Origin of the sequence: Stenotrophomonas sp. ZAC14D1_NAIMI4_1 (genome assembly GCF_003086775.1) — a bacterium.
Lineage (GTDB): Bacteria > Pseudomonadota > Gammaproteobacteria > Xanthomonadales > Xanthomonadaceae > Stenotrophomonas.
In genome coordinates this window covers 1,372,988-1,429,772 of sequence record NZ_CP026001.1, presented here as the reverse complement: position 1 = coordinate 1,429,772, position 56,785 = coordinate 1,372,988, and the positions used below count along the sequence as shown (strand labels likewise).

General features: G+C 67.0%; 54 protein-coding genes (2 of these 54 cut by a window edge). 26 read left to right on the top strand and 28 right to left on the bottom strand.

Annotated features, from left to right (window positions below):
• The 3 genes from C1927_RS06625 to C1927_RS06615 form a co-directional block, all read left to right on the top strand.
• Window positions 1–1,575: the 3' end of an RHS repeat-associated core domain-containing protein gene (locus tag C1927_RS06625; protein WP_159095315.1), read on the top strand. 2,955 nt of this gene lie to the left of the window's left edge; 1,575 of the gene's 4,530 nt are visible here — the last part of the coding sequence; its start codon lies off the left edge, out of view; the stop codon is at window positions 1,573–1,575.
• Between the two features lie 10 nt (window positions 1,576–1,585).
• Window positions 1,586–1,957, top strand: coding sequence for a hypothetical protein (locus C1927_RS21355; protein ID WP_159095314.1), 372 nt, complete (start codon window positions 1,586–1,588; stop codon window positions 1,955–1,957).
• Window positions 1,958–2,018: 61 nt separating this feature from the next.
• Complete coding sequence (locus C1927_RS06615; protein ID WP_108746238.1) at window positions 2,019–2,390, top strand: hypothetical protein; 372 nt, start codon at window positions 2,019–2,021, stop codon at window positions 2,388–2,390.
• Between the two features lie 92 nt (window positions 2,391–2,482).
• Here the strand turns inward: C1927_RS06615 and C1927_RS06610 are convergent, their stop codons facing one another.
• Together C1927_RS06610 and C1927_RS06605 are read right to left on the bottom strand one after the other, a co-directional pair.
• Window positions 2,483–2,944, bottom strand: coding sequence for a DUF6130 family protein (locus tag C1927_RS06610; RefSeq protein ID WP_159095313.1), 462 nt, complete (start codon window positions 2,942–2,944; stop codon window positions 2,483–2,485).
• Between the two features lie 63 nt (window positions 2,945–3,007).
• On the bottom strand, window positions 3,008–3,463 hold the full coding sequence (locus C1927_RS06605; RefSeq protein WP_079221166.1) for a PaaI family thioesterase: 456 nt from the start codon (window positions 3,461–3,463) through the stop codon (window positions 3,008–3,010).
• A gap of 107 nt (window positions 3,464–3,570) precedes the next feature.
• Between C1927_RS06605 and C1927_RS21350 the strand changes: the two genes are divergently transcribed.
• The gene (locus C1927_RS21350; protein WP_159095312.1) at window positions 3,571–4,254 is read left to right on the top strand and encodes a hypothetical protein; all 684 of its coding nucleotides are present in this window, start codon (window positions 3,571–3,573) and stop codon (window positions 4,252–4,254) included.
• Between the two features lie 54 nt (window positions 4,255–4,308).
• Here C1927_RS21350 and C1927_RS06595 read toward each other — a convergent pair whose 3' ends face one another.
• Window positions 4,309–5,247 carry a LysR family transcriptional regulator gene (locus tag C1927_RS06595; protein ID WP_108746236.1) on the bottom strand — a complete coding sequence of 313 codons (939 nt, stop codon included), beginning with the start codon at window positions 5,245–5,247 and terminating at the stop codon, window positions 4,309–4,311.
• Between the two features lie 107 nt (window positions 5,248–5,354).
• On the opposite strand from C1927_RS06595, the gene C1927_RS06590 reads away from it, so the two are divergent.
• Window positions 5,355–6,401: an alcohol dehydrogenase catalytic domain-containing protein gene (locus C1927_RS06590; protein ID WP_216821174.1), complete on the top strand. Its 1,047-nt coding sequence runs from the start codon at window positions 5,355–5,357 to the stop codon at window positions 6,399–6,401.
• Window positions 6,402–6,497: 96 nt separating this feature from the next.
• Here C1927_RS06590 and C1927_RS06585 read toward each other — a convergent pair whose 3' ends face one another.
• Window positions 6,498–7,604, bottom strand: coding sequence for a glycoside hydrolase family 43 protein (locus C1927_RS06585; protein WP_216821173.1), 1,107 nt, complete (start codon window positions 7,602–7,604; stop codon window positions 6,498–6,500).
• Between C1927_RS06585 and C1927_RS06580 the strand changes: the two genes are divergently transcribed.
• The 15 genes from C1927_RS06580 to egtB all read left to right on the top strand — a co-directional run bounded on the left by C1927_RS06580 (window position 7,603) and on the right by egtB (window position 24,957).
• The gene (locus tag C1927_RS06580; protein ID WP_108746234.1) at window positions 7,603–8,523 is read left to right on the top strand and encodes a 2-dehydro-3-deoxygalactonokinase; all 921 of its coding nucleotides are present in this window, start codon (window positions 7,603–7,605) and stop codon (window positions 8,521–8,523) included. The genes C1927_RS06585 and C1927_RS06580 overlap by 2 nt on opposite strands.
• A gap of 87 nt (window positions 8,524–8,610) precedes the next feature.
• The gene (locus tag C1927_RS06575) at window positions 8,611–9,756 is read left to right on the top strand and encodes an aldose epimerase family protein (protein WP_108746233.1); all 1,146 of its coding nucleotides are present in this window, start codon (window positions 8,611–8,613) and stop codon (window positions 9,754–9,756) included.
• 122 nt (window positions 9,757–9,878) lie between these two features.
• Window positions 9,879–11,027, top strand: a complete 1,149-nt coding sequence (locus tag C1927_RS06570; protein WP_108746232.1) for a cellulase family glycosylhydrolase — start codon at window positions 9,879–9,881, stop codon at window positions 11,025–11,027.
• 73 nt (window positions 11,028–11,100) lie between these two features.
• Complete coding sequence (locus tag C1927_RS06565) at window positions 11,101–13,857, top strand: TonB-dependent receptor (protein WP_108746231.1); 2,757 nt, start codon at window positions 11,101–11,103, stop codon at window positions 13,855–13,857.
• Window positions 13,858–13,956: 99 nt separating this feature from the next.
• Window positions 13,957–14,673, top strand: a complete 717-nt coding sequence (locus C1927_RS06560; RefSeq protein ID WP_079221157.1) for a FadR/GntR family transcriptional regulator — start codon at window positions 13,957–13,959, stop codon at window positions 14,671–14,673.
• A gap of 25 nt (window positions 14,674–14,698) precedes the next feature.
• Window positions 14,699–15,319 carry a 2-dehydro-3-deoxy-6-phosphogalactonate aldolase gene (locus C1927_RS06555; RefSeq protein ID WP_254051543.1) on the top strand — a complete coding sequence of 207 codons (621 nt, stop codon included), beginning with the start codon at window positions 14,699–14,701 and terminating at the stop codon, window positions 15,317–15,319.
• A complete protein-coding gene (gene dgoD, locus C1927_RS06550) occupies window positions 15,316–16,464 on the top strand; it encodes a galactonate dehydratase (RefSeq protein ID WP_108746229.1) in 1,149 nt (382 codons plus the stop codon). The genes C1927_RS06555 and dgoD overlap by 4 nt, the downstream gene beginning before the upstream one ends.
• Before the next feature lie 5 nt (window positions 16,465–16,469).
• The gene (locus C1927_RS06545; protein ID WP_108746228.1) at window positions 16,470–17,255 is read left to right on the top strand and encodes an SDR family oxidoreductase; all 786 of its coding nucleotides are present in this window, start codon (window positions 16,470–16,472) and stop codon (window positions 17,253–17,255) included.
• A complete protein-coding gene (locus C1927_RS06540; protein ID WP_216821171.1) occupies window positions 17,252–18,154 on the top strand; it encodes an SMP-30/gluconolactonase/LRE family protein in 903 nt (300 codons plus the stop codon). The genes C1927_RS06545 and C1927_RS06540 overlap by 4 nt, the downstream gene beginning before the upstream one ends.
• Before the next feature lie 26 nt (window positions 18,155–18,180).
• Window positions 18,181–19,740: a sodium/sugar symporter gene (locus C1927_RS06535; RefSeq protein WP_108746227.1), complete on the top strand. Its 1,560-nt coding sequence runs from the start codon at window positions 18,181–18,183 to the stop codon at window positions 19,738–19,740.
• A gap of 5 nt (window positions 19,741–19,745) precedes the next feature.
• Window positions 19,746–20,831 carry a sialidase family protein gene (locus C1927_RS06530; RefSeq protein WP_343125700.1) on the top strand — a complete coding sequence of 362 codons (1,086 nt, stop codon included), beginning with the start codon at window positions 19,746–19,748 and terminating at the stop codon, window positions 20,829–20,831.
• A gap of 63 nt (window positions 20,832–20,894) precedes the next feature.
• On the top strand, window positions 20,895–21,482 hold the full coding sequence (locus C1927_RS06525) for a TetR/AcrR family transcriptional regulator (protein ID WP_079221150.1): 588 nt from the start codon (window positions 20,895–20,897) through the stop codon (window positions 21,480–21,482).
• Between the two features lie 30 nt (window positions 21,483–21,512).
• Window positions 21,513–22,103 carry an HD domain-containing protein gene (locus C1927_RS06520; RefSeq protein ID WP_108746225.1) on the top strand — a complete coding sequence of 197 codons (591 nt, stop codon included), beginning with the start codon at window positions 21,513–21,515 and terminating at the stop codon, window positions 22,101–22,103.
• 159 nt (window positions 22,104–22,262) lie between these two features.
• Complete coding sequence (locus C1927_RS06515) at window positions 22,263–22,844, top strand: DUF308 domain-containing protein (protein ID WP_108746224.1); 582 nt, start codon at window positions 22,263–22,265, stop codon at window positions 22,842–22,844.
• Entirely contained in the window at window positions 22,810–24,957 is a 2,148-nt protein-coding gene (egtB, locus tag C1927_RS21860) for an ergothioneine biosynthesis protein EgtB (RefSeq protein WP_108746223.1), read from the top strand. The genes C1927_RS06515 and egtB overlap by 35 nt, the downstream gene beginning before the upstream one ends.
• A 33-nt stretch (window positions 24,958–24,990) precedes the next feature.
• Here egtB and proC read toward each other — a convergent pair whose 3' ends face one another.
• From proC to C1927_RS06475, 7 genes are read right to left on the bottom strand one after another with little or no spacing between them, the layout of a single operon-like run.
• On the bottom strand, window positions 24,991–25,812 hold the full coding sequence (gene proC / locus C1927_RS06505) for a pyrroline-5-carboxylate reductase (protein WP_108746222.1): 822 nt from the start codon (window positions 25,810–25,812) through the stop codon (window positions 24,991–24,993).
• Entirely contained in the window at window positions 25,809–27,812 is a 2,004-nt protein-coding gene (locus C1927_RS06500) for a S9 family peptidase (protein WP_254051542.1), read from the bottom strand. Before C1927_RS06500 ends, proC begins: the two co-directional genes overlap by 4 nt.
• On the bottom strand, window positions 27,809–28,801 hold the full coding sequence (locus C1927_RS06495; protein WP_108746220.1) for an alpha/beta hydrolase: 993 nt from the start codon (window positions 28,799–28,801) through the stop codon (window positions 27,809–27,811). Before C1927_RS06495 ends, C1927_RS06500 begins: the two co-directional genes overlap by 4 nt.
• Entirely contained in the window at window positions 28,798–29,436 is a 639-nt protein-coding gene (locus C1927_RS06490; RefSeq protein ID WP_159095311.1) for an FMN-binding negative transcriptional regulator, read from the bottom strand. Before C1927_RS06490 ends, C1927_RS06495 begins: the two co-directional genes overlap by 4 nt.
• 13 nt (window positions 29,437–29,449) lie before the next feature.
• On the bottom strand, window positions 29,450–30,889 hold the full coding sequence (locus tag C1927_RS06485; RefSeq protein WP_108746218.1) for an amidase family protein: 1,440 nt from the start codon (window positions 30,887–30,889) through the stop codon (window positions 29,450–29,452).
• On the bottom strand, window positions 30,886–32,421 hold the full coding sequence (locus C1927_RS06480) for an amino acid permease (protein ID WP_237772017.1): 1,536 nt from the start codon (window positions 32,419–32,421) through the stop codon (window positions 30,886–30,888). The genes C1927_RS06485 and C1927_RS06480 overlap by 4 nt, the downstream gene beginning before the upstream one ends.
• Window positions 32,422–32,443: 22 nt before the next feature.
• On the bottom strand, window positions 32,444–34,693 hold the full coding sequence (locus C1927_RS06475) for a TonB-dependent receptor (protein ID WP_079221140.1): 2,250 nt from the start codon (window positions 34,691–34,693) through the stop codon (window positions 32,444–32,446).
• A gap of 274 nt (window positions 34,694–34,967) precedes the next feature.
• Here C1927_RS06475 and C1927_RS06470 point away from each other — a divergent pair, with 274 nt between their 5' ends.
• From C1927_RS06470 to katG, 4 genes are all read left to right on the top strand, one after another.
• Window positions 34,968–35,465 (top strand): Lrp/AsnC family transcriptional regulator, encoded by a 498-nt coding sequence (locus tag C1927_RS06470; RefSeq protein WP_108746217.1) that lies wholly within the window; start codon window positions 34,968–34,970, stop codon window positions 35,463–35,465.
• Between the two features lie 168 nt (window positions 35,466–35,633).
• Complete coding sequence (mutS, locus tag C1927_RS06465) at window positions 35,634–38,255, top strand: DNA mismatch repair protein MutS (protein WP_108746216.1); 2,622 nt, start codon at window positions 35,634–35,636, stop codon at window positions 38,253–38,255.
• Between the two features lie 73 nt (window positions 38,256–38,328).
• On the top strand, window positions 38,329–38,976 hold the full coding sequence (locus C1927_RS06460) for a DUF937 domain-containing protein (protein ID WP_108746215.1): 648 nt from the start codon (window positions 38,329–38,331) through the stop codon (window positions 38,974–38,976).
• Window positions 38,977–39,122: 146 nt separating this feature from the next.
• A complete protein-coding gene (katG, locus tag C1927_RS06455) occupies window positions 39,123–41,363 on the top strand; it encodes a catalase/peroxidase HPI (RefSeq protein WP_108746214.1) in 2,241 nt (746 codons plus the stop codon).
• 97 nt (window positions 41,364–41,460) lie between these two features.
• Here katG and C1927_RS06450 read toward each other — a convergent pair whose 3' ends face one another.
• The 3 genes from C1927_RS06450 to C1927_RS06440 form a co-directional block, all read right to left on the bottom strand.
• Window positions 41,461–42,654, bottom strand: a complete 1,194-nt coding sequence (locus C1927_RS06450) for a cellulase family glycosylhydrolase (RefSeq protein ID WP_079221135.1) — start codon at window positions 42,652–42,654, stop codon at window positions 41,461–41,463.
• 173 nt (window positions 42,655–42,827) lie between these two features.
• Entirely contained in the window at window positions 42,828–43,235 is a 408-nt protein-coding gene (locus tag C1927_RS06445) for an RNA-binding S4 domain-containing protein (protein ID WP_079221134.1), read from the bottom strand.
• A 9-nt stretch (window positions 43,236–43,244) separates the two neighbouring features.
• Window positions 43,245–43,481 carry a hypothetical protein gene (locus C1927_RS06440; RefSeq protein WP_079221133.1) on the bottom strand — a complete coding sequence of 79 codons (237 nt, stop codon included), beginning with the start codon at window positions 43,479–43,481 and terminating at the stop codon, window positions 43,245–43,247.
• Window positions 43,482–43,543: 62 nt separating this feature from the next.
• Between C1927_RS06440 and C1927_RS06435 the strand changes: the two genes are divergently transcribed.
• Entirely contained in the window at window positions 43,544–44,998 is a 1,455-nt protein-coding gene (locus C1927_RS06435) for an MATE family efflux transporter (RefSeq protein ID WP_108746213.1), read from the top strand.
• A 104-nt stretch (window positions 44,999–45,102) separates the two neighbouring features.
• Here the strand turns inward: C1927_RS06435 and C1927_RS06430 are convergent, their stop codons facing one another.
• The 11 genes from C1927_RS06430 to ffh all read right to left on the bottom strand — a co-directional run bounded on the left by C1927_RS06430 (window position 45,103) and on the right by ffh (window position 52,611).
• On the bottom strand, window positions 45,103–45,510 hold the full coding sequence (locus C1927_RS06430) for a DUF1801 domain-containing protein (protein ID WP_079221131.1): 408 nt from the start codon (window positions 45,508–45,510) through the stop codon (window positions 45,103–45,105).
• A gap of 34 nt (window positions 45,511–45,544) precedes the next feature.
• Window positions 45,545–45,976 (bottom strand): DUF1801 domain-containing protein, encoded by a 432-nt coding sequence (locus C1927_RS06425; RefSeq protein WP_079221130.1) that lies wholly within the window; start codon window positions 45,974–45,976, stop codon window positions 45,545–45,547.
• Window positions 45,977–46,000: 24 nt separating this feature from the next.
• On the bottom strand, window positions 46,001–46,381 hold the full coding sequence (locus C1927_RS06420) for a DUF6404 family protein (RefSeq protein WP_079221129.1): 381 nt from the start codon (window positions 46,379–46,381) through the stop codon (window positions 46,001–46,003).
• A gap of 82 nt (window positions 46,382–46,463) precedes the next feature.
• Complete coding sequence (gene rplS, locus C1927_RS06415) at window positions 46,464–46,865, bottom strand: 50S ribosomal protein L19 (RefSeq protein ID WP_079221128.1); 402 nt, start codon at window positions 46,863–46,865, stop codon at window positions 46,464–46,466.
• Between the two features lie 154 nt (window positions 46,866–47,019).
• Window positions 47,020–47,778: a tRNA (guanosine(37)-N1)-methyltransferase TrmD gene (gene trmD / locus C1927_RS06410; RefSeq protein WP_079225157.1), complete on the bottom strand. Its 759-nt coding sequence runs from the start codon at window positions 47,776–47,778 to the stop codon at window positions 47,020–47,022.
• Window positions 47,779–47,786: 8 nt separating this feature from the next.
• Complete coding sequence (gene rimM, locus C1927_RS06405; RefSeq protein WP_079225156.1) at window positions 47,787–48,299, bottom strand: ribosome maturation factor RimM; 513 nt, start codon at window positions 48,297–48,299, stop codon at window positions 47,787–47,789.
• Window positions 48,300–48,343: 44 nt separating this feature from the next.
• Entirely contained in the window at window positions 48,344–48,604 is a 261-nt protein-coding gene (gene rpsP / locus C1927_RS06400) for a 30S ribosomal protein S16 (RefSeq protein WP_079221127.1), read from the bottom strand.
• 130 nt (window positions 48,605–48,734) lie between these two features.
• The gene (locus C1927_RS06395) at window positions 48,735–49,517 is read right to left on the bottom strand and encodes an aminotransferase class IV family protein (protein ID WP_079221126.1); all 783 of its coding nucleotides are present in this window, start codon (window positions 49,515–49,517) and stop codon (window positions 48,735–48,737) included.
• A complete protein-coding gene (locus C1927_RS06390; protein WP_108746212.1) occupies window positions 49,514–50,590 on the bottom strand; it encodes a nitronate monooxygenase in 1,077 nt (358 codons plus the stop codon). Before C1927_RS06390 ends, C1927_RS06395 begins: the two co-directional genes overlap by 4 nt.
• 118 nt (window positions 50,591–50,708) lie before the next feature.
• The gene (locus tag C1927_RS06385; RefSeq protein WP_152027057.1) at window positions 50,709–51,143 is read right to left on the bottom strand and encodes a hypothetical protein; all 435 of its coding nucleotides are present in this window, start codon (window positions 51,141–51,143) and stop codon (window positions 50,709–50,711) included.
• Window positions 51,144–51,234: 91 nt separating this feature from the next.
• The gene (ffh, locus tag C1927_RS06380) at window positions 51,235–52,611 is read right to left on the bottom strand and encodes a signal recognition particle protein (RefSeq protein WP_079221123.1); all 1,377 of its coding nucleotides are present in this window, start codon (window positions 52,609–52,611) and stop codon (window positions 51,235–51,237) included.
• Between the two features lie 122 nt (window positions 52,612–52,733).
• On the opposite strand from ffh, the gene ccsA reads away from it, so the two are divergent.
• Window positions 52,734–53,528: a cytochrome c biogenesis protein CcsA gene (ccsA, locus tag C1927_RS06375; protein ID WP_108746211.1), complete on the top strand. Its 795-nt coding sequence runs from the start codon at window positions 52,734–52,736 to the stop codon at window positions 53,526–53,528.
• Window positions 53,529–53,623: 95 nt separating this feature from the next.
• Here the strand turns inward: ccsA and C1927_RS06370 are convergent, their stop codons facing one another.
• From C1927_RS06370 to C1927_RS06360, 3 genes are all read right to left on the bottom strand, one after another.
• Window positions 53,624–54,091, bottom strand: a complete 468-nt coding sequence (locus C1927_RS06370; protein WP_108746210.1) for a hypothetical protein — start codon at window positions 54,089–54,091, stop codon at window positions 53,624–53,626.
• Between the two features lie 179 nt (window positions 54,092–54,270).
• A complete protein-coding gene (locus C1927_RS06365) occupies window positions 54,271–56,577 on the bottom strand; it encodes a tetratricopeptide repeat protein (protein ID WP_108746209.1) in 2,307 nt (768 codons plus the stop codon).
• A 56-nt stretch (window positions 56,578–56,633) separates the two neighbouring features.
• Window positions 56,634–56,785: the 3' portion of an ATP-binding protein gene (locus C1927_RS06360; protein WP_079221119.1), read on the bottom strand. 1,705 nt of this gene lie beyond the right edge of the window; 152 of the gene's 1,857 nt are visible here — the last part of the coding sequence; its start codon lies beyond the right edge, outside the window — the gene reads right to left on this strand; the stop codon is at window positions 56,634–56,636.

The following is a 56,785-nucleotide window of genomic DNA, read 5'->3' as shown; positions in this document are numbered from 1 at the left end:
TACGTGCGTGATCCCGAGGGCCGCATCTCGGAGATAGGCGTTACATCGCCCGGCGCCAGCCGCCAGGTGCTGCTGTCCGGTGTCACCTACTACCCCTTCGGACCTGCGGAAGGCTGGAGCTACGGCAATGGTCGGACCTTGGTCCGAGCCCATAACCGGAACTACCGCACCATTTCGCTGCGCGATGTCGACCGAGACGGCCTGGATGCAGGTTACGCCTACGACGCCATTGGCAACCTAACCGGCCTGCACACCGCTGGCCATGAATCTCCGGCGCTTGCCACCTACGACTACGACGCCCTCAAACGTCTGGTTGCATTCCGGGATGGGGCAACAGGAACCGCGATCGAGCGCTATGGCTACGACGCTACGGGAAACCGCACATCGTTCACCAACGCTGGAGGGACCGACGGTTACGCCTACCCGGCTGACAGCCATCGCCTTTTCTCGGTAGAGGGGGCACCCCGGAAGTACGACGCTGTTGGCAACACAACCTCCATTGATGGCGCAGATAGAGAGTTCGTCTTCGACCCGCTCAATAGATTGATACAGGTCAAGCAGAGCGGCCAGGTGATCCAGCAGTACGCATACAACGGCCGTGGTGAGCGGGTACGAAGCTACCTGGGGACCACCACCACGACCTACAGCGTCCACGATGAGAGCGGCCAATGGCTGGGTGACTACGATGCCACGGGTACGCCGATCCAACAGGTGATATGGCTGGGCGACCTGCCCGTGGGTGTATTGGTTGGCACCGCAGCGTCTTCGAATCGCCTGCACTACATCGAGCCGGATCAGCTCGGCGCACCACGCGCCGTCATCGAGGTTGCACGCAACGTTGCGGTCTGGTCGTGGGACAGCAGAGGCGAGGCATTTGGCAGCGACGGACCCAGCGAGGATCCGGATGCAGACGGTACGCCGTTCACGTTCAACATGCGCTTCGCGGGACAGCGGTACGACCCCTATAGCGGTCTTCACCATAACTACGCCCGTGAGTATGAGCCCGCTACAGGCCGGTATCTGCAGAGTGACCCCATTGGCCTGGCGGGAGGCATCAGCACTTACAGCTATGTCGAGTCCAACCCCCTTCTGTATACGGACAGCACAGGCCAAGCCAAGGATCAGGTCTGCATGGCGTCGTGCACCATCAGCGGAGGTGTCATCGGCGGCTATATCGGTTACGCCGGCGGCGGCATTGCAGGGGGCGTTGGTGGTGGGGCGGGATGCACGCTTTTCGCCCCCGGCGTCGGCACAGTCGGCTGCGGGGCAGGCGGTGCTGTAGCCGGCAGCAGTGCGGGAGGTGCAGCAGGCTCCGTCGTCGGCAGCTTCTATGGATATCTCACGGGCTTGGCGATCTGCCCGAGCGATGAAGACAATACTGACGAGTGCTACAGACGCTACGATGGTGAGGCGGTGGCGTGCGACAGATGGCGCGGGTTCGGGCCAGACAGAGATCCTGATCGCTGGTATCGAGCTTGTCTCACACGAGCGGCGGATCGTCGCAATCTGTGCGTCGCCAATAAGGGCCAATCTGGCGACGAGCCGCCCGTTTGGAAAGATCATGACCTCAGATAGGTGTTGCTCCATGAAAGATTCAAACCCGCAACTGGTCGAAACCCACTACCCCTCAGGAAAGATCAAATCTCGCGGCACCCGCGTGAATGGACATTGGGATGGACTCTGTCAACGCTGGTTCGAGAGTGGCGGACTGTTTACTCAGTCGGAGTACAGAGACGGCGTTATGAATGGCTTGTTACAGGAATGGACAGAGGACGGAGTGTTGACCTTGTCTGCCATTATCAGAAACGGTGATTACGACGGCCCCTACAAGAGTTGGTGGGACTCTGGCCTCCTCAAGGAGGAAGGCACGTTCCGCGCCGGCGAGCGGGTCGGAAGATATACCTGGTACAAGGTAGACGGTTCGCTGTGGAGGTTCTCGGACTTTGCCAGCGATTAGACATCACGAGCGCTAACCGTGCGCGAGCGGATCAAGCTGGAACTAAAATGGAAGGCCAACCATGAAAAATTCAAGCCTAAAGGTAGTGGAAAACCATTTCCCATCGGGAAAACTCGAGTCGCGCGGCACCCAGGTGGACGGACAGTGGATTGGCATTTTTCAGCGCTGGCACGAGAGCGGTGCACTTTTCGGCGAGAGCGAGTACATAGATGGCCAGCTAAACGGGATGATTCGAGAGTGGTCCGAGGATGGATTGCTCCTTCTGAGTGCAGCTGTCAAAGATGGTGAATTTCATGGGCCCTACAAGAGCTGGTGGGACTCAGGCCTCCTTAAGGAAGAGGGCACGTTTCAGGCCGGCAAGCGAATTGGAAGATACACCTGGTACAAGGTGGATGGCTCAGTCTGGAGATCTTCGGACATTGTCAGGGACTAGGCTCTATCAATACCCTCACATAGATTGACTGAGCTATAGCTTCAATAGGGGACCTACTAGAGTTCAATCCCCGAATTCCGGTCTTCCCTGGATCAGGGTACGACCAGCTCCATCGTCTGCGTCTCGATCACCGCGTGTGCGGCGTCGGCCAGCTCCACGCTCAGATGATGGACGCCGGACGGCAGCGTGCTGAAATAGATGGGATCCGTCTGGGCATGGATCCAGGACCATTCGTTTCCATCGACCTTGACGTGCAGGTGGCCGATCCTCGGTTTCAGATGGGTGACCTCCTCGCCATGTATTTCAGCGTACAGCGGCAGGATGGTCATGTTCTCTACGCGGAAGGGTACATACACGTAACCTTTCTGCAGAAAATCGGCACGTGGCGCAGAGAGGATCAGCTTCGGGGCCGCTTCATTCCTGCTTTCCGGTGCCACGGCCTGCTTCGCCGCCGTCATGGCGTGACTGCCGTGGTCGGCGGCATGGACTGGGAAAATTCCCGGCAAAGCGGCGATGAGGAAAGCAGCGAGGTAGCGAGGGGAGCGATTTTTCAAGTTCGTTTTCCTATGTACAAGAATCCTGCCCGCGGCGACACAGCAGCCAGGCGCGCGGCACCGTCAGGGCTGACGATCAGCAATGGCGAAGGTCGCTGTTGCATGCGCGTAGAGCTTCCCCGCGTCGTCAACTACCTTGGCCTCCGCGAGAGCCATCGTTCGTCCGAGATGGAGAACGGCGCCGACGCAACGGACGACCGCTTGGCCGGGTGCCACGCCCTTGACGTAGGTGATGTTCAGGTCCGTGGTCGCATAGCGCGTGCCGATGTCGAGCTGCGTCTGCACGGCCAGCGCCATCGCTCCATCGAGCAGGGTGGCGAGGTAGCCGCCATGGACAGCGCCCATCGGGTTGGCATGCTCCAGGCCTGGCGCGCCGCTCAAGGTCACGTGGCCGTCGTCAACGGCATCGATCGAGAGTCCGAGCGTCTGGCCGATGCCCTTGCCCAGGCCACCCGATGCCATTGCATTGCGAAGGAAATCAAGCCCGGTTGCGCTCTGTCTTTCAGGGGTCTGGTTCATGGCGGTACCTGCTTTGCGTTGCGATCCAATCTACCAGTTGGTAGGCTGGCAATCAACGACCCGAAGTGTTGATGCCTGCCCACCCGGCGCGCTCGGCACGTTGAGTCATGCGCGGCTACCTGATCGAGGGCAACTTCATGACCAGCGTTCGTACCCTGCCGGCGACAACGCCTGCCCTTCTGCCGAACGTGGACCGGAAGAGCACGCATCTGCCTGCCTGCCCCACTTCGGACTTCCCGACCCTGGTGAAGGCGCAGGCCAGGCCCCCCGCGCCAGCGATTGCGGGGACATCGCTGATGCAGGCCGCGCGAGCACCGCGTCGGCCGGAAACCGACGCGATGCTCGTACAGATGCTCATGTGTCGGAAGGTGTTGCAACAGGCATCAACCCGGGTGGGCCGGCCACCACCTACGGCCTCCGCAGGTGGTGCTGCTGCCACTGATTGCACTTCACCCAAGAGCGCCGATGCGATCGACCGTGCCTGCCCTGATGCACCCGACACCTTCCCTACGGCCGAGCACATTCAGGATCCAGCGGCGTTGCGAGCCGCCTCCTGCTGGAATGTCCCCGGGTACGGAGCGCCGATGGCATGCCCGCAGCACGTCGCGGCAATGAGCCCGTCGCTGCCTGAAAACATCCTGGTCGTGATACCGGGCCGGATCGTTCCCGATCCAGCGCAGTCGGCCAGCACGCGAGCGCTGCGTCGGCGCAAGCCGCGTCCACCCGGCAGCCATGGCCATCCCCCTGCTCTGCCCGGCGCGGGCTTCAACAGCGACGAACAACCAGAGTGATCGCGGCACTGCATCCGCGCTGGCGTGCGCGCAGCCGGCGCGTGGAAGGAAACATCATGCCTCCCCTGCGAACGGCGCGCCTGGAGCTTCAGTTCGAATCAGCCTGATCAAGGCCTTCAGTCCTGGCGGCACGTACCGGTGGCCCGGGTAGTACAGCGCAAGGCCAGGAAACTCGGGGCACCAGTCTTCAAGCAGCCGAAGCAGGCGACCATCGGCGAGCGGCTGGGCCGCCAGATGCTCGGGAACGAACGCGATGCCGATGCCCTCCATCGCCGCGTCGACCATCAAGGGCTGATCGGTCAGGGTCATGGGCCCGGACACATTGACGCGCTCCGTCGTGCCCTGGCGCTCGAACTCCCAGCGGTAGATGGCCCCGCTTTCGAACCGGAAGCGGATGCAGTCGTGCTGATGCAGATCCAGCGGGCGCATTGGGCGGCTGCGCACCCGCAGATACTCCGGGGAGGCGACCACCGCGAACCGCATGGGAGCGGTAACGGCTACGGCGACCATGTCCCGTGGCACTGCTTCGGCCAATCGGATGCCGGCATCGAAGCCGTTCGACACGATGTCGTCCAGCCGACCGTCGCTGACAATATCCAGGTGGACCTGCGGGTAGAGCTGCAGGAATCGCGCCATCACCGGCTTGAGCACCAGGCGGATGGCGCCTTCACTGGCGTTGATGCGGATCGTGCCGCGCGGCGCGTCTGCGCCTGCATCCACCGACTGCAGGGCTTCCTCGATGGAGGCCATGGCTGGCCGCAGCTTTTCTGCCAGTCGCTCACCCGCATCGCTCAGCGAAACGCTGCGGGTCGTGCGGTTGAACAGGCGTGCGCCCAACCGCCGTTCGAGCGCCTTGATTGCATGGCTGATCGCGGACGGGGTGATGTTCAACTCGGCAGCCGCGCTGCGGAAACTGCGATGCGTAGCCACCGCCAGGAACGCCGTAAACGCGGTCATCTCAACGCCTGTCGATTGATGAAGCGCTTTCATCATGAGATCAAATATTGGAGATATTGTCTTGATAGTAAACCGATTCTAGGCTCACGGTTGTCCGCGGGTGCCAACCCTCGGGATTCGCAAACCGAAACAGGATCGAGACGATGAAGACGATGAAAGCGGTTGTGATGACCGGCCCGAACAATCCGTGGCAGGTGCAGGACGTGCCCGTGCCAGTGGTCGAAGCGGGCCAGGTACTGGTCAAGGTCTACGCATCGGGCATGTGCTACACCGATGTGTGGGCGACCCAGGGCTATGGCGGCGACATCTACCCCCAGACACCCGGGCATGAAGTGGTTGGCGAAGTCGTCGAGGTCGGCGCGGGCGTGCGCTCGCGTCGGGTAGGCGACCGCGTGGGTACCACCTGGGTCCAGTCGTCCTGCGGCCGCTGCCCCTACTGCCGCGAAAGCCGCCCATTGTCCGGCCAGACCGCCATGAACTGCGAGGCCCCCCGTACCACCGGCTTCGCTGCGCAGGGCGGCCATGCCCAGTACATTGCCGTCTCTGCCGAGGGCACGGTTCTGCTTCCGGACGGCCTGTCCTATGTGGACGCTGCGCCGATGATGTGTGCCGGCTACACCGCGTGGAGCGGCCTGCGTGATGCGGCGCCCCAGCCCAATGAGAAGATCGCCGTGCTTGGCATCGGTGGCCTGGGGCACGTTGCGCTGCAGTTTTCCAAGGCCTGCGGCTTCGAAACCATTGCCATTACCCATTCGGCAGACAAGCATGCCCTCGCCCGCCAGTTGGGCGCCGACCATGTCGTCGCCAGCGGAAAGGAACTGAAGGACATCGGCGGCGCCGATGTGCTGCTGGTAACGACCAATGCGTTCAACTCCGCCGAAGAAGCCATGGCCGGCCTGCGGGTCGATGGGCGCATCGTGTTGTGTGGTCTGGACTTCAGCCAGCCGTTCTCGATCTCATCAGAAGGCGTGCCTTTCCACATGATGCGCCAGCGCGTGATCGGCTCGACCCACGGCGGCCAGCATTACCTCAGCGAGGTATTGAATCTGGCGGCCACGGGCAAAGTGAAGCCGCTGGTCGAGACCTTCGCACTGGACCAGGCAACCGAAGCCTATGACCGGCTGGCATCGGGAAAAATGAGATTCCGCGGCGTCTTCCTGCCTTGGGGTGACACTGGGCGCAGTACGTAAAGACCTTCCCGAGAACATCCACCGCAGTTCCACTGAGTGGGCACCCGCCCACTCAGTGCATGGGTGCGCATTGCGCTGCACCAGGAGGGTGAGCGCCTAGTTGCGCTCAGCACGCCCCGCCGGCAGATCAAGTACCGGCCACCCTTTCTTGTCCCAGTGCACGGGCTGGACGCGCGGCGAGCGCTTGGCAGTGCAGCCCATGTCCGGACCGGAATTGCCGTGGTAGATGATCCAATCGGTGCCATCACTGCCCTGGAAGAAGCCGTTGTGACCCGGCGCATACACGTTGCCTGCAGGGTTCTTGGCAAGGATGGGCGCCTTCGCCTTGGTCCATGCACGGGCATCGAGTGGATCGGAACCGGCCTTCGCGTGCAGCAGCCCGATCGCGTAGTCGTCGGACCAGCATGCGCTTCCCGAATAGGTCAGGAAGAGGTCGCCGTTGGGGCCCTTCAGGAACTCCGGCCCTTCCAGGATCTGCCGGCCACCCTGGCGCTCCCACGCCTGGTCCGGCCGCGCGATGATGACCTCCTCGCCCTGCAGGGTCCACGGGTTTGCCATGGCCACGATGGCCAGCACGCTGTCGGGGCCCACGTACGGCGAATAGACGAAATAGCGCTTTTCACCGATCACGAAGGTGGTGCCGTCGATGCCGGCATGCGCCGTGGCCAGGCGCCCGCGATCAATCCATTCGCCCTTCGTCGGATCGGCATTGGTGTTCTCCAGCACGAACACGCCGCGCTGGGCATCTTCCTGGCCTTCGGCAGCGCCGCTGGCGGCAGCGGTGTAATAGATGTACCAGCGGCCATCGATGCGGTGCAGTTCGGGCGCCCAGATCGATGTTGCGTTGGGCCCGGTGGCTGGCGGGCGCCAGACCGTGACTTCCCGGGCCTGCGCCAGGTGTGCGAGGTCGCTGGTTGCGCGGATCGCCAGGCGGTCACCGTGGGTGGCCATGTAGTAGAAGGTCCGTCCGTCGCGGACGATCCACGGATCAGGGCCGGAATCGAGCAGCGGATTGTCCCGCGCCGGCTCGATTGCCGCTGCCCCTGCAGCTGCCTGCAGCAGTGCCGCTGCGAGCAATACCCGAAGTGTGTTCTGCACCATCCCGCCCTCCCGTTGATGTCCACACTGGCCGGTTGCCAGCCGGCCGCCACAGAAACATATAATCGGACAATTGGCAACGGCCACGACGTGGGGATGGGACATGCAGCATGACGTGCACAGCATCATCGGCATCAACTGGGGCAGCAGCAATCTTCGCGCCTACCTCATCGATGCATCCGGACAGATGGCCGACAGCCTTGAGGCCCCGGCAGGCGTGGCCGGCCTGGACCGCGATGGCATGGTGGCCGCCGCCGATGCGATCCGCCAGCGCTGGCCCGCCGCTGGCCACGTCTACGCGGCAGGCATGATCGGTTCCACCGTGGGCTGGGCGGATGCGGGCTATGTGGATTGCCCCGCCGGTGTGACCGATGTGGCGCGCAACCTGGTCACGGCCCATATCGGGACGCTGTCGATGCGCATCGTGCCTGGCATGGCCTGTGTGCGCACCGCCGACGGCGCGCCGGACGTGCTGCGCGGCGAAGAGACCGAGCTGCTGGGGCTGCTCGCCGGCGGTGGCATCGAGGCCACCTCGATTGTTGCCCTGCCCGGCACGCATACCAAGTGGATCGAACTGGTCGATGGCCGCGTCCACTCCTTCATGACCGCGATGTCCGGCGAGCTGTTCGACCGCCTTGCCAGCGGCGGCCTGCTGGCATCGGTACTGGAAGGACCGGGCGACGCCGGCCCGGCATTTGCCGAAGGCATGCGTGCAGCAGCGCGGGGTGGGCTGGGGTTGGGCACGTTGCTGTTCGGCGTGCGCGCACGCGTGGTGCGCGGGGTTCTGCCGCGCACCGAAAGCAGCGCGTACCTGCGCGGCCTGCTCGCCGGTGCGGAGATCGCCGATGCGCTGGCGCTGTACCCGCAACTGCAGCAGGCCTGCGTGCCATTGATCGGATCAGCGCCGGTGTGCCGCCTCTACCAGGCCGCGTTGGCCGGGATGGGCATCGCATCGCGCCCGGTGGCTTCAGCCGATGCCGTTGTCCGCGGATTCCATGCGCTTCATCAACTCGCGGCCAGCTAGGCCGAATACGTCGTGTTGCGTCGCAACGTGCGTATTGTCTGATTATATGTTTTTGTACGCCCACGACATTGAGAGGGGTCTGGGGCAATGCTTGCTGGCAAGGGAAAGACGGCGGGACTGATCGGGGCGATGGCACTGGCGGCTGCATCAGCCGCACACGGACAGGCGCGCACGGTGCTGGGCACCACGGCTGATGGCACGCGGGTCGAGTCGATCCAGTTGCGCGACGGCAGCGGCATGCAGGCCACCGTATTGACCCTGGGCGCAGCACTGCATTCGCTGCAGGTGCCGGACCGCGATGGCGCGTACGCCGATGTGCTGCTCGCTGATGGCACGCTGCAGGCCACCCTGGACAAGCCACAGTATTTCGGCGCGACGGTCGGTCGCTTCGCCAACCGCATCGCCGCAGGTCGCTTCAGCCTGGATGGCCGGACCTACCAGGTGCCCACCAATGACGGCCCCAACAGCCTGCACGGCGGCAGCCGTGGCTTCGACAAGGTGGTCTGGGATGTGGTCGAGGCCAAGGCCGACCACGTGACGCTGCGCCACGTCAGCGCCGATGGGGAACAGGGTTTCCCCGGCACGCTCACCGTCACCGCGACCTACACGCTGCAGGGCAATGGTCGCGTGCTGGTCGAGTACCGCGCGACCACCGACGCGCCGACCATCGTCAACCTGAGCAACCACGCCTACTGGAACCTGTCAGGCGAAGGCTCGGGTACGGCCATGGAGCACGAACTGACCATTCCGGCCAGCGCCTACACGCCCGTGGATGCCACCCTGATTCCCACCGGCGTGCTGCAGCCTGTGGAAGGCACGGCGTTTGATTTCCGCACGGCCAAGCCCATCGGGCGCGACCTGCGCCGTGGCGATGAGCCGCAGCTGCTGCACGGCCATGGCTATGACCACAACTGGGTGATCAGCCGCAGCCCCAGCAAAGAGCTTCGTGAAGTTGCCCGCGTCCACGACCCCCGTTCGGGCCGGGTGATGACCCTGTTGTCGACGCAGCCGGGCCTGCAGTTCTACTCCGGCAACTTCCTTGATGGCAGCACCGTGGGCAAGAGCGGTTCGGTCTACCGGCAGGGTGATGCCATTGCGCTGGAACCGCAGCTGTTCCCGGACACGCCGAACCAGCCTGCGTTCGGCTCGGCACGGCTGGACCCTGGCCAGACCTATCTGAACCGCATCGTCTACCAGTTCTCGACCGACCGCGACGCCCCCGCGCGCCGCTGAGTCACGCCTCCGTCGCGGCGACCAGGCACCCGCGGCCGCCGCGACCCGACGACATCGCACCACGCCCCGCCCTTCCGGCACCTGCCGGGAGCGGGCAGCTCATGACCAAGGAGATGCATCCCATGCGAAAGTGGCTTTCCCCCTTGCTGGCAACCCTGCTCGCCGTCGCGCCGATGGCGCATGCGAGCGACACCGCACGCTGGACCCCGGCGCAGGCCGACGCGTGGTATGCAAAGCAGCAGTGGCTGGTTGGTTCGAACTACGCAACGTCCAACGCGATCAACCAGCTGGAGATGTTCCAGCCCGAGACCTTCGACCCGGTGGCGATCGACCGCGAGCTGGGCTGGGCACACGAGCAGTTCGGCATGAACACCATGCGCGTGTACCTGCATGACCTGCTGTGGAAGCAGGACCCGCAGGGCCTGATCAAGCGCATCGACACGTTCCTGGATATCGCCCAGAAGCACGGCATCCGCCCGATGTTCGTGCTGTTCGACAGCTGCTGGGATCCGGACCCGGTGCTCGGCCCCCAGCACCGCCCCATTCCGGGCGTGCACAACTCGGGCTGGGTGCAGAGCCCCAGCCGACATGCCCTGGTGGACCCGGCCAATGACGCCCACTTCCGCAGCTATGTGGAGGGCGTCGTGGGCGCCTTCGCCGATGACAAGCGCGTGCTGGCCTGGGACCTGTGGAACGAACCGGACAACCCGGGCGGCGGCAACTACATGGACAAGCAGCTGGAGGGCGAGCAGGCCCGCATTGCCGAGCTGCTGCCGAAGATCTTCGAGTGGGCGCGGAGCAGGAAGCCGACCCAGCCGCTGACCAGCGGCGTGTGGATCGGTGATGACTGGTCGCCGGGCGCCGCTTCGCTGACCTCGATCCAGCGCACCCAGCTGGAACAGTCCGATGTGATCACCTTCCACAACTACGAGCAGCCCGAAGCCTTCCAGGCACGTGTAGCGCAGCTGCGCAAACATGGCCGTCCGCTCATCTGCACCGAGTGGCTGGCCCGCGGTGCAGGCTCCAATGTCGACACCATCCTGCCGATCGCCCGCCGCGAAAACATCGGCATGATCAACTGGGGCTTCGTGGATGGCGCCATCCAGACCCGCTTCCCGTGGGACAGCTGGCAGCGCCCGTACACGATGGAAGAACCCACCGTCTGGTTCCACGACCTGTTGAAGGCCGATGGAACGCCTTACCGCGCCCGTGAGGCAGAGCTGTTCCGCAGCCTGGCCAAGACCCCCCGCAACGCCGTGCCCGCCCTCTGAATCTTCCGCTGCGCCGGCACTGCCCGGTGCAGCTCCCACCTGCGCTTGTTTTCCGGAATCCGGAGCTACCGCCATGACCGTTTCTTCTTCCCGCACCCTGCTCTCCCTTGCCATCCTGTCCGCACTGGCCCTGCCCGGCCTTGCCCTGGCCCAGGACACCAGCACCGCCGGACCGGCCTCACCCGCGGCCCAGCAGCCGACCGCCACCGATCTTGATACCGTGACGGTGACCGCGCTGCGCCAGAGCCTGCAGACCGCGCAGACGCTCAAGCAGGAAGCGGCCATGGTGGTCGATTCAATCGTTGCCGAAGACATCGGCAAGCTGCCGGACAACAGCGTTGCCGATGCACTGCAGCGCGTGACCGGCGTGCAGGTCGCGCAGGGCAACCAGGGCGAGACCACCGGGGTCGTCATCCGTGGCCTGCCCAATGTGGTGAGCACGCTCAACGGGCGCGAGATCTTCAGCAGCTCGGGGCGCGGCTATGCCTTCCAGAACCTGCCGGCCACCGCAATCAAGACCCTCAGTGTCTACAAGAGCAGCGAAGCCAGCCTGCCGCTGGGCGGCATTGCCGGCCTGGTTGATATCGAACTGCGCAGGCCGCTGGATTTCGACGGTGCCGAGATTGCCGGCACGGTCACCGGCACGCACAGCAAGTACGGCGGCGACATCGACCCGTCGGCCAGCCTGCTGCTGAGCAACCGCTGGGATACCGACGCTGGGCAGTTCGGCGCCATGGTCAACTTCGGCTATGTCGGCAAGCACTATGTCTACGATGCGGTGTGGGGTGACTTCCCCAAGGTGCTGAACAACGACGACGGCACACCGATGCGCACCGACGCCGGCAACCTGGTGGCGGCGCCGAATGGCTGGGGTACCAATTACAGCCAGGGCGACCGCAAGCGCAGCGCCTTCAACTACGCGCTACAGTGGAAGCCGAGCGAGCGCACCGAGGTCTACGTCGAAGGCCTGTACGACTTCGTGCGCGATGACTATGACCAGGCATTCCTGTTCAGCTTCCCGGTGGGCGCGGTACAGCCGACCCGCCTGCAGGTGGGCGACAACTGCTATGCCAACCGCCTTGACGGCCCCCTGGCCGGGCAGACCATCTGCGATGCCACCAGTGGCGAATGGACCGGCGACACCTATGCCGCCAGCAGCACCCAGGCCCATCGGCAGCGTGGCCAGGACATCCAGAACGCGCTTGGATTCAAGTGGCGCGGGGATCAGCTGGAGCTGTCCACGGAGGTGTCGCGCACCTCGGGCTACTACCGCGATGAGAACTTCATCATCGACACCTTCATGAACGGCCCGATCACCACGATCTGGGACGGCACGGCAGGCAAGCACCAGAACTGGCATCTGGCCGGCAACCCGGCCAGCGACTCCTCGCGCTACTACCTCAATGGGCTCTTCCAGACGTGGGGCGAGTCGCGTGGCGAGGAAAACAGCTGGCGCGGTGATGGCCGCTTCGAATTCCTCGATGGCCCGATCGCCGCCATCCAGTTCGGCCTGCGCTATGCAGACCGCAATGCAAGCGCGAAGGGCAGCGTCGAGATCAGCACTCCGCCCCCGGGCGGTCCCGGCACCGGCAACATCACCGCTTCGCCGAACCCGGCCAACCAGGTCGACGCCCTGCTTGCGTCCGGCGCGATCCCGGGCGGCACGTTCTTCTGCAGCAAGCGCGGCAACTCGGCCCTGAACCAGCCGTTCCTGACGCCCTGCTATGACTACCTGATCGGCAACGCCGATGCGCTGCGCAACTACTACGGGCTGGCCGACGGCCTGGCCGCAGAGAATCCGGGGCGCTTCTTCGACATCCAGGAGCGCAAGTCGGCCGGCTACCTGCAGGCCAAGTACGATTTCAACCTGGGCAACCTGCGGGTGGATGGCCTGGTCGGCGTCCGCGCCGAGCAGATCAAGCGCGAGCTCAATGCCTACTCGTTCGATGCCGCCAGCGGCGTCTACAGCGCCATCAGCCGCGATACCAAAGATACCCAGGCGCTGCCCAATGCCAGCCTGAACCTGCACTTCAACGAGGCTTGGCAGCTGCGCCTGGTCGCGGCCAAGACCATGAGCTACCCGGACTTCGGCGCGCTGAATCCTTCGATCTCGCTGAACCCGGGCACGCTCAACCGTGCCGGCGTGGCCAGCAGCGGCAACCCGGACCTGAGCCCGATCAAGTCGACCAACTACGACGCCTCGCTGGAGTGGTACTTCTCACCGGTGGGCTACGTCAGCACCGGCGTCTTCTACCGCGACATCAACGGCTACATCCAGAACTACATCACCAACGTCGACATTGCCGGGGAAACCTACGAGCTGTCCTCGCCGCAGAGCGCCGGCAGCGGCCACCTGCAGGGCGTGGAATTCGCCTACCAGCAGACCTTCGACTTCCTGCCCGGGGCCTGGAGCGGCCTGGGTGCGCAGTTCAATTACACCTACATCGAAGGTGACACCAAGTCGCCGGAATTCATCGGCGGCCCGATCACCACCCGCCCGCTGCAGAACGTTTCCAAGAACAACTACAACGCCGTGCTGTTCTACGAGAACTTCGGCATGTCGGCGCGCCTGGCCTATGGCTACCGCAGCCGTTACATCGATTTCTTCACCCAGCCCACCGTGGCCGGCACCGAAGACCAGGTGGAGGCTGCCAGCTCGCTGGACTTCTCGATCAGCTACGACGCCACCCCGCGCACCACCGTGGTGTTTTCCGCCACCAACCTGCTGGGCAACAACCTGCACCAGTACTGGGGCAACGGCAACACCCGCCCGCGTGACATCCGCTACCAGGACAAGACCGTGGGCATCGGCTTCCGGTTCAAGCTCTGAAGGAAGACTGCATGAACACCCCCCACACCCTGCTGCATCCCTTTTGTCGGATAATAGGAGTGGCCGCGGCCTGCGGCGCACCGAGCCAGAGGGGCACCCGTGAAACGGATCGAGGTACGCAATCTCTACGACCAGGTCGCCCAGGAGATCGGGCAACGGATCATCAGCGGCGTACTTCAGCCAGGCGAGTTCCTGCCCAAGGAAGAACTTCTGGCGCAGACCTTGTCCGTGAGCCGTTCCGCGCTGCGCGAGGGCTTGAAGGTACTGGGCTCGAAAGGGTTGATCGAAACACGCCAGAAGACCGGGTCACGGGTACGCGAGCCGCGGCACTGGAAGCAGCTGGACAGCGACATCCTGGCGTGGCGCTGCGCGTTGATGCCCACCCAGGATTTCGTCAACAAGCTGGTGGAGATGCGCGAAGTGATCGAGCCGGCGGCAGCGGCGCTGGCAGCCCAGCGACGCTCGCCCGCACAGCTGGCCAGGATCGGCGAGGCGTACCAGGCCATGGCCGATGCGACCGACCAGGACGCATGGGCCAAGGCCGACCTGGCGTTCCACGAGAGCGTGCTCGATGCCACCAGCAACGAGCTGCTGGGCTCGTTGTTCTCGGTCATCGACGCGGCGCTGGGCACCTTCTTCCTGCTCTCGGCGCAGACGGCCAAGGACTTCAAGTACTCCCTGCCCCGGCATTTCGACGTATACGACGCCATCAGGCTGAAGCAGCCCGATGCGGCGCGCGCCGCCATGCTGGACATGATTGCCGACTCCAAGGCCAACCTGAAGGGTGGCCGGCGCAGGCGCGCACCCGCTCGATAGAGGATTTCCGATGAGTACCGCGTGGATGCAACCCCTTCCCCTGGTTGCGATCCTGCGCGGGCTCACCCCGCAGGAAGCACCCGCGATCGGTGCGGCCCTGGCCGATGCCGGCTTCCATCTGCTGGAAGTGCCGCTCAATTCACCGCAGCCACTGCACAGCATCGAACTGCTGGCCCGGCAGCTGGGTGACCGTTGCCTGGTCGGCGCTGGCACGGTGCTGACCACCGGCCAGGTACAGGACGTCGCCAATGCGGGCGGCCGCCTGCTGGTGATGCCACATGCCGATGTCGAGGTGATCGCTTCGGCACATGCGCTGGGCATGCGCTGCACGCCCGGCGTTGCCACCCCGACCGAGGCCTTCGCTGCGCTGCGCGCTGGCGCCGACGCACTCAAGCTGTTCCCTGCCGAGCAGTTGCCGCCCCCCGTATTGAAGGCCTGGTCAAGCGTATTGCCGGCGGGCACCGCACTGCTGCCGGTCGGCGGCATCACCCCTGAGCGCATGGCCGCCTATCGCAGCGCCGGCGCCGCCGGCTTCGGCATCGGCTCGGCGCTATATGCCCCGGGAACCCCGGCGGCCGAAGTCGCACGCCGCGCACGCGCCTTCATCGACGCCTGGCACCAGGCGAACACGGACTCCCACGCATGAAAATCACCGCCATCACCACCTTCCTCGTGCCGCCGCGCTGGTGCTTTGTGCGCATCGACACCGACACGGGCATCAGCGGCTGGGGCGAGCCCATCGTCGAAGGGCGCGCACATACCGTTGCCGCCGCTGTGGAAGAGCTTTCCGATTACCTGATCGGCAAGGACCCGCGCCACATCGAGGACCACTGGAACGTCCTCTACCGCGGCGGCTTCTATCGCGGCGGCCCGATCCTGATGAGTGCGCTGGCCGGCATCGACCAGGCGCTGTGGGACATCCACGGCAAGGCACTGGGCGTACCGGTGCACACGCTGCTGGGCGGCCCCGTCCGCGAGCGCATCCGGGTCTATTCGTGGATCGGCGGTGACCGCCCCGCAGACACGGCGCGTGCAGCTGCCGAAGCCGTGGCCCGGGGCTTCACCGCGGTCAAGATGAACGCTACCGAAGAAGTGCAGTTCGTCGATTCGCATGCCAAGGTCACCCGCGTGCTGGAGAACGTGCAGGCCGTGCGCGATGCGGTCGGCAGCGATGTCGGCCTGGCCGTGGACTTCCATGGGCGCGTGCACAAGCCGATGGCCAAGGTGCTGATGCGCGAACTGGCCCCGTTCAACCTGATGTTCATCGAGGAGCCGGTGCTTTCCGAACACCTGGAAGCCATTCCGGAACTGGCCGCGCTTTCGCCGGCACCGATCGCCCTCGGCGAACGCCTGTACTCGCGCTTCGACTTCAAGCGCGTGCTGCAGACCGGTGGCGTGGACATTCTGCAGCCGGATCCTTCGCACTCGGGCGGCATCACCGAAACGCGCAAGATCGCAGCCATGGCCGAAGCCTACGACGTGGCCCTCGCCCTGCACTGCCCGTTGGGACCGATCGCCCTGGCCGCCAACCTGCAGCTGGATGCGGTCTGCTACAACGCCTTCATCCAGGAACAGAGCCTGGGCATCCACTACAACGCCAGCAACGACCTGCTCGACTACCTGGTCGACCGTACGCCCTTCCAGTACCAGGACGGGTTCGTCAGCATCCCCGATGGCCCCGGGCTGGGCATCGAGATCAACCAGGCCTACGTGGACGAGCGTGCCGCCGAAGGCCATCGTTGGCGCAACCCCATCTGGCGCCATGCCGATGGCAGCGTGGCCGAGTGGTGAGCGGCATGAGCATCCCCCTCTCTTCGCAGCCCGCCATGGCCACCTATCCCAGCCTGGACGGTCGCAGTGTGCTGGTGACCGGCGGTGCCACCGGCATCGGCGCGGCCTTCGTCGAGCACTTTGCCCGGCAGGGTGCCAGGGTCGCCTTCCTCGACATCGACGATGCCAGCGGCCATGCACTGGTCCAGGCACTGGCCGATGTGCGCCACGTTCCGATCTACCTGCATGCCGATGTCACCGCGCTTGCGTCCTTCCAGGCCGCCATCGCCGAGGCCCGCCGGCAGATCGGCCCCATCGCAGTGCTGGTCAACAATGCCGCCAACGACGCCCGCCACAGCCTTGCCGACACGCGAGCCGAAGACTTCGAGCGCAGCATCGCGGTCAACCTGCGCCACCAGTACTTCGCCATCCAGGCCGTCGCACCGGACATGCGCGTACTCGGCGGCGGCTCGATCATCTGCCTGGGTTCCACCGGCTGGATGATCAAGAACAGCGGCTACCCGATGTACGCCATGGCCAAGTCGGCCGTGCACGGCCTGGTCAACGGCCTGGCGCGGGAACTGGGCCAGGACCGCATCCGTATCAACGCGCTGGTGCCGGGCTGGGTGATCACCGAAAAACAGCAGCGGCTGTGGCTGGATGAAGAAGGCGAAGCACAACTGCGCCGCGCGCAGTGCCTGCCCGGTTACCTGCGTGCGGATGACCTTGCCCGTGCAGCGCTGTTTCTTGCGGCCGACGACAGCCGCATGTGTACGGGGCAGGATTTCATCGTGGATGGAGGCTGGGTGTGAATGCAGCCCTGACTCCTGCGGTGGCGTCCGCCAATACGCTGGGTGAAGGCGTCGTGTGGTGCGAACGCGAGCAGGCGGTGTACTGGACCGACATCGTCCAGTCCCGGCTGTGGCGCTACCAGCCAGCCACCGCAGCGGTGGACCAGTGGGCGATGCCCGAACGCCTGGCATCGGTGGCCTTGTGCGAGGCGGATGGCTGGCTCCTGCTGGCGCTGGCAACGCGGCTGGCATTCTTCCATCCCGGGCGCAACGAACTGCGCGAACTGCACCGGCTGGACGAAGTCGCACAGACCCGCGCCAACGACGGCGCCTGCGACCGCCAGGGCCGCTTCGTGTTCGGCATGCTGCACGAACCGGCCGTGGGCCCGAAGCAGGCGGTGGCGCCGTTCTACCGGCTGCACGCCGATCTACGGCTGGAGCGTCTTGCCCTGCCAGCAGTTGCGATCTCCAACAGCGTGGCCTTCAGCCCGCGCGGTGACACCCTGTACTTCTGCGATTCGCAGCAGAAGCTGCTGTGGTGCTGCCGCTATGGCGACACGCTCGGCCCGGTGCAGGTGTTTGCCGACCTGCGTGATGAGCCCGGCGAGCCGGACGGCAGCGCGGTCGATGCAGAGGGCGGCCTGTGGAATGCGCGCTGGGGCGCATCACGGATCGTCCGTTATCTGCCTGATGGCCGCGAGGACTGCGTCATCCATGTGCCGGCCAGCCAGCCGACCCGGCCCGCCTTCGGCGGCAGCGACCTGCGGACGTTGTTCGTCACCAGCGCGCTGGACGGGCTGGACCCGGCCCAACGCCTCCGCGAGCCGCTGGCCGGCCATCTGTTCGCCATCGATGCCGGCATCGCCGGCATTCCCGAGCGCCGGTTCGCCGGCAACCCCGACCACCTGCCGCCCCGCTGACAGCGCGGACCACCCGCGGAGATTCCATGAGCCTTTCCACCCTCGATATCTGCATCGTCCTGGCTTACCTGGCCGGCATCTTCATCCTTGCGCAGTGGGTGTCGCGCGAGAAGGACGGGCAACAGAAATCGGCCCAGGACTACTTCCTGGCCAGCCGCAGCCTGCCCTGGTGGGCGATCGGTGCCTCGCTGATCGCAGCCAACATTTCGGCAGAACAGATCATCGGCATGTCCGGCTCCGGCTACGCCATCGGCCTGGCCATCGCCTCGTATGAGTGGATGGCGGCACTGACCCTGCTGATCGTGGGCAAGTGGTTCCTGCCGATCTTCCTGCGCAATGGCATCACCACCATGCCGCAGTTCCTGGAGGAACGGTACGGCAACCGCATCCGCACGTTGATGGCGGTGTTCTGGCTGGGGCTGTACGTATTCGTCAACCTGACGTCGATCCTCTGGCTGGGCTCGATCGCCATTGCCGGCGTGGCAGGCCTGGACCAGAACGTGGCGCTGGTGCTGCTGGGCGCATTCGCGCTGCTGTACCAGCTGTACGGTGGCCTGAAGGCGGTTGCACTGACCGACATCGTGCAGGTCTGCCTGCTGGTGCTGGGCGGCCTGCTGGTAACGTTCATCACGCTGGGCAAGATCGGCGACGGCAGTGTCAGCGATGGCTTCATGCAGCTGTGGCAGGCGCACCCGGAACGGTTCGAGATGATCCTGAGCAAGGACAACCCGTTCTACAAGGATCTCCCCGGCCTGTCGGTGCTGCTGGGCGGCATGTGGATCGCCAACCTGAGCTACTGGGGCTTCAACCAGTACATCATCCAGCGGGCGCTGGCCGCGAAGAATCTGCAGGAAGCGCAGAAGGGCGTGGTGTTCGCAGCCTTCCTCAAGCTGCTGCTGCCGGCCATCGTGGTGGTGCCGGGCATTGCCGCGGTGATGCTGGCGCCCAACCTGGAACGCCCTGATGCCGCCTACCCGACCATGCTGGGGCTGCTGCCCAGTGGCATTCTCGGCCTGGTGTTCGCCGCCCTGATCGCCGCCATCGTCGCTTCGCTGGCATCCAAAATCAATTCGGTGGCCACCATCTTCACCCTGGATTTCTACGCCAAGCGCGCGCCGGACGCACCGCAGGCCAAGCTGGTCCGGGTCGGCCGGCTGGCGGCCACCGTTTCGATCATCGTGGCCCTGCTGACTGCGCGGCCGCTGCTGGGCAGCTTCGACCAGGGCTTCCAGTACATCCAGGAGTTCACCGGCTTCTTCACTCCGGGCATCGTGGTGATCTTCCTGCTGGGCCTGTTCTGGAAGCGCGCCAATGAAGCCGGCGCGCTGGCGGCAGCCATCGGTTCGTTCGTGCTGTCGCTTGCGTTCAAGCTGCTGTGGCCGCTGCTGCCCTTCATGGACCGCATGGGCGTGGTGTTCCTGGCCACGCTGCTGCTCGGCGTCGGCGTGGCGCTGGCCACCCGTGCACGCGGTGATCGTGACCGCATCCGTACCGATGACGTGGGCTTCGCTACCGCGCCTTCGTTCAACGTTGCCTCGTTGGCCGTGGTGGCCATCCTTGTCGCGCTGTACGCAACCTACTGGTGACCGAGATGCGCCTGATGAAACTGCCCCCGATGGACGCTCTGGCCCACCCACTGCGACGCAGCAGCCTGGCACTGGGCTTCGCTGCGCTGCTTGTCGCCGCCCAGCCCGCCACTGCAACCACCGTGGAGTGGGGAGACACGGTGACGGTTGACGCTGCCAATGCCGGTTGGGGCCGTCTGGCCCGGCTGCCCGACGGACGCTGGCTGGCCGTAACCACTCACTATCCCAAGGGCCGCCCGACCACGCTGCAGCTGCTGGTCAGTGATGACAACGCGCGCACGTGGGCGCCCTTGTCCAGCGTGTCCGAGCCCGGGCGGCTGCTCGACAACGGCGAACTGCGTGTCATGCCCGATGGCCGGGTGCTGCTGGCCATGCGCTCACTGATCGACCGCCGCTCGTACCGTCTCAACCTGTATGCCAGCGATGACCAGGGCCGGCAGTGGCATTTCCTCAGCACCATTACCGCCAACGAAACGCCGCGCGGGCGCAAGGACCGCGGTGTCTGGGAACCCGTGCTGACGCCGCTGCAGGATGGCAGCCTGTCGGTGGTCTATGCCGATGAAACCCGCGCCGACGAAAAACCCTCCTACAACCAGGTGGTGTCGCAGCGCATATCCAACGACGGTGGCCGCACCTGGTCTGCAGCGGCGACCATTGCCGAACAGCCTGGCGGAGGCCGCCTGCGGCCGGGCATGCCGGTCATCTCGGCTCGCCCGGGCGGCGGCTACCTGATGGTGCTGGAAACCTGCGGCGACGATCCTCAATGCCCGGTGTCGTACAAAACGTCAACGGACGGCCGCACGTGGCCGGTCGGCCTGGGCACGCCCCTCGCCGACCAGAAGTGCGGCCCGCATGTCACGAGTACCACCAGCGGCGCAATGTTCGTGACCTCCTGCCTCAATGAGGTCAGTGCAAGCGAGGACGCCGGCGCTACCTGGAAAACGATCCGCCCGCCCGCATGGCCACTCGGCTTCCGTCACTCCTGGCCCGCTGTTGTCGAGATCGGCCCGCAGGAGATCGGCGTGGTCAATGTGGTGGAGGGGGCTGTGCAGATCCGGTTCGGCACATACCGGCCCTCGACTGACCGCTGAACGGGCACGTTGCGCCAAAGCCTACCAACTGGTAGATTGATACTTTGGACCTTCAGGTGCCTCATGGATACCGAGCTCTCGCCAAAAGCTGCTGAGATCGTCGCCTACACCCGTATTCTGCTCGAGTCTGGGGGCTACAACAGTTTCAGCTATGCAGACATCGCAGCGCAGGTAAACATCAGCAAGGCCAGCATCCACCACCACTTCCCCACCAAGGTCGATCTGGTCCGGGAGGTCGTGGCGCGCTACCGCGCCGAAGCCCGTGCCGGCCTGGCGCTGCTGGAAGGCCAACTGGACAACCCGCTGGGCGAGCTGACCGCCTATTCGGATTACTGGTCCAGCTGCATCCTGGGCGGCACGTCCTCGTTCTGCATCGGCGCGATGCTGGCAGCCGAGCTGCCCACGCTGCCGCCCGAAGTCGCGGCGGAGGTGCGCGGGCATTTCGATGACCTGAGCCAGTGGCTCACCTCGACGATGACGCGGGGTCTCTCCCGGGGCCAGCTGCAGCTGCATGCGACGCCACAGGTGGAAGCCCGCACCTTCATGGCCGCGGTACATGGTGCGATGCTCGCCGCGCGTGGCCTGGGCGAACCGGCGGCGTTCGAGTCCCTGGTCCGGGTGTCGCTTGATCGCCTGGCCCCGGCCGCCTGATCCCCTTCGACCCCACGGGAAGCGTGCTCCATGGCGACGACACTCCAGAAACAGGTAGCCTTCCTTCGCGAGATCGACCAGCTGAAGAACGTGGTTCGCCAGTCTCCCCTGCTCGACCGCAGCCGGCGTGAGAACTCGGCCGAACATTCCTGGCACTTGGCGATGTACGCACTTGTGCTGGTTGAGCACGCCGCGGAAGCGGTCGATGTGCAACGCGTGCTGACCATGCTTCTGCTGCACGACATCGTTGAAATTGACGTGGGTGACATGCCCATCCATGGCGGCACCAGTGCCGCGCATCAGGCGCAGCTGGAGGCCGTTGCCGCCCAGCGGCTTTTCGGCATGCTGCCGCAGCCACAGGGCGAGGACATGTTGGCGCTGTGGCATGAATTTGAAGGCGCGCGCAGCGCCGACGCCAGGTTTGCGAAGGCGTTGGATCGCTTCCAACCCCTGCTGGCGAACATATTCGCCGGCGGCGGGACCTGGACCGAGAATGGCGTCTCCATGGAACAAGTGCTCGAGCGCTACGGTCCGGTCATCCGCGAAGGCGCGCCGAGCCTGTGGGCACTCTGCGAACAGTGGGTCATCGAGCACTTCCAAGGCCACCCGGCGTCCCGCTGAAGCCCAGGAAATGAACAGAAGGCAACCCGGCGCGGTGCCCTGACGCAAACTGATTGACGATCTACCTACTGGTAGGCAAGCATGCACGTCGATAGCCTACCTATTGGTAGATAGGCCAACACCCACCCACGCTTCTTCCTTTCGAATCCGGAGAATTTCATGACTGCCACCGCCCCTTCCGTGTCCCCGGCAAGTGCCTGGCTCCAGCGCTACTACTTCCTGCGCGCAGGCGTGTCCATTGCGTGGATCGCCTTGGCCGTTGTGGTTGGCCGGCAGAACGCAGCCGTAGGTGCGGTGCTGCTGGTGCTGTACCCGGCATGGGATGCGCTGGCGAACTACATCGATGCCCGCCGCACCGGTGGCTTGGGTGCGAACGGCACGCAGATGTTCAACTTCATCGTCAGCGTGGTGACTGCCATTGCCATCGGCGTTGCCCTCACTTCCGGCATGGTCGCCACGATCAAGGTCTTCGGTGTCTGGGCGATCCTCTCCGGCCTGCTGCAACTGGCTACCGCGGTGCGTCGCTGGAAGAGCACAGGTGGCCAGTGGGTCATGATCCTCAGTGGCGCGCAATCGGCAGCCGCCGGCGCGTTCTTCTTCAAGCAGGCCAGCAGTGGCATCGCCTTGGATGTCACCACGGTGGCCCCCTACGCCGGCCTGGGCGCGTTCTATTTCCTGCTCTCGGCCATCTGGGTGACCGTCAAGAATGCGCGCGCACGTTCGGCCGTCAAATCGGGCTGAGTCTGTGAGCCATCTACGCCGTCGCTATCGTGTTGTACGTGCGCACAGCGTCGCTCTGGCCGGCCCGCTGAGCGTGGAAGACCAGGCGGCCCAATCCATGCCGGATGCCAGCCCGACCAAGTGGCATCTGGCACATACCAGCTGGTTCTTCGAAACGTTCCTGCTGGCGCCGCACCTGCCGGGGTACGCTGCGTTTGATCCAACGTTCGGCTACCTCTTCAACTCGTACTACGAAGGCGCCGGCCCACGGCTGCCGCGTGCAGAACGCGGCCTGATGACACGCCCCTCCGCCCACGATGTACTGGCGTATCGCGCCCATGTCGATGCTGCAATGGACAGGCTGCTGCACGCGTTGCCGGCGGCCTGCACCGGACTGGTCGAGCTTGGCCTGGCACATGAGGAGCAGCACCAGGAACTGATCCTCATGGACGTGCTGCACCTGTTCTCCCGATCGGCGCTGTCGCCTGCGTATCGGCCGGAACTCCCCTCCCGCGCGCGGCCTGCCGGGCCCATGCAATGGGCCGACATCGCCGGCGGGCTGGTGGACATCGGCGCGACAGGCGACGACTTCGCTTTCGACAATGAAATGCCTCGCCACACGGTCTTCCTGCACGCCTTCGCGCTTGCCGATCGCCTGGTCAGCAATGAGGAATGGCTGGCCTTCATGGCCGATGGCGGCTATCGGCGGCCTCTGCTGTGGCTGGCCGATGGCTGGGCAACCGCCCAAGCGCAGGGCTGGCAGGCACCGCTCTACTGGCGCGATGAAGGCGACCAATGGAGCACCCTGACGCTGCAGGGCCGCACCCCATTGGATCCACACGCTCCCGTGCGCCACGTCAGCTACTACGAGGCTGACGCTTACGCTCGCTGGGCCGGTGCGCGCCTGCCCAGCGAAGCCGAGTGGGAGCACGCTGCAATGACGCTCCCCAACCTGGGCGGCCTGTACGACCAGGCATGGCAATGGACCTGCAGCGCCTACCACGCCTACCCCGGCTTCCGCGCGCCGCCTGGAACCGTGGGCGAATACAACGGCAAGTTCATGGCGGGCCAGATGGTCCTGCGCGGTGGTTCCTCGATCACCCCTCCCGGACACGCAAGGGCGACGTACCGTAATTTCTTTGCGCCTGCCCAGCGCTGGATGTTCAATGGCGTGCGCCTGGCACGCGACAACGATCCTGCCGTGTCGGCGCCGTCAAGCGCGTTCCTCGATGACGTGCTTCGTGGTTTCTCGGCGACCCCGAAAAATATGCCGGCCAAATACTTCTATGACGAAGAAGGCTCGCGCTTGTTCGAGGCGATCTGCGCCACGCCCGAGTACTACCTTACCCGCACCGAACTGGCCCTCCTGCGGTCTTCGGCGGCCGACATCGCCGGCCACATCGAACCCGGAACCGTGCTCGTAGAGTTCGGCAGCGGCGCCAGCGTGAAAACACGCGTCCTCCTGGATGCCTCGCCCCACCTCGGCGCTTACGTACCCATCGACATCAGCGCGTCCGCGATTGCGCAGGCGGGTGCGGCCATCGCACGTGACTATCCCCATCTGCAACTGGCCGCACTGGCAGGCGACTTCACCCAGGCTGTCACCCTGCCCGGGCTCGCTGATGGACATGCGCGGCTGGGCTTCTTCCCGGGTTCTACGCTGGGCAACTTCAGCCCAGGGGAATCGGTCGCGCTGCTGTCGCATCTGCGCAACCTCCTGGGCTCGGGCGCCCAGCTTCTGATCGGCGTGGACCTGGTAAAGGACAAAGAAACGCTGTTGGCTGCGTACGACGATGCCGCCGGCGTCACCGCAGCCTTCAACCGCAATCTGCTGGTGCGGATCAACGACGAACTGGGCGCCAACTTCGATCCGGGTGCATTCCTGCACCGTGCGCATTGGAACGCCAGCGAGTCCCGCATGGAGATGTGGCTGCTAAGCCGCCGCGAGCAGGCGGTACGGATTGCAGGCCATGCGTTTCACTTCGCCCTTGGCGAAGGACTGCACACCGAGAGCTCCCACAAATTCACGCCCCAGCGCCTGGCGGCAATCGCAGAATGTGCCGGCTGGAGCGTGGAGGATCAGTGGCTGGACCATGATCTGCCCTACGGGCTGTTCCTGCTGTCGTTGGCCTGAGGGGAAACGACGCCAGCCATGATGCGGCGCAGCTCAGCCACCTGATGCGGCCATGGCCTGCGCGCGTGCCTGGGCCGCTCCGACGGCCGCGTCCAGCATCGCCGGCCAGCCGCCCTCGGCCAGCACCGCCAGCGCGGCCTGCGTGGTTCCGCCGGGAGACGTCACCTGCGCCCGCAGCTGCGCGGGTGTCGTGGCAGAGGCCTGCAGCATGCGCGCTGCGCCCAGCAGCGTCTGCTGGGCCAGCTGCCGGCTGCTGTCGGCCGGCAGGCCGCGCACTTCGGCGGCCCGCTGCAGGGCTTCGGCCAGCAGGTACAGATACGCCGGGCCACTGCCGGCCACCGCCGTCGCCGTGTCCATCTGCGCTTCCTCGTCCAGCCACACGGTGGACCCGCAGCCACGGAACAGCGCTTCCACCTGTGCACGTGCCGCGTCAGGCAGCGCACCACCGGCATGCAGTGCGGTGATGCCCGCGCCGATCGCTGCAGGCTGGTTGGGCATGCTGCGCACACTGACATCGATGCCCAGCCACTGCTGCAGCCGGGCGTGGGTAACGCCGGCCATGATCGACACCACCTGCGGCGAGACCGCGGCGGCCGTGGCGGCCAGCGCGCGGCACACTGCTTCGGCGGCCTGTGGCTTCACCGCCAGCACCCACAGCGGTGCCCGCTGCGCCGCCTGCGTGGCCTGTTCGACCACCTGCACGCCGAGCTCGGCAGACAGGCCCTCGCGGATGCCCGGCAAGGGATCGGCCACCACCATCCGTGCGGGGTCCTGCCCTTGCCGCAACAGCCCCTGCAGCAGGCAGCGCGCCATGTTGCCACCACCGATGAACGCGATGTCGGCAGCAGCCTTCATCGCACCGGCTCCGTGCCCAGCTGGCTGTCCAGCCAGTCCAGCACGCGCTGCTGGACATCACGGCCGTGCGCCTGCTCGAAGAACCAGTGCGGCCCGCGCGGGTACGTCACCATCTCCACCGGCGTGCCATTGAAGCGCAGCGCGCGGTACAGCATCTCGCCCTGCGACAGCGGCACGCGCTTGTCCTGTTCGCCGTGCAGGATCAGCACCGGCACGCGGATGTTGCTGGCATGGCGGATCGGCGAATGCTGGTCGTAGACGCTGCGGTTGCGCAGCGGATCGCCAAAGTAGCCGGGCAGGTAATCCGGCGTATCGGTGGTCAGCGCCATCGCACCGATGTCGATGACCCCGGCCCCGACGATCGCGGTCTTGAAGCGCGGGCTGTTCGCCACCGCCCAGGCCGCCATGTAGCCGCCATAGCTCCAGCCCCCGATCGCCAGCCGCTGCGGATCGACGACGCCTTCCTTCTCCAGCAGGTCCACGCCGTCGAGGATGTCCTGGAAATCACCGCCGCCCCAATCGTTGCGCGCCCGCTCGGCGAACGCGCGGCCGCCGCCTTCGGAGCCGCGCGGGTTGGGCAGGAACACCGCATAGCCGTGCGTGGACAGCAGCTGCGCCCAGTCGTGCCAGGAACCCAGCCACCCCGACCACCACGCCCACGCCGGACCGCCATGGCCCTGCACCAGCGTCGGCAGCGGCGTGCCGGGCTTCCAGCCGGGCGGCGTGACCAGCAGGCCGGTGATCGGCAGCCCATCACGCGAGGAGGTCCACGCCAGTTCACGCACGTTGCCATGCGCCCAGCCCGCAACTTCCGGGTGGTGGTCGCTGCGCACCGCCAGCGTTGCGCCCTGCTGCAGCCAGACTTCCGTCGGCTGGCTGTTGCCGATGCCCAGGTAGGCGCTGCGCCCGCTGCGCGTGGTGGTGAACGCGGCGAAGGGAATCTGCGGCCGCGCCAGTTCCGTCCAGTGGCCATTGGCTGCATCCAGGCGCAGGAAGGCGCCGCGCACGCCGCGCTGGCCCAGCCCCAGCAGGTGCCCGTCGTCCTGCCAGCGCGCCAGCCACAGCGTACCGTTCCAGTCCGCCCCCAGCACCGTGCGCTGGCCGCTGCCGATGGCATGCACGGTGATGTCGGCGGTCATGCCGTGCTCGCCGAGGTGGCCGTACAGCAACCGCGTGCCGTCGGGCGACCACTGCAGCGGGTGCGCCGACGCACGCGGTTCCAGCTCGGCCTGCTGCGCGCCGCTGCCAGCATCCACCAGCACCACCTGCGAGCGGTACCAGAAGTCATTCAGCGTGGTGCCCTGCGAAACGCGCAGCGCCAGCGTGCGCCCGTCCGGCGACCACGCCAGGTCATGCACCTGCTGCCCGGGCGCGCTCAGCACGCGGGTCTGGCCGCTGCGCAGATCGCGCAGCCAGACGCGGCTGAACGCAATGGGATGGTCCACGCGCTGCGCATCGTCCCTGGCCTCGCCGGCGGCGGTGGTGGCCGCATCGGGGACATCGGCCGACAGATAGGCGATGCGCGTGCCATCGCGTGATACCTCGAAAGCGCTGACATCGCCCTCTGCGCGGGTCAGCAGCTGCGGCGCACCGCCCTGCGCATCCACGCGCCAGACCTGCGCGCCGCCCAGCGAAGCATGCTCCACGTCGGCCGGCAGCGCGCGGGTGGAGATGAAGTCCAGGTAGCGGCCATCGGCGCTCCAGCGTGGATGCTCTTCGCTGGCAGCGTCTGCGGCGGGCAGTTCCTTCGCGGTTGCCTTGCCACTGGCCGGTACCCACCAGATGCGGCTGCGCGGCGGCTTGCCCTGCGGCTGTGGCGTGCCGACCGTATAGGCGATGCGGCTGCCGTCCGGGCTGATCTGCGGGTCGCCCACCACCTTCAGCGCCATGATCGCCTGCGGGGTCGGCAGCACCGGCGCCGCCGGGGCGGCAGCCAGCGATGGCAATGCGACCGCCACGCACAGGCAGGCGCACCACATCCGGTTCAACAACAGGCTCATGCAGGCTTCCCTTGTGTGGCAGGCGGCAGCAGATGCTGGCGCACCCATTCTGCGCCACGGCCGATGGCATCGTTTGCCAGTGCGGACACCGCCATGGCTTCGATGAAACTATGCGGCGCGCCGCGATAGACCTGGCTGTCGACCGTTACCCCAGCATCGCGCAGGCGCTGCACCATCGCCTGGTTCTGCTCGGCCAGCACGTCGCGGTCGCCCCACAGCAGCAGCGCAGGCGGCAGCCCGTGCAGCGCGGCATGCAGCGGCGCCGACAGCGGACCGGCCACGGCCTGCGCATCCGCGCCGAGGTAGGCGGCCCAGAACTCATCCATTTCCGCCCCGCTGAGCATGTCCTGCGGCTGGCCCAGCTGCTGCCGCGCCTGCTCGGACAACTGCGGTGTCCATGCACCGTAGTTCAGTACCAGCGCCTGTACGCAACCGAGATCGCCGGCATCGCGCAGGCGCAGGGCGCTGGCCACGGCCAGGTTGGCGCCGGCCGAATCACCGCCCAGCGCCAGCCGCTGGCCGTCGATGCCGAAGCGCGCGCCTTCGCTGCGCAGCCACTGCAGCGCGATCACCGCCTGGTCCAGCGCTGCGGGGTACGGGTGCTCGGGTGCCAGGCTGTAATCGATGGCCACCACCGGCAGCTGCGCGCGATCAGCGTATTCGCGCAGCAGGCGGTCATGCGTATCCAGCCCGAACATGCACCAGCCGCCGCCGTGCAGATAGACCAGCGCGGGCGACGGCGCGGCTGGCTGCTGCTGCGGGGTCAGCACGCGCAGCTTGAACGGCCCGTACGCGGAGTCCAGTGGCACATCCACGCTGTCGCGCATGCGCGGGCCGCCCTCGCGCCATGGCGCACGCGCCTGTGCGGCAATCACCCGGCGCTGCGGCCAGTCCAGCGTGCGTCCGGCGCGCAGGCGCGCGCCTTCGTTGCAGACATCTTCGATGAAGCGGCGGATCTGCGGGTCCAGCGCATCCAGGCTGCGGCTCATGCGTCCTCCCCGCTGCCGGCCGCGAAGTCGATCATCCAGTCCGCCAGTACATGCTCGCCACCGGCCTGCAGGCCGGCCAGCAGCTGCGCGAAGTCGTGCCGCGCTTCGTCCTGGCCCAGCTTGAAGGTGGCGCGTACCTCGCGTACCTCACCGCGCAGCGCCACCACGCCGCTGGCCAGCCGCGCATAGCGCTCGCCCATTTCCTGCAGCGACCAGGCCTTGGCACGGCCGGCTTCCATCTGCGTGATCAGCGCATCCAGCTCGTTGCGGATGTCCGCGTCCTGCGTACTGACAGCAACATCCAGCTCGAACATCGCCGCGGCATAGTTCCAGCTTGGCGCCTGGGTGCGGTCATCCAGCCAGCTGGGCGAGACGTAGGCATGCGGCCCCATCAGCAGCGCCTGTGCGCGGCCGTCGCGCTGCAGCCGTGCCACGTGCGGGTTGCGCTTGGCCAGGTGGCCGCGCAGGGCCACCAGCCGGCCGTGTGTATCGCACTCGGCACGCAGCGGCAGAGGGGTGAAGGCCGCATCGTCGCCGCCGGTGGACACCAGCCAGGCGAAGGGTTGGCTGGCTAGCAGATGCAGCACGTCGTCCTGGTTGCGGGCGGCGTAGCGGCTGTCGCGGGCATGGCCCATCAGTAGAGCTCCATCAGTGGGGTTGGTCCAGTGCGCTGGCCACGGACACCGCAGGCCAGCGGTCGCGCCATGGCGCGGCCTGTTCAAGTTCGGCGGCCAGCTGCAGCAGCAGGGGCTCCTGCCCGCGGTCGGCGGCAAACTGCATGCCCACCGGCAAGCCATCACGGTGGCCCACCGGCAGCGAGATGGCCGGCGTGCCGGCCAGGTTCTGCAGTGGCGTGTAGCTGATCCACTCGAACATGGCTGGCAGCAGCGTGTCGAAGTCGCGGTCCGGGGCGAGTGCGCCCAGCGGCGGCGGCAAGGTGCGCACGGTCGGGGTCAGCAGCACGTCGTAGTGCTGGTGGAACTGGTTGAATGCCGCTGGCAGTGCCGCCAGCACCGCATAGGCCTGCTCCAGCTCGGGCACGCCACAGTGCTGGCGGTGGAAACGCGCCAGGCCGTGCGTCCATGGTTCCAGTGCATGTGCCGCGAAGTCATCGCCGCCCTGCGCCACCGCCAGTTCGACCGCATCCAGTCCCAACCGCGACCACAGGGTGTAGAGGGCCTGCCAGACCTCACGGCCCGGCAGCGGGTAGGTGGTGGCCTCGACTGCATGGCCCAGCGCCGTGCACAGCTGCACGGTCTGCTCCAGCACGGCCTCCACCGCCGGATCCGGTGCCAACCCAGGCAACGATTCACTGATGACGCCAATGCGCAGCCGGCGCGGCGGCTGCAGCCAGCCGCGAGGGTCCAGCCCGGCGCGGGGATGGGCCGCACTGAACGCCCACGCGGTATCGCGCACGCTGCGCGACATCAGGCTGTCGGCCACGATCAGGTCTTCAATGGCATGCCGTCCGCGCACCATCACCGTGCCGCCGCGCCCCGGCTTCAGCCCGACCACGCCACAGGCCGACGCCGGAATGCGGATGGAACCGGCGCCATCACTGCCATGCGCCAGCGGCACGATGCCCGCGGCCAGCGCGGCGCCGGCCCCGCCACTGGAACCACCGGGCGAATACGCGGGGTTCCACGGGTTGCGGGTGACCGGCCCGAGCAGCGGCTCGGTCGACCCCATCAGGCCGAACTCGGGCATGGCACTCTTGCCGATGGCCACCAGCCCAGCCGCATCGAAGCGCTGTGCGAATGGCAGTGCATCCAGCGCCGGCACCGCGCTGCGCGAGCGTGAACCGCCGCGCGTGGGCATGCCTGGGTAGCGCAGTGAATCCTTCGGCAGCCACGCCACGCCGGCCATGGGTGCATCGCGGCGCACGCGCGACGCGTGCTCCAGCGCCGCATCGGCATCGACATGGCTGAGTGCGCCCAGCACCGGGTCCAGGTGGCGCACGCGCATCAGTGCCGCAGCAACCAGTTCGCGCGGTGAGAGTTCGCCGGCACGCACCAGCGCGTGCTGGTCGTGCGCATCCAGATGGCCCAGCTGCAGTGCCTGGGCCAGCGGAAAATCATCAAGGGTCATGCCATGGGTTCCTGAAGCCGGCGGCGCGCACGGCGCTGCCCGTAGAAGACATAGATGGCCGCACCGGCCAGCACGTAAACCAGCAGGATGCTGGCCGGCAGCACATCGCCGCGGCGGACCTGGGCCAGCATGTCGCCCAGCACCGGCACCATCATCGCCACGCACATCACGATGCCCAGCACCGGCACAACGCCCAGCCACACGCCGCCGATCCAGACCCCGCCCAGTGGCACGCGGAAGCCGCCACGCAGCTCTGGACGGGTGGAGCGCAGCCACATCACCGCGATGCACACCACGATGAACGCCGAGGCGATGCCCAGGCAGATCAGGTCGCCCAGGATGCTGATCGGCAGCAGCGCGGCCAGCAGGGCACTGGCGCTGCCGAATGCCACGCTGGCCAGCCACGGTGTGCCGAGCGTGGGGTGCACGCGGGTGAAGAACGTCGGCAGCAGGCCATCGCGGGCGATGCTCAGGCTGATGCGTGAGGCGCCGTAGGCGTTGGCCAGCAGCACCGAGCCCAGCCCGGTCAGCGCGCCGATCTTGATCAGCACCGCAAACCCCGGCCAGCCGATGCGGTCCACCGCCAGCGCAACCGGGTCCGGCACGCCCAGCTCGCGGAACGGCACCAGCCCGGTCAGCACAGCGCCGGCCGCCACGTACAGCACGGTGCACACCACCAGCGAGCCGAGGATGCCCACCGGCACGTCACGACGTGGCTGGCGCGCTTCGGCGGCGGCCATCGAGACAGTCTCAAAGCCCAGGTAGGCAAAGAACAGCATGGCCGCTGCACGCAGCACGCCGGGCCAGCCGTAGGCGAAGCCGCCCTCGTTGGCCGGCAGGAACGGCTGCCAGTGCGCAGCGTCGATGAACTGCGAACCGACCGCGATGAAGGCCAGCAGCACCGCGATCTTGATCAGCACCAGCACCAGGTTGGCCAGTGCCGAGCGCCCTACCCCGGCAATCTGCACGGCGGCAGCGGCCAGCACCGCCAGCGCTGCCACCGCATTGATGCCGCCGCTGAAGGACAGCACGGTATGCCCGCCCTGCGCGGTGGCGGTCACGCTGGACACCGCAAGCCCCAGCGGCACGGCCACGTGCAGATCGCCCAGCAGGCTGGTGAGGTAACCGGCAAAGCCGGCGGCCACCGCGGCGGCGGCCAGCAGGTATTCCAGGATCACCATCCACGCCAGCGCCCACGCCGCGCCTTCGCCCAGTGTCACCTGGCAGTACGAATACGCTGAGCCGGACACCGGGATGACCGATGACAGTTCGGCATAGCACAACCCGGTGAAGCCGCAGGCCAGCGCCGCCAGCACGAAGGCCAGCACCACTGCCGGGCCGGCGAAACTGGCCGCGGCAGTGCCGGTCACCACATAGATGCCGGCGCCGAGGATGTTGGCGATGCCCAGCACCAGCAGGCTGCCGGCACCCAGCCGGCGCTGCAGGCCGGCGCGCTCGCCGTCGGCCACCACCGCCTCCAGCGATTTGCGCCGCGCTGCCAGTTGCCAGCGCCCGATTGAACGTTGCTGCACGCGGCCGCTCCCGTCCATCGTCTCAGTAACGCCAGTGCACGGTGACGCCGACGGTGCGCGGCCGCACCAGGCCTTCGCCGATGCCGTTGGTTTCGGTCACGCTGCGGGTGATGCCACGCTTGTCGGTCAGGTTGCTGCCGAACAGCGTGACATCGGTGTTGCCGAAGGTCATGCGGTAGCGCAGGTCGAACAGGTTGTAGTTGCCCTGGCGGTTGGGCGTGATGCCCGGCACGGCCGAGTTCAGATCGCTGATGCCACCGCCCACGTACTGGTGTGACAGCGACAGCGTCGGCGAGAAACGCGCATCGAAGTGCCAGCTGAGCAGGTTGCTCACCGTCCAGTCGGCCGAGCCCGGCAGCTGCGATCCCTTCGGCGCGGTGCCGTAGTACAGGATGAACAGATCCTCATCCAGGCGGGCGCGCTGCCAGGTGGCCGATGCCTGCCATTCGAAGGCATCGACCGGGCGCCAGGTGGCGGACAGTTCGACGCCACGGCTGTAGGCCTTGCCGCCATTGCTGGCGTAGTTGAACAGGTCCGGCGTCTGCAGCCGCAGCTGGATGTCCTTCCAGTCCACGTAGAACAGCGTGGCATCCAGCAGCAGGCGCCCGCCGGCCCAGCTGGTGCGCGTACCCAGTTCGTAGTTGACCAGGCTGTCACTCTTCGACCCGGACGGCACCGGGTAGGCGCTGAGTCCGGCGGTGTTGGGTTCGCCGAAGCGGAAGCCCTCGGACACCAGGCCGTACACCATCACGTCCGGGTTCACCTGCCAGGTCAGGGAGACCTTCGGATTGAAGCCGTCTTCCTTGGTCTCCTGGGTCGACACCTTGGGCGCGCCCGGCCAGGTCGAGAAGCCCACCTGCGTACTGACCGTGCGCACCTTGTTGCGGAACAGGCGGCCGCCGACGGTCAGCTTCCACTGCTCGTTGAAGTGCACGCTGCCTTCGCCGAACAGCGCCGCTTCCGAGCCGGACAGGTCGGTCAGGAAGCCGTTGAAGATCTGTCCGTCCGGCGCGATCACCGCGCCACTGCCGGGGCCGAACAACGGCGAACGGTCGAACGCGGCAGCCGCACCTTCCGCGCCCAGCTGCTCGTGCAGGCTCTTGTCCGAATCGAAGTACATGCCACCCACCAGCCAGTCGATGCGGCCACCCGGCTTGGAAGACAGGCGCAGCTCGACGCTCTTGCCGGTGCTTTCACCGCCGGATGCGATGTACAGCGGCGCGGTCAGGTCCAGGCCCAGGTCGGCGTTGTAGGCCGCACGCACCGGCGTGTAGTCGAAGCGCCAGTCCTGTTTCTTTTTCTGGTAGGCCAGCAGCGCGGTCAGGTCGGCAAAGCCCAGGTCCTGTTCCAGCCGCACGCTGTGCACGGCCACCTTGGTATGGGTGTACTCGGGCAGCGCGGTGCGGCGCGTGAGGTCGCCCAGTCCGGCAATCTGGTAGCTGTTGTCGTCGCTGTCGGTGTTCTGCAGCAGGCTCAGCCAGGTCAGGGTGGTGCCCTCGTTCGGGGTCAGCACCAGTGACAGCCGGCCGCCATCGAGCGTGCTGCTGTTGGCGCCGTCCCTGCCGGTGCCGATGTTGTCGATGAAGCCGGGATCGTCGCGGTACTGCGCCACCGCACGCACCGCCAGCAGGTCCTGCTTGATCGGCACATTCACCATTGCCTTGCCGGCAAAGCCCACGTCAGCGTTGCGGGTCTGGCTGACGGTCGCTTCGGCAGCGGCATCGAAGGCGCCGGTATCGGCGATGTTGGCCACGTAGTTCACCGCCCCGCCCATCGAGGCCGACCCGAACAGCGTGCCCTGCGGCCCCCGCAACACTTCCACCCGGTTCAGGTCGAAGGCATCGATATCGGGAATGGCGATGGTCCAGCCCGGTTCGGTCAGCGGCACTTCGTTGAGGAAGTAGCCGGTCGTGGGCTGGCCCTGCACATTGCCAGCGCTGGTGGCGATGCCGCGCATCACCACGTGCGAGACACCCGGCTGGTAGTTGTTGAAGACCACGCCGGGAGTGCGCTGGATGTAATCGGCCAGCGACTGCGCGCCGATGTCCTGCAGTTGCTGGTCGGTGACCGCCGAGACCGAACCGGCGATCTCACGCACCGATTCCTTCAGCTTGCCAGCGGTGACCACCACCGTGTCCAGGGTACGGGCCGGGTCGGCCGCAGCGCCGGCGGGCGCCTCCTGCGCCCAGGCCGGGGCGGTGGCGAACAGGCCGAAACAACACGCGAAACGGACAGCATGGCTGAGCGGGCGAAGGCGGAGCTGCAACGGCATGAGACGGTCCCCCAGTTGGCGATGGACGTGGCGCCGGTCGCGCTCTGCGCAGCGGCAACCCACATGGCTGAGGTCGAGTGAAAGTGAAAACAGCCACCGCTGTCCAGCAGAATCAACGGACACCGCACTAGCGACAACGTGTTGATTGAATTATGTTTATTTCATGGGGAGCCGTGGATGTGGGCGTTATCACATGTGAAATACGCAGGTTCTGCGGCCCGGCCCCTCAAATTGCGAACAAACTGCGGCGCGCTGCCGCACCGGGAAAGCCCTGATGACCGCCAAATCGCTGGACCGCATCGACCTGAAGATCCTCGACGTGCTGCAGCAGGATGCACGCATCACCAACCAGGCCTTGGCCGATCGTGTTGCGCTGTCGCCCAGCGCGTGCCTGGCACGCGTGCGCGCCCTGGAGGCCAAGGAGCTGATCCGCGGCTACCGCGCGCACGTGGCGGTGGACCGCATCCGCTCGGCCACGGTGGTGCTGGCGATGGTGGCCTTCAGGCGGCACGCACTGGAGGAGTTCACCGCCTTCGACCGGCGCATCCTGGGCATGCAGGAAATCGTCGAGGCCAGCCGCATTTCCGGCGAGTACGACTACCTGCTGCGGGTGATCGTCAACGATGTGCACCACTGGAAGGACATCGCGCGGCTGCTGCTGGGCGGCGACTACGGGGTGGAGAAGATCGTGTCGCAGTTCCTGATGGACGAGGTGAAGCCATTCAGTGGCTACCCCCTGGGAGACGGTCCGACCGGGAAGCGCAGCAGCTGACAGGCGAATGAAACCGGAATGATCCAGCGCGCGCCACGCGGTCCGTCGTAACATTCATGGGCATGATCGCCGGTGCCCGGAGTGGCGTCGCAGCACGATCGCAGCAGAACATCCCGCTACTTGCCGCTTCTGACGGCAACCCGCCCTCACCCATCGAGACCGGACGCATTGCAAGCCACTGATTCAAAACAAAAGAGCAGCCCCTCCAAGGCCGCTACCGAACACACCCCGCTGATGAAGCAGTTCTTCGCAGCCAAGTCCGACTACCCGGACCTGCTGCTGTTCTTCCGCATGGGCGACTTCTACGAGCTGTTCTACGACGACGCCCGCAAGGCGGCGCGGCTGCTGGACATCACCCTCACCCAGCGCGGCAGCTCCGGCGGCGCGCCCATCCCGATGGCCGGCGTGCCGGTGCATGCCTATGAGGGCTACCTGGCCCGCCTGGTGGCGCTGGGCGAATCGGTGGCCATCTGTGAACAGATCGGCGACCCGGCCCTGGCCAAGGGCCTGGTCGAACGCAAGGTGGTGCGCATCGTCACCCCCGGCACGGTCACCGACGAGGCGCTGCTGGACGAGCGCCGCGACACCCTGCTGATGGCGCTGTCGCGCACGAAGCAGGGCTACGGCCTGGCCTGGGCCGACCTGGCCGGCGGTCGTTTCCTGGTCAACGAAGTGGAGACCGACGACGCGCTGGAAGCCGAACTGGCCCGCCTGGAGCCGGCCGAGCTGCTGGTGCCCGACGAAGAGAACTGGCCCGAATTCCTGCGCCAGCGCACCGGCGTGCGCCGCCGTGCGCCGTGGCTGTTCGATGCGGACAGCGGCCGCCGCCAGCTGCTGGCCTTCTTCAAGCTGCACGACCTGAGCGGTTTCGGCATCGACGACAAGCCGCGCGCCACGGCAGCCGCCGGCGCCCTGCTCGGCTATGTCGAAGAGACCCAGAAGCAGCGCCTGCCGCACCTGACCTCCATCGCGACGGAAACCGCCGGTGAAGCGATCGCGATGAACGCCGCGACCCGCCGCCATCTGGAACTGGATACGCGCGTGGACGGCGACACCCGCAACACGCTGCTGGGCGTGCTCGACAGCACGGTGACGCCGATGGGCGGCCGCCTGCTGCGCCGCTGGCTGCACCGCCCGCTGCGCCTGCGCGAGGTGCTGGTGCAGCGCCACCATGCGGTGGAAACGCTGATCGACCGCGGCAGCGACGCCGACATCCGCGAGCAGTTCCGTCGCCTGGGCGATCTGGAACGCATCCTCACCCGCGTGGCGCTGCGCTCGGCGCGCCCGCGCGATTTCTCCACCCTGCGCGATGGCCTGGGCCTGCTGCCGGCCGTGCGCGAAGTGCTGGCACCGCTGGATTCGCCGCGCCTGCAGACCCTGCACGCCGCGCTGGGCGAGCACGACGAGTGCGCGCACCTGCTGGCCAGCGCCATCGCCGAGATGCCGCCGCTGAAGCTGAGCGACGGCGGCGTGCTGGCCGATGGCTTCGATGCCGAGCTGGATGAACTGCGCCGCCTGTCCACCCATGCCGACCAGTTCCTGGTCGACCTGGAACAGCGCGAACGCGAGAGCAGCGGCATCGCCACCCTCAAAGTGGGCTACAACCGCGTACACGGCTATTACATCGAAATCAGCAAGGGCCAGTCCGACCGCGCGCCGGTGCATTACACCCGCCGGCAGACGCTGACCAATGCCGAGCGCTACATCACCGAGGAACTGAAGGCCTTCGAGGACAAGGTGCTGTCCGCGCGCGACCGTTCGCTGTCGCGCGAGAAGTACCTGTACGAGCAGCTGCTGGACACCCTCGGCGGCCAGCTGGAGCCGCTGAAGCAGTGCGCCGCCGCGCTGAGCGAACTGGACGTGCTGGCCGCCTTCGCCGAACGCGCGCAGGCGCTGGACTGGGCGCGCCCGGAACTGCAGGCCGAGCCCTGCCTGAAGATCGAACGCGGCCGCCACCCGGTGGTCGAAGCCGTGCGCGAACAGCCGTTCGAGCCGAATGATCTGGACCTGCATCCGGACCGTCGCATGCTGGTCATCACCGGCCCGAACATGGGCGGTAAATCGACCTACATGCGGCAGAACGCGCTGATCGTGCTGCTGGCCCACATCGGCAGCTTCGTGCCGGCCAGCCGCGCGCTGATCGGCCCGATCGACCGCATCCTCACCCGCATCGGCGCCGGCGATGACCTGGCCCGCGGGCAATCGACCTTCATGGTCGAGATGGCCGAGACCAGCTACATCCTCCACCACGCCACCGCGCATTCGCTGGTGCTGATGGACGAGATCGGCCGTGGCACGTCCACCTACGATGGCCTGGCGCTGGCCGACGCGGTGGCCCGCCACCTGGCCTACCAGAATCGCTGCTATACGCTGTTCGCCACCCACTACTTCGAACTGACCGCACTGGCCGACGAACAGCACGAAGGGGGCCGCAGCGGCATCGCCAACGTGCACCTGGATGCGGTCGAGCACGGTGAAGCACTGGTGTTCATGCACGCGGTGAAGGATGGCCCGGCCAACCGCAGCTTCGGCCTGCAGGTGGCCGCGCTGGCCGGCCTGCCGCGGGCGACCGTGGCGCAGGCCCGCCGTCGCCTGGCCGAGCTGGAACAGCGCGGTGGCGAAAGCCATGCCGCTGAAGTCTCGCCGCAGGCGCTGGATGCACCGCAGCAGTTCGGCCTGTTCAGCGCACCGGCCAGCAAGGCGCAGGAAGCGCTGGCCGCGATCGACCCGGACGAGCTGACCCCGAAGCAGGCGCTGGAAGCCCTGTACCGGTTGAAGACGTTGTTGTAAGCGGGTTTGACATGGCGCCGGGCCCTCGCCCGGCGCCATGAACCCTTCGCATTTCCGTCGTGTACCCGGCGTTATGCTCGGGCGGTCCTTCCTTCACAGAACGGAGACCGCCGTGAACACCGAATCCCTCGCCGCTTCCCTCTTCCAGCAGCTGCAGCAGGGGCAAGGCCTGCAGCAGGTGTCCCAGCAGCTCGGCCTGGACAGCAGCCAGACCACCCGGGCGGTGGGCAGCGCGCTGCCGCTGCTGCTGGGCGCGATGGGCCAGAACGCCAGTGAGCCGCAGGGCGCGCAGTCACTGCTCAATGCACTGCAGCGCGATCATCTTGGCGGCGGCGGCGGCGGTTTCGACCTGGGCGGCATCCTCGGCGCGGTGATGGGCGGTGGTGGCAGCGGTGCCACCGACGGCGCCGGCATCCTCGGCCATGTATTCGGCGGCCAGCAGCCGCAGGCGGCCGAGCTGCTCGGCCAGAAGACCGGCCTGGACAGCGGCACCACCGGCAAGCTGCTGGCCATCCTCGCCCCCATCGTCATGTCGTTCCTGGCCCAGCGCTTTGCCCAGCAGGGCAATGCCGGCGAACTCAGCTCGGCCCTCGGCCAGGAAGCCCAGCACGCTGGCGGCGGCCTCGGCAGCCTGCTGGGGGGCGCACTCGACCAGGACGGCGATGGCCAGTTCGGTGCCAGCGATCTGCTCAAGCTCGGTGCGGGCCTGCTCAAGCGCTGATCGCGCACAACGGTCCAAGCCCTGCCCTTGATAGGCCGCCACTATCGCATCGGTTGAATCAATCGAATTTACCCATCAGTAGGCGCCACCTATGGTGGTCAGGCCTCCCCCGATTCCACCTTTCGCCAGTCCACAGGTAGACACCCATGAAAAGCGAAGCCAAGTGCCCGTTCAACCACGCCGTCGTCGGAGACGCGACGACCAACCGCGACTGGTGGCCGAACCAGCTGCGCGTGGACCTGCTCAACCAGCACTCCAGCCGCTCCAATCCGCTTGATGCGGGCTTCGATTACGCCATGGCCTTCAAGGGCCTGGACTACGCCGCGCTGAAGGCCGACCTGAAGGCGCTGATGACCGATTCGCAGGACTGGTGGCCGGCCGATTTCGGCCACTACGGCGGCCTGTTCATCCGCATGGCCTGGCACAGCGCCGGCACCTACCGCATCGGCGATGGCCGTGGCGGCGGTGGCCGCGGCCAGCAGCGCTTCGCCCCGCTCAACAGCTGGCCGGACAACGTCAGCCTGGACAAGGCGCGCCGCCTGCTGTGGCCGATCAAGCAGAAGTACGGCCAGGCCATCTCCTGGTCCGACCTGCTGATCCTGACCGGCAATGTCGCCCTGGAATCGATGGGCTTCAAGACACTGGGCTTCGCCGGTGGCCGCCCTGATACCTGGGAACCGGACCAGGACGTGTACTGGGGCCGCGAAACCACCTGGCTGGGCGGCGATGTGCGCTACGCGCACGGCTCCGAAGGCGTGCAGGAAGACCACGGCGTGCTGGTGTCCGATGACGATGCCGATGGCGACGTGCATTCGCGCAAGCTGGAAAACCCGCTGGCCGCCGTGCAGATGGGCCTGATCTACGTGAACCCGGAAGGCCCGGACGGCAACCCCGACCCGGTGCTGGCCGCGCATGACATCCGCGACACCTTCGCCCGCATGGCCATGGACGACAAGGAAACCGTCGCCCTGATCGCCGGCGGCCACAGCTTCGGCAAGACCCACGGCGCCGGCCCGGCCGACAACGTCGGCAAGGAACCGGAAGCGGCCGGGCTGGAAAACCAGGGCCTGGGCTGGGCCAGCAGCTTCGGCAGCGGCAAGGGCGGCGACACCATCACCAGCGGCCTGGAAGTGACCTGGACGCGCACCCCGGCGCAGTGGAGCCACGACTTCTTCGAGCTGCTGTTCGGCCACGAATGGGAGCTGACCAAGAGCCCGGCCGGCGCCCACCAGTGGGTGGCCAAGAACGCCGATGCGGTCATTCCCGACGCGCACGATCCGTCGAAGAAGCACCGCCCGACCATGCTGACCACCGACCTGTCGCTGCGCATGGACCCGGCCTACGAAAAGGTCTCGCGGAAATTCCTCGATGACCCGCAGGCCTTCGCCGATGCCTTCGCCCGCGCCTGGTTCAAATTGACCCACCGCGACATGGGCCCGCGCGCGCGCTACCTGGGCCCGGAAGTCCCGGCCGAGGAATTCATCTGGCAGGATCCGGTGCCGGAAGCGAAGCATCCGCTGATCGACGCCAAGGACATCGCCGCGCTGAAGCAGAAGATCGCCGCAACCGGCCTCAGCGTCGCCGAGCTGGTGTCCACCGCGTGGGCGTCGGCCTCGACCTTCCGCGGCTCGGACAAGCGTGGTGGCGCCAACGGTGCGCGCATCCGCCTGGCCCCCCAGAAGGACTGGGCGGTGAACCAACCGCAGCAGCTGGCCAAGGTGCTGGCCGCGCTGGAAAAGGTGCAGGCCGAGTTCAATGGCGGCGGCAGCAAGCAGGTGTCGCTGGCCGATCTGATCGTGCTGGCCGGTGGCGTGGGTGTCGAACAGGCTGCCAAGGCCGGTGGCCATGAGGTGAGCGTGCCGTTCACCCCGGGCCGCACCGATGCCAGCCAGGAACAGACCGACGTCGAGTCGTTCGCGGTGCTGGAGCCGGCCGCCGATGGCTTCCGCAACTACCTCAAGGGCGCTTACAGCGTGCCGGGCGAAGCGCTGCTGATCGACAAGGCACAGCTGCTGACCCTGACCGCGCCGGAGATGACCGCCCTGGTCGGTGGCCTGCGCGTGCTCGGTGCCAATGCCGATGGTGGCAAGCACGGCGTGTTCACTGCACGCACGGGCACGTTGAGCAATGACTTCTTCGTCAACCTGCTGGACATGGGCACGCAGTGGAAGGCCACCGGCCGCGAGAGCTATGAAGGCCGCGCCCGCGGCGAAGGCAGCGCACGCTGGACCGGCACCCGCGCCGACCTGGTGTTCGGCTCCAACGCCGTGCTGCGCGCACTGGCCGAGGTGTATGCCAGCACCGATGGCGAGAAGAAGTTCGTGCAGGATTTCATCGCCGCCTGGACGCGGGTGATGGAGCTGGACCGCTACGACCTGCACGGTTGAGGTGATCCGGGTGGTCGCCGGGCATGCCCCGGCGCTACCCCGGCGCTCTAGTGGGTGCGAACCGTTGGTTCGCACGCTCTCCGCAGCCGCTACGCTTTCAACGCACCCCGTCTTTCAACCGCTGCAGGATCGGCGCAAACAACGGCGCCTGCAGCGACCGCGGTGGCTTCACCGCCTCACCCTTCTCCAGCGCCTGCCAGTACGACCACGGCAGCGCCTTGTCGCCCAGTTCGTAATCCATGCCATCCCAGCCATCCTCGCGGAAGGCATAGAACGCCCAGTGCACCTGCTGCTGCTCGGCCACGGCCAGCACGTCACGCAGGTAGGCGCCACAATCCGGCCAGCGGCGCATGCAGCCGAACTCACCGATCACCATCCGGTTCGCACCGATGCCATGGGTCTTCGCCCAGTCCATCGGCTGCTGCAGGTAACTGCGCACGCGCTCCGCATCCCAGCGCTGCTTTCCCGCGCCGAACGGCACCACGGCCGGATAGCGGTAAGGCGTGGCGCGCTTCTGGTTGGGCGCACTGGTGGCCGCATAGGGCTCGTACATGTGCACGCTGTACAGCAGCTTCGTATCGTCCAGCGGCGCCGGCCAGTAATCGAAGGCATCCGCCGCCGCATACCAGCCGGCATCGAGCATCAGCGGCATGTCCGCATCCACCGCACGCACGCTGGCGATCAGCCCGCGGTAGAGCACGCGCAGATCGCGCGGACCGTCCTCCACATCGGCATACCACTGCTTCATCGCCTCGCGCGGGGCATGTTCGGCCAGCGCAGTGCCGTATTCCGGCGCCGGCTCGTTGATGAGGTTGTAGGCGGCCAGCGCGGGGTGGCCCTTCAACGCGGTGGCCAGGTCGTGCCAGAAGCGCTGCGCAGGCAGGTGGTTGTCCATCGACTGCCACAACCGCTGGTCGACCACGTCATTGTTCTTCTGCTTCCAGCGCAGCAGGGGCAGCGACAGCGGCACCAGCACCACCTTCAGGCCCGAGGCATTGGCGTCATCCAGCGCACGGCGCAGGGTGGCCACGTCGGCCTGCACCAGCCCCTGGTAGTTGTCGGCATCGCCCATCAGGAAGTCGCGGCCGCCGGCACTTTTCCACTTGTCCGGGCTCAACCGCACCCAGGTCGCGCCGGTGTCCCGCAGCGCCTGGAAATAGGCACGATCGGGCGGATTCTCGTTGAAGCTGTTGCCACCGCGCTGCGGCGTATCCCAGAAGGTGATGTCAGCGGCGAAGGCCGGAGCGGCGGTGGCGAGGGCCAGGCACAGCAGGGTGCGGCGGAGGAACATGCGGGTCTTCCATGAAGAGGAAGATCCAACGTGCGCGGCACAAACCCAACGCTGGCTGAGTGTGCGCGAGACAGCGCACGCCCGCCGGGCATGGCCCGGCGCTACCGACGCGCCCTGGTGGGTGCGAACCGCCCGCTCTGGTGGGTGCGAACCGTTGGTTCGCACGCTCTCGGTCAAAGCGCGTCCAGATCGCCCAATGCGCGGATCAACCGCCGCGCGCGCTTGTCCGGCTTGTGCTCCGGCGGCTGGAAACCATCGCGGGCGGCGATGCGCAGCGCGCGCTGTTCGGCACGGCGCGCCTTGGACGCCTCGCTTTCGGCATACAGCTGCTGCGCCACCGGCGCCGGGCCGCGCTGGTCGCTCACTCCCAGCACCTGCACCTCGAAATGCTCTTCGCCGCGGTCCACCTGCAGCTGCTCGCCCACGCGCACCGCGCGCGAGGATTTCGGGCGCTGCCCGGCCACGGCCACCTTGCCGGTTTCAATGGCCTGCTTGGCCAGGCTGCGGGTCTTGTAGAAGCGGGCCGCCCACAACCAGATATCCAGGCGGACACTGGGCGACAGCGGGGAAAGCTCGGACATCGGCAGGTACTACTCCGTGCGCTTGTTCAGGGGTCGCGGGTTGGCGGGGTCGCTGCGGCAGCCAGTGCCCCCCATCAACGTCGGCGTGCCCGCCAGGTCCTGGCGCTGGTTGCCGACCAGGCACTCAGCGCGGTCGGCGGGCCGCACCTGGGCATCACCCAGCCGGTCACCCGTCGAACATGCGGCCAGCGTGGCCACGATCAAGGCCCCCACGCAGTGCCGCGCCAGCTGTTGTCGTTGATGCATTGCCACACCCCGCAAACCGGCTTGATGCTAGTGTGCGCCTCCCGGGAATCGATCACCAGCCCATGGCCAAAGCGCCGCTCGACCTGACCTCCGGCCCCATCGGCCGCAACCTGCTGCTGTTCGCGCTGCCGATCCTGGCAGGCAACATCGCCCAGTCGCTGAACGGTTCGGTGAATGCGGTGTGGGTGGGGCGCTTCCTCGGCGAGGCGGCGCTGACCGCCACGGCCAATGCCAACAACATCATGTTCTTCCTGATCGGCTCGGTGTTCGGTTTCGGCATGGCCTCGACCATCCTGATCGGCCAGGCCATCGGCGCACGCGACATCGCCCAGGCCCGCCGCGTGGTCGGCACCAGTGCCACCTTCTTCATCGGCCTGTCGGTGATCATCGCCATCGCGGGCTGGTTCCTGGCCCACCCGCTGCTGGCCGCGATGGGCACGCCGGCCGCCTCGCTGCCGCTGGCCGAGGCCTACCTGCGCATCATCTTCCTGGCCATGCCGACGCTGTACGCATTCGCCTTCCTCAGCGCCGCCCTGCGCGGTGCCGGTGATTCGCGCACGCCGTTCCGCTTCCTGCTGGTGTCGGTGCTGCTGGATATCGCGTTGAACCCGGTGCTGATCTTCGGCCTCGGCCCGTTCCCGGCACTGGGCATTGCCGGCTCGGCCTGGGCGACGCTGGCGTCGCAGACGCTGTCGCTGACCGGCCTGCTGCTGTACATGCGGCACAAGCGGCACACGCTGTGGCTGGGGCGTGCCGACATGCACCTGTTCAAGCTCGACCTGACCATCCTGCGTGCGCTGGTGGTCAAGGGCGTGCCGATGGGCCTGCAGATGGTGCTGATCTCGCTGTCGGTCATCCTGCTGATGACCATGGTCAACCAGTACGGCACGGCCACCGGTGCCGCCTATGGTGCGTCGCTGCAGCTGTGGAACTACGTGCAGATGCCGGCGATGGCCATCGGCGCGGCGTGTTCGTCGATGGCGGCACAGAACGTCGGCGCGCAGCGCTGGGATCGTGTCCGCGGGACCGCGCGCCAGGGCATCCTGTTCAACTTCCTGCTGACCGGTGCACTGATCCTGCCGCTGGTGCTGCTGGACCAGTATTCGCTGGCGCTGTTCCTGCCGCAGGGCAGCGAATCGCTGCAGATCGCCCGCCACCTCAACCACATCGTGATCGGTTCGTTCCTGTTCTTCGGCGTCAGCTTCGTCATTTCCGGTGTGGTCCGCTCCACCGGCGCGGTCATTCCGCCATTGCTGATCCTGGCCGCCTCGCTGTGGGGCGTGCGCGTGCCCTTCGCCGAGTTCCTGCAGCCGTACTGGGGCGCTGATGCGATCTGGTGGAGCTTCCCGGCCGGCTCGCTGGTGTCGATGCTGCTGTCGCTGGCGTATTACCGCTGGGGTGGCTGGCGCAAGGCGAAGATGATCACCCCGCCACCGGCAGAACACGTGGCCACGCCATCGGAAATCCCGGCCTGCCCGCCGTCTCCGGTGGCGGACCCGGACGCCGTGGCCCGGTAGCGCCGGGCTGGCGTTGCACAGCTGTCAACCGGTAGTGCCGGCCGCTGGCCGGCAACATCGTGATTTGTGGACGTGCTACGGGCGTTGCCGGCCAGCGGCCGGCACTACCGTTTCTTCTTGCCTGCGTTGTGCTTGGCGGCTGCTCGCATCAGGGCTTTGAACGCCGTCGCATCAGGCATCGCACCTTCATGGATGTCGATCGCGCGCCGGGTGTTGCCTTCCAGGCTGGCGTTGAACAGCTGCTTCGGATCCGGCAGGGCCGCGCCGTTGGCGAAGGTCAGTTTCACCGCCTGTTTGTAGCTCTCGCCGGTGCAGAGAATGCCGTTGTGTTCCCACACCGGCGTACCGCGCCACTTCCAGGTCTCCTCCACGTCGGGCAACGCTTCGTGGATCAACGCGCGCACGCGGGCCAGGGCCTGGCCGCGCCAGTCGCCGAGTTCGGCGATGCGGGCATCGATCAGTTCGGGGGCCGGGCTCGCTTCTTCGAGGGTTTCCGGGGCTTTTCTGGGCATGTCAGCGCTCACGCGGAACAGTGGGAAAGGAAAACTAGAAGCGTACGCCCGGCAGTTCACGGACCTGCTGCAGCCAGTCCCGCAGTTGTGCCCGGTCCAGCACGCTGTCTTCGTACAGGTGCAGGTAACGGGTGGTGGCCTGCCGCGAGGGCTCGGGCGGCTCGGGCTTCAGCAGCGTGCCATGGAACAGCGCCACCTTGATGTAGCGGGTGCAGCAATGGAAGCTGAGGAACCAGCCCTGCCCTTCGGCGACGCCGTACATGGGCGAATTCCAGCGCACCGCCTTGTGCACGCCGGGCATGGCCTCGGTGATCAGCGCATCCAGCTGCTCGCCGAAAGCGCGTTTCCAGCCGGGCATGGCAGCGATGTAGGCCTGGACCGGAGCATCGCCCTCCCCTTTCGCGATCTGCGGATTGCCACCGGACAGCAGCTTCGGCGCAGCGGCGGCAGCTTGCTTGGCGGGCATCGCGCGGCGCTCCGTGGTCCGGGGTCAGCGGGTTGGCGCAGCCGGCAGGTCGCGCCACAACGGCAGACCGCGGCGCAGGCGCATGACGCGCATCACGACGGCCATCAGCAGGCCGAAAAGCACGCCGGCCAGCAGCGCGCTGAACACCGCGCCCCCTGCCGGCATGTGGGTATTGCGCCAGACCAGCAGCCACATCAACACGCCCCAGCCCACCGCGAACCAGGTACCCATCAGCAGTGCGTTGGATGCCACGCTGGCCAGGATCGGCGGTGGCGCGTTGAAGCCCATGCGCCACAGCAGGCGATGCAGCGGCGGAGCCGAGTGGCGGCGATGCACGCCCGCAAGGTCGAGATGGCGCAGGGCAGCCTGCACCTTGGGCGGGTAACGCTGTTCGGCTGTGCTCATGCCGCGACCATAGCGCCGGCGGATGCACAAACGCAAACGGCCGCCCGAAGGCGGCCGTCGCGGCAACAACCGAAGTTGTTTATCAGGCCTTTTCGGCCAGACGGGCAGCCTTGGCGGCGGCAGCGGCAGCCAGGTCTTCCTTGATGCGGGCAGCCTTGCCTTCCAGGCCACGCAGGTAGTACAGCTTGCCGGCGCGGACCTTACCACGACGCTTCACTTCGACCGAATCGATGATGGCGCTGTGGGTCTGGAAGACGCGCTCGACGCCGTAGCCGTGCGAGATCTTGCGGACGGTGAACGAGGAGTTCAGGCCGCCGTTCTTGGTCGCGATGACAACGCCTTCATAGGCCTGCACGCGCTCACGGGTACCTTCCTTCACCTTCACGTTGACGACAACGGTGTCGCCCTGGCTGAACTTCGGCAGTTCGCGGGTGATCTGGGCGGATTCGAATTCCGCGACGATGGACTTGTTCAGCTTGCTCATGGGTTACACCGATTCTTGTTCGGGTGGTCGTGTCGTGTCGACAACGTAGGCTCATGCAGTCACGGAACTGTGCTGCACGTTTGTTGTGGGTACTGCGCGCACCAGCCGGGGCTGGCGGGAATTGGCCATGATAGCCGATAAAGCCAGCCCTGCGCTAGGGGCTGGCCTTCTGTTTCTGGGCCTGGCGGGCCTGGTCCAGCAGCTTGCGGTCGGCCTTGCCCAGTGCCTGTTCATCCAGCAGGTCCGGCCGCCGCGCAGCGGTACGGGCCAACGACTGCTGGCGGCGCCAGGCGGCGATGGCCGCATGGTTGCCCGAGCGCAGCACGTCCGGCACGTCACCCAGCGGGTGCTGGGCCGGCTGGCTGTAATGCGGGCAGTCGAGCAGGCCGAGTTCGCCTTCGAAGCTGTCCTGGGCCGCCGATTCGGCGTCGTTCAGGGCACCTTCCTGCAGGCGGGCCACGGCATCGATGATGACCGCCGCGCCCAGCTCGCCGCCGGACAGCACGTAATCGCCGAGGGAAATCTCCTCGTCGACGTTGGCCTCCAGGAAGCGCTCGTCGATGCCTTCGTAACGGCCGCAGAGCAGGACCATGCGCGGCAATGCCGCCAGTTCCCGCACCTTGGCCTGGGTCAGCGGCGCGCCCTGCGGGCTGAGGTAGATCACCCGCGCCGGGGTCGGGTCGGCGTCGCGGATCGCCTGCAGGCAGGCCTGCAAGGGCTCGATCAGCATCACCATGCCCGGGCCACCGCCGAACGGACGATCGTCCACCCGGCGGTAGTTGCCTTCGGCGTAATCACGGGGGTTCCAGCCATGCAGGCTGAAAAGACCCTTCTCCTGCGCGCGCCCGACCACACCCAGCCCAGCGGACTGGGCGAGGAACTCGGGGAACAGGGTGATGACGTCGAACCGCATGCTCACACTCAGAACTCGGGATCCCAGTCGACCACGACCAGGTTGGCCTCGAAGTCGACCGACTTGACGAAGTCCGGCTGCACGAACGGGATCATCCGCTCGCGATCGCCACGGACCACGACCACATCATTGGCGCCGGTGCTGAACAGGTGCGAGACCTGGCCCAGGGCAACGCCGTCGGTGGTCTTCACATCCAGGCCTTCCAGATCGACCCAGTAATACTCGTCGGCGTTCGGCGGCGGCAGCGCACTGCGGGCCACGTAGACCTCGGTGCCGTGCATTGCCTCGACCACGTCGCGATCCTCGACGCCGGGGAACCGGGCGACCAGGTGCTTGCCGATGTCACGGCCACGAGCGCCTTCAAGCGTCGATTCCTGCCCGTTGGGGCTGCGCAGGATCCACGGCTGATAACGGAAAATGGCGGAACGAGGCTCGGTCCAGGACTCGAGCTTGATTTCGCCGCGCACACCAAAAGCGCCGACAACCCTGCCCAGCAGGATGCGGCGCTCGATATCTTTCATCTTCGTCAACCGAGAGGGCCACGCCGAAGCGTGGCCCTTCAGACTCAGGCCGCGACGGCCTGGGACTTGGCCGCTTCCTTGATCAGGTTGCGGACCTTTTCGGTCGGCTGGGCGCCGTTCTTGACCCAATGGTCAACGCGGGCCAGGTCCAGCTCGATGCGCTTCTCGCCGCCCTGGGCGACCGGGTTGTAGAAACCAACGCGCTCGATGTTGCGGCCGTCGCGCGCGCTGCGCACGTCGGTCACGATGATGTGGTAGAACGGACGCTTCTTGGCGCCGCCGCGGGTCAGTCGAATCTTGACCATGGTGTTTTTCCTATTGCCCAGTCGCCAGGATGGCGAGGTAAGCGGGCGATTATAGCGGCAGAGCGCGGCCGAGCCAACCCCAAGGGTGGCCCGCCTTCACGGTAGCGCCGGGCCATGCCCGGCGGGCCTTTCAGCCCAGACCGTCCCACGTCACCCCCGCCAGCACCGCCCTGCCCTGTTCAGCCAGGGCCTGCGAATTCGGCAGAACCTGCCCGTCGATGGCGTCCAGCGCCCACAGGCCACTGGCATTGCAGGCAAAGGCCGCCTTCACACCGGTCAGTTCGGCCAGCCGCAGCGGCTGCGTGGCCTGTGCGCCCTGCCAGTACTGCTGCAGCAACGCCTCGGCCGTCCCGCGCAGGGCCGGGGCCTGCGGCCAGAGCAGGCGTTCACCATCGTGCAGCGCCAGGTTCCAGGTGCTGCCCTCGCTGATATCGCCTGCGGCCGACACGAACAACACATCGTCGAAGCCCGCGGCCATCGCCGCCCGGCGCTCGGCAAACAGGCCGAAGGTACCCACATGCTTGATCTGCGGCAGTTCGCGCTGCCACACCACGCTGCGCACCCGCTTCGGCGCGACCAGCGCCACCGGCGCGGACACCGCCACCAGCACATCGACCGGCACGGCAGCCAACGGATTGCGGAAATCGAAGCATCGCGAATAGACCGTCACCCGCAGCGAAGCATCGCCCTGCCCTGCCTGCTGCAGCGCCTGCGCCATCCACGCCTGCACCTGCACGACATCCAGCGCACTGCCGAACAGTTCAGACGTCGCCTGCGACAGCCGCGCCAGATGCAGCGCCAGCCCCTGCACGGCGTGGCCACGCACCTGCATCGAGGTGAAGTGGCCGTAGTTGACCAGGGCCGGCAGCAGATCCTCCACCTGCGCCGGCCGGCCATTGCAGAGCACCGTCATCGCAGCAGGGCCTGCGCCTGTTGCCACATGCCGCGCAGCACGTCGGCCGCCGGTTGCGCCGGTGCCATCCATGCCGACTGCCCTGCCCAGGCCTGCATCGCAGCCAGGCGGTTTTCCTGCGCCGCCTGCTTGCGCATCGGCGCGGTCAGGCCGCGCTGCACCGGATACGGGCGCGGCGCCGGAGCGCCTTCGGCAACAGCGGCACGCACGTATGGCGTTGCCAGGCCACGGCCCAGGCGGCCACTGAAGGCGCGGGTCGGCCAGATGTCTTCGGGTTCGCTCGCGGCCAGCCCGTCCGCCCACGCCGAAGCGATCGCCGCTTCCGGTGTACGCAGGAAGGCGGTGCCGATCTGCACTGCGCTGGCGCCGAGGGTCAGTGCGGCCGCGATGCCGCGCCCATCGGCAATGCCGCCGGCGGCGATCACCGGTATCTGCAGGTGGTCGGCCAGGCGGGGCAGCAGCGCGAACAGGCCTACCAGCTGGCGCTCGGCCAGGCTGGGATCAAACGCGCCACGATGGCCACCGGCTTCGGCGCCCTGCGCCACCACCGCGTCAGCACCCGCGTCCTGCGCGGCGCGCGCTTCGGCCAGCGTGGTCGCGCAGGCGATCCAGGCAATGCCGGCGTCCTTCAACTGCTGCACGTGGCGCGGCGACAGCACGCCCATGATGGTCGAGGCCACGGCCGGGCGCGCAGCGAGCAGCGCCGCGAACTGTTCGTCGAAATCGGCCGGCGTGGCGTCGGCGGCGCTGGCAGGCACCTCCGGCCCCCACTGCGCGAGGAAGGCACGGCTGGCCGCTTCGGCGGTGACGTCACGGGCGGGCGACGGATCCGGCAGCCACAGGTTCACCTGTGCCGGGCCTGCGGACGCGGCGCGGAAATCGTCCATCCAGCGGCCGATATCATCGGCCGGCGACAGCACCGCCCCCATCGCGCCCATGCTGCCGGCATTGGCCAGCGCGGCCGACAGCGGCACCGGACAGGCACCAGCCATCGGCGCCAGCAGGATCGGTACGGAAACGCCGAAGCGCTGGCAGAACGCCTCGGCGCGGGAAATAACAGCAGACATCTGCATGGGGCCTATCGTTTCGGACAGGCCCCCATGGTGCGCGCATGAGAGGGGTAGAGTCGAGCTTGCTCGACTGTCGTGCGCCTGCCGCAGTCGAGCAAGCTCGACTCTACGGGGGCGCGGCTCAGCGTGCCGACACCGCGTAGGTGCGGACCAGCTGGCTGTCCATTTCCTCGTTGAACTGGAAGGTCACATAGCGCGCGTCGTCGGCCGCGAATTCCTCTTCGGCACTGGCACGGCCGATCTCGGCACCCTCGCCGTCCAGCGCGCGTGCCACCAGTTTGCCCTTGAATGCCTTGTCAGCCACGACGTAGACCGCCGCTTCCTTGGAGCCCATGCCACGGCTCTTGCCCAAGGTGACCGTGAGCCCGTGCGCGGCCAGGCCCGGATCGACCTGCAGCGTCACGTTCATCTTCTTGTCCACGCCTTCGCCCAGCCCGGCCACGAAATCGGCGGCGGTGCCGCTGATGGCGCTGCCGGCCTTCTGCGACATCGAGGTGTCGTCCTTGCAGGCAACCAGCGCCAAGGCCAGCGCCATCACCATGATCGACTTGTTCATCAGCATTCCCTTGTCAGATGTAGCGCGTAGTCAAGCAATACAGCCAAGGCCACGCAAGTGCCGATCCCGGCACCCGCGCCGCCCTCCGGCATCAACGGAACGGCAGGCCGCGGCCGCCCATGGCGCCCATCATGCCCTTCATGCTGCGCATCATGCCCTTCATGCCACCGCCGGCCATCTTGCTCATCATCTTTTCCATCTGCATGTACTGCTTCATGAGCTTGTTGACGTCGGCCGGGGTCACGCCCGAGCCCTTGGCGATGCGCGCGCGGCGCGAGCCGTTGAGCAGGTTCGGGTTGCGCCGTTCCTTCTTGGTCATCGAACTGATGATGGCGATCATGCGCGGCACTTCCTTGCCCTGGCTGACCTGCTGCTTCAGGTGCTCGGGGATGTTGCCCAGGCCCGGCAGCTTGTCCATCAGGCCGCCGATGCCGCCCATGTTCTGCATCTGCTCGAGCTGGTCGCGCATGTCGTTCAGGTCGAACTTCTTGCCCTTGGCGACCTTCTCGGCCAGCTTGGCGGCCTTGTCCTTGTCGACCTGCTGCTCGACCTGCTCGACCAGCGACAGCACGTCGCCCATGTCCAGGATGCGGCTGGCGATACGGTCCGGGTGGAACACGTCCAGGCCTTCCGGCTTTTCGCTGACACCGACGAACTTGATCGGCTTGCCGGTGATGTAGCGCACGCTCAGCGCGGCACCGCCACGGGCGTCACCGTCGGTCTTGGTCAGCACCACGCCGGTCAGCGGCAGCGCATCACCGAAAGCCTTGGCGGTGTTGGCCGCGTCCTGGCCGGTCATGGCGTCGACCACGAACAGGGTTTCAGCCGGGTTGACCGCCGCGTGCAGGGCCTTGATCTCGGCCATCATCGCTTCGTCGATGGCCAGGCGGCCGGCGGTATCGACCAGCAGCACGTCTACGAACGACCTGCGTGCATCGTCGATGGCCGCGCGCACGATGGCTTCCGGCTTCTGGTCGGCGCTGGACGGGAAGAACAGCACGCCGACCTGCTCGGCCAGGGTCTTCAGCTGTTCGATCGCGGCCGGACGGTAGACGTCGGCCGAGACCACCATCACCTTCTTCTTGCGCTTTTCCTTCAGGTGCTTGGCCAGCTTGCCCACCGTGGTGGTCTTGCCGGCGCCCTGCAGGCCTGCCATCAGGATGATGGCCGGGGCGGGAACATTGAGGTTCAGGTCGCTGGCTTCGGCGCCCATCACCGCGGTCAGCTCGTCGCGCACGACCTTGATGAGGGCCTGGCCCGGGGTCAGCGACTTCAGCACTTCCTGGCCGACCGCACGCACCTTGATGCGCTCGATCAGGGCCTGCACCACCGGCAATGCGACGTCGGCCTCAAGCAGCGCGATGCGTACTTCGCGGGTCGCCTCGCGGATGTTCTCCTCGGTCAGGCGGCCACGGCCACGCAGGCGCTCGATGGTGCCGGAAAGGCGCTGGGTCAGGGACTCGAACATGCGGCGCAACCTGTCTGAAAGCGGGGGACAATAAGGCAGACAGTATAGCGGGTCCGTCCACCCTGCCGGGCTGCGACCACGGGGCCGTCGCCAGCATCCCGGGGGTATGCGAAACTGCAACGATGTTAATCGTTCTCATCGCCGCCCTGCTCTATCTGGCCGCCAGCGCCCTGCTGGTGCGTGCGCTTGGCCGCGATGATGCCGTCGGCTCGCCCGTCTGGTTGTGGCCGGCGCTGCCGGCCATGCTGCTGCACGGCGGTTACCACGTGCTGGTGGCGATGCGCACGACCGGCGGCCCGGACATGCATTTCTTCGCCGCGCTGTCGCTGGTCGGCCTGGGCATGGCCTGGCTGACCTCGCTGGTGGGCGCGCGCGGGCGCATGTCGGCGCTGGGCGTGGTGGTGTTCCCGCTGGCCGCGCTGCTGCTGGCGGTCTACCACGGCTATGGCCACGAACCGAGCAAGCTGCTGGGCTGGCGCCTGGCCAGCCACGCCTGGCTGGCGCTGCTGGCCTACGCCACGCTGAGCATCGCCGCCCTGCTGGCGATCATGCTGTGGCTGCAGGAACGGGCGCTGCGCCGCCGTGAATTCCGCCCGTGGCTGCGTGCGCTGCCGCCGCTGGCCGACCTGGAAGCACTGCTGTTCCGGGTCATCACCGTGGGCTTCGCCCTGCTCACCCTCACCCTGGTCACCGGCGTGCTGTTCGTCGATGACCTGCTGGCGCAGAAGCTGGTGCACAAGACCGTGCTCAGCGTGCTGTCGTGGATCGTGTTCGGCGTGCTGCTGATCGGCCGCCGCCGCTACGGCTGGCGCGGGGTGAAGGCGGTGCACTGGACGCTGTCGGCAATGCTGTTGCTGCTGCTGGCGTTCTTCGGCAGCCAGTTCGTGATCGAACTGGTGTTCGGGCATACGCGGTAAAGGCGTGCCGGCCGACGGTCGGCACCCACGGTAGTGCCGGCCGCTGGCCGGCAACACAATCCCATGCCATTGCCGGCCAGCGGCCGGCACTACCTTCAGGGGATGGGCTGGGCGAGGATCTTCCGCACCGACTGGCCGCCGTTGGTGATCACGTCGTCCACCTGCCAGCAGCCCTTGCCGTGGCGGACCATCGGCAGGCGGGTGAGGTGGGCGCTCTTCCACACCGAGTAGCTCAGCGTGACCTCACCGGCCGTGGCCGAGACGGGCTTCCAGCCGTAGCGCACGGCGCTGTCGATCTCGCCGTCCTGGCCATCCAGCCAGGGGTCCGAATCGATCGTGCAGATGCCCTCCTCGCGTACCTGGCAGGCACGCTCCTCGCGCAGCGCCTTGGCGAAGGCCGGGCTGACCAGGGCCGGCGGCGCGTCCAGCACGCGGCCGTCGTCACCGGAGGTGGCCTCGAAGAACGCACGGGCCACGCCCGCCGCATCCTCGCAGGCCGGTGCAGCGTACGCGGCCGGGGCCAGCAGCAGGCTGGCGATCATCAACATCCGTGTGTTCCGCATGGTTTTCTCCTTGAGGCGGGGACGCCGGGCATGGCCCGGCGCTACCGGATTTGCTGGGGACGCCGGGCATGGCCCGGCGCTACCGGATTCGCTGGGGACGCCGGGCATGGCCCGGCGCTACCGGATTCGCGCGGGGGTAGCGCCGGGCCATGCCCGGCGAGCGCGCAGCGCGGTGAAACCTACAGGCCGTACCGCTCGATCACATCCAGGTGCGGCTGCCGTTCCTGGTCACAGGCTTCAGCCAGGCGCAGCCAGCACTGCGGGTGCGACCAGCCGGCGGTGGACTGCTGCAGGTAACGATGCAGCGCCAGCGGCGCATGCCCCTGCGGCTGGGCCACGGTGAACAGCAGGCCCGGCAGGGTGCCCTCCTCCGCATCCGGATCGGTCACGGTGTAGTCGGGGCGGCTGTGCGCCCAGACCTGCCAGCCCTGCGCTTCGGCGCCTTCCACGAATGCGTTCCAGGCCTCCTCGCCCGGGTGCGCGCCGTCGATCAGCCAGCTGCGCTCGAAGCCGCCGCGCTCCAGCACGTGCACCTGCGCATAGGTCGGGATGAAGTGCTGACGCTGCTCTTCTTCCTCCGGCGCCGGATGCACCAGCGCGGCATCGAACACCACCCAGTCGCCCACCTGCTGGGCACGGTTGGCCGGTGCGTTCTCGACGATGCGCGCGGTCACCGGGCCGGTGCGGCGTGCGTAGTACTCCATCGGCTCGCCCTGTTCCAGGCTGCGGATGATCACCCAGCCCCAAGGTTCCTCGACCACGCCGTCCTGGCTGGTCAGCTCCATGCCGATGGCAGCGGCCGAGCGGCGCACCGCCTCCCAGTCGCCTGCGGCACTGGCCGCGCTCATGTGGTCCCAGTGCGCGGCGTTGGCATCTTCCAGCGTCTCCACCAGCTGCGCGTAGCAGGCCTGTGCATCGCTGAAGCGGCCGGTTTCCATGTACATGCGGGCCAGCGTGCCACGTGCGCCGTGCGAACCCGGCGACAGCGCCAGCAGCGCCTGCGCGGCCTGCTCCAGCGCCGGCCAGTCGGACACGCGGCGTGCGCGCTGCACCTCGCACCAGTGCGCGAACACCGGCACGCTGCCGCGATAGGTGTCAGCCAGGCGGCGCAGGCCATCGTCGTCGCCCTGCTCGGTCAACCAGCGCATCAGGGTGTAGGCAGCAGCACCATCTTCATGGGCATGGGCACGCACGAAGTCCCACAGCAGCGCGCGCGCCTCGGCCTGCGCACCACAGGCATTGAGCGCCGATGCGGCCACCTCGGCCAGCGCTTCGTCGTCCGGGCACTGCGCGTGCGCCTGCAGCAGCCACTGCGCTTCGCGCTCGGGATCGCGCGACTGGTCCTGCTCGCCGCGCGCTTCCAGCCAGGCCAGCAGTTCGGACGCCGGCACCGGCAGCGGTTCCACCTCGGGCAGTGCGTCGATGCGTGCGGCCAGGCCGGCCACGCGCTCGCTGGCACCCCGATCCTGGCGCAGCTGCGCCAGATGGGTACGGGCCAGGCCGAGCTGGCGCTGTGCCACCCAGCGCGCGCCGCGCTGCAGGGCCAGTTCCAGGCTCAGTGCCGCCAGCTCGATCACCAGGCGGTGCGCGCCGACGCTGGCGAAGTGCTCGATGATGGTGTTGAAACGCGTGCCCAGGTTCCAGGTGTTGCGGGCCGGGTCGCGGCTGCACAGCAGCGCCACCGTCGTGGCCCACAGCCGCCAGGTGTTCGGGGTCAGTTCGCTCCACGGCACCAGCTGCTGCAGCGCTTCTTCGTCGCGGCCGAGCTGGGCCAGCGCCCAGGCGCGCGACAGGCGGCGCGGCACCGTGCAGTTGGCCGGTTCGTACTCGCCGGCGGCGGCCACTTCGGCTTCGCGCTGCTCGATCAGCACCATCGCCTCTTCGGCACGGCCGCTGGCCAGCAGGATCTTGATCTGCATTTCCGGGAAGCTGTCGAACACTTCCTTGCCGCGCGCTTCCACCGCATCGGCCTGCACCTTCAGATAATCCAGTGCATCCTGCGCACGGCCGTCATCGAGCAGGGCATCGGCCTTTTCGCAGCTCAGGCACTGGAAGCAGGCCCAGGTCGGATCGATACGCGCCAGCGTTTCATCGCACACTTCGATGCGCTCGGGCACCCAGCCCGGGCCGTCGATGTTGCCGTAGCAGGCGGCCAGATCCTGGGTCACGCAGATCGACTGCGGGCACTCCAGGGTGTCTTCGCGGTGCGCGCGCTCGAACAGCGAGACGGCTTCGCCCAGTGCGCTCTCGCCTTCGACGCGGTTGCCCACGCGGTTGCGCAGGGCCCAGTGGCCGACATAGACGTCGACCCAGGGATTGTCCAGCGCCTTGCCCAGCGCACGCGCCTCGGGCAGCAGCGCATCGACGCGGTCGACCTGCAGTTCACTGACTTCGTCGGCAAGGCGGGTCAGCAGGTGCGCGTTCTGCGCCTGGCCTGCCTGGCGCAGGTCTTCCTGCAGCTTTTCGACCCAGTTCCAGATATCCATGGGGGTTGGTGCTCCTGTCTAGCGTGAGGCTGGATGAGAGAAAGTGTCTGGAATGCTCAGCGCAGCATCTGCTGCAGGGCCGTGGCGATTTCGCTGAAGGCGCCATTGAGGTCCGGGCCGGGCGTTGCGGCGCCACGGGCCAGCGGGCGGCCCTGGGCAGAGACGATGATCTTCAGCGAGCGCAGCAGGCGCGCGGCCGCCGGCGCCT

Coding starts and splice junctions, on each gene's coding strand:
- C1927_RS21355 (WP_159095314.1), top strand. CDS start 1,586: ATGAAAGATTCAAACCCGCAACTGGTCGAAACCCACTACCCCTCAGGA.
- C1927_RS06615 (WP_108746238.1), top strand. CDS start 2,019: ATGAAAAATTCAAGCCTAAAGGTAGTGGAAAACCATTTCCCATCGGGA.
- C1927_RS06605 (WP_079221166.1), bottom strand. CDS start 3,463: ATGAACCAGACCCCTGAAAGACAGAGCGCAACCGGGCTTGATTTCCTT.
- C1927_RS21350 (WP_159095312.1), top strand. CDS start 3,571: ATGCGCGGCTACCTGATCGAGGGCAACTTCATGACCAGCGTTCGTACC.
- C1927_RS06595 (WP_108746236.1), bottom strand. CDS start 5,247: ATGATGAAAGCGCTTCATCAATCGACAGGCGTTGAGATGACCGCGTTT.
- C1927_RS06590 (WP_216821174.1), top strand. CDS start 5,355: ATGAAGACGATGAAAGCGGTTGTGATGACCGGCCCGAACAATCCGTGG.
- C1927_RS06580 (WP_108746234.1), top strand. CDS start 7,603: ATGCAGCATGACGTGCACAGCATCATCGGCATCAACTGGGGCAGCAGC.
- C1927_RS06585 (WP_216821173.1), bottom strand. CDS start 7,604: ATGTCCCATCCCCACGTCGTGGCCGTTGCCAATTGTCCGATTATATGT.
- C1927_RS06575 (WP_108746233.1), top strand. CDS start 8,611: ATGCTTGCTGGCAAGGGAAAGACGGCGGGACTGATCGGGGCGATGGCA.
- C1927_RS06570 (WP_108746232.1), top strand. CDS start 9,879: ATGCGAAAGTGGCTTTCCCCCTTGCTGGCAACCCTGCTCGCCGTCGCG.
- C1927_RS06565 (WP_108746231.1), top strand. CDS start 11,101: ATGACCGTTTCTTCTTCCCGCACCCTGCTCTCCCTTGCCATCCTGTCC.
- C1927_RS06555 (WP_254051543.1), top strand. CDS start 14,699: ATGCAACCCCTTCCCCTGGTTGCGATCCTGCGCGGGCTCACCCCGCAG.
- dgoD (WP_108746229.1), top strand. CDS start 15,316: ATGAAAATCACCGCCATCACCACCTTCCTCGTGCCGCCGCGCTGGTGC.
- C1927_RS06545 (WP_108746228.1), top strand. CDS start 16,470: ATGAGCATCCCCCTCTCTTCGCAGCCCGCCATGGCCACCTATCCCAGC.
- C1927_RS06535 (WP_108746227.1), top strand. CDS start 18,181: ATGAGCCTTTCCACCCTCGATATCTGCATCGTCCTGGCTTACCTGGCC.
- C1927_RS06530 (WP_343125700.1), top strand. CDS start 19,746: ATGCGCCTGATGAAACTGCCCCCGATGGACGCTCTGGCCCACCCACTG.
- C1927_RS06525 (WP_079221150.1), top strand. CDS start 20,895: ATGGATACCGAGCTCTCGCCAAAAGCTGCTGAGATCGTCGCCTACACC.
- C1927_RS06520 (WP_108746225.1), top strand. CDS start 21,513: ATGGCGACGACACTCCAGAAACAGGTAGCCTTCCTTCGCGAGATCGAC.
- C1927_RS06515 (WP_108746224.1), top strand. CDS start 22,263: ATGACTGCCACCGCCCCTTCCGTGTCCCCGGCAAGTGCCTGGCTCCAG.
- egtB (WP_108746223.1), top strand. CDS start 22,810: ATGCGCGCGCACGTTCGGCCGTCAAATCGGGCTGAGTCTGTGAGCCAT.
- proC (WP_108746222.1), bottom strand. CDS start 25,812: ATGAAGGCTGCTGCCGACATCGCGTTCATCGGTGGTGGCAACATGGCG.
- C1927_RS06500 (WP_254051542.1), bottom strand. CDS start 27,812: ATGAGCCTGTTGTTGAACCGGATGTGGTGCGCCTGCCTGTGCGTGGCG.
- C1927_RS06495 (WP_108746220.1), bottom strand. CDS start 28,801: ATGAGCCGCAGCCTGGATGCGCTGGACCCGCAGATCCGCCGCTTCATC.
- C1927_RS06490 (WP_159095311.1), bottom strand. CDS start 29,436: ATGGGCCATGCCCGCGACAGCCGCTACGCCGCCCGCAACCAGGACGAC.
- C1927_RS06485 (WP_108746218.1), bottom strand. CDS start 30,889: ATGACCCTTGATGATTTTCCGCTGGCCCAGGCACTGCAGCTGGGCCAT.
- C1927_RS06475 (WP_079221140.1), bottom strand. CDS start 34,693: ATGCCGTTGCAGCTCCGCCTTCGCCCGCTCAGCCATGCTGTCCGTTTC.
- C1927_RS06470 (WP_108746217.1), top strand. CDS start 34,968: ATGACCGCCAAATCGCTGGACCGCATCGACCTGAAGATCCTCGACGTG.
- C1927_RS06460 (WP_108746215.1), top strand. CDS start 38,329: ATGCTCGGGCGGTCCTTCCTTCACAGAACGGAGACCGCCGTGAACACC.
- katG (WP_108746214.1), top strand. CDS start 39,123: ATGAAAAGCGAAGCCAAGTGCCCGTTCAACCACGCCGTCGTCGGAGAC.
- C1927_RS06450 (WP_079221135.1), bottom strand. CDS start 42,654: ATGTTCCTCCGCCGCACCCTGCTGTGCCTGGCCCTCGCCACCGCCGCT.
- C1927_RS06445 (WP_079221134.1), bottom strand. CDS start 43,235: ATGTCCGAGCTTTCCCCGCTGTCGCCCAGTGTCCGCCTGGATATCTGG.
- C1927_RS06440 (WP_079221133.1), bottom strand. CDS start 43,481: ATGCATCAACGACAACAGCTGGCGCGGCACTGCGTGGGGGCCTTGATC.
- C1927_RS06435 (WP_108746213.1), top strand. CDS start 43,544: ATGGCCAAAGCGCCGCTCGACCTGACCTCCGGCCCCATCGGCCGCAAC.
- C1927_RS06430 (WP_079221131.1), bottom strand. CDS start 45,510: ATGCCCAGAAAAGCCCCGGAAACCCTCGAAGAAGCGAGCCCGGCCCCC.
- C1927_RS06425 (WP_079221130.1), bottom strand. CDS start 45,976: ATGCCCGCCAAGCAAGCTGCCGCCGCTGCGCCGAAGCTGCTGTCCGGT.
- C1927_RS06420 (WP_079221129.1), bottom strand. CDS start 46,381: ATGAGCACAGCCGAACAGCGTTACCCGCCCAAGGTGCAGGCTGCCCTG.
- rplS (WP_079221128.1), bottom strand. CDS start 46,865: ATGAGCAAGCTGAACAAGTCCATCGTCGCGGAATTCGAATCCGCCCAG.
- trmD (WP_079225157.1), bottom strand. CDS start 47,778: ATGCGGTTCGACGTCATCACCCTGTTCCCCGAGTTCCTCGCCCAGTCC.
- rimM (WP_079225156.1), bottom strand. CDS start 48,299: ATGAAAGATATCGAGCGCCGCATCCTGCTGGGCAGGGTTGTCGGCGCT.
- rpsP (WP_079221127.1), bottom strand. CDS start 48,604: ATGGTCAAGATTCGACTGACCCGCGGCGGCGCCAAGAAGCGTCCGTTC.
- C1927_RS06395 (WP_079221126.1), bottom strand. CDS start 49,517: ATGACGGTGCTCTGCAATGGCCGGCCGGCGCAGGTGGAGGATCTGCTG.
- C1927_RS06390 (WP_108746212.1), bottom strand. CDS start 50,590: ATGCAGATGTCTGCTGTTATTTCCCGCGCCGAGGCGTTCTGCCAGCGC.
- C1927_RS06385 (WP_152027057.1), bottom strand. CDS start 51,143: ATGAACAAGTCGATCATGGTGATGGCGCTGGCCTTGGCGCTGGTTGCC.
- ffh (WP_079221123.1), bottom strand. CDS start 52,611: ATGTTCGAGTCCCTGACCCAGCGCCTTTCCGGCACCATCGAGCGCCTG.
- ccsA (WP_108746211.1), top strand. CDS start 52,734: ATGTTAATCGTTCTCATCGCCGCCCTGCTCTATCTGGCCGCCAGCGCC.
- C1927_RS06370 (WP_108746210.1), bottom strand. CDS start 54,091: ATGCGGAACACACGGATGTTGATGATCGCCAGCCTGCTGCTGGCCCCG.
- C1927_RS06365 (WP_108746209.1), bottom strand. CDS start 56,577: ATGGATATCTGGAACTGGGTCGAAAAGCTGCAGGAAGACCTGCGCCAG.